Here is a 57,013-nt window from a genome sequence, read left to right on the forward strand (position 1 = left end):
GGGACTGACGAGAGCGATAGCTTCCACGAAGCCTCCAGGCATGCCACGGCTGATCGTCGCAGGCTACTGGTTGACGCTGGCAGAACATTTCTGGCCTACGCAGCTGCATGACATCAGCTTGGGAAGCTGAGGGCATTTGCAGCACGTTCGTGCCCTGACCTGGACGAACGGCCGCGAGGCGGTCCCGTCGGGTCTGGTCGCTTTCACCGTGATTCCCCGCTGTTCCCCGCTCGATCTGGTGCGCTTGTGGCGGGAGCGGTGCTGTGTCAGGAAGCGGATCCCAAGCGGGCTGGGTCAGCGAACGGCCTTACCACTTCCGCCACTTGTCGGTGATCTGGTACCGGCCGAGTCCATGCCGGGCGGTCAGTGCGACGATGTCGACGCCGTGCTCGGTGAGCGATTGGTCGATGAACTCGCACAGTTGCTCGCGCTCGTCGGTTTCGTAGGCGCTTTCGTTGTGGGCTTCGTTTACGGCGTTCAGGGCCAGGACGACGCGTTCCACGACGCCGAAGATCTGTGCGTCGTCTGCCTCACCCAGCCCGGGAAGCTCGCACTCGAAGGTGTCGAGGACGGCATCGGTCGATGTGAGCAGTTCTTCGGGAAACAGTCCCGCCATGCACGCGCACTCAGGGTCCAGGGTGCCAGCGGCCAGCTCCTCGGCTTCTTTGGCTATGCAGTCGCGCCAGTTCGTCGTAGGTCTCTCAGCCATGGAGCGGACCGTACAGCGCCAGTCTGACAATAGGGCTGAGCACCGAGCAGCCCGTACGCCAGCGTCAGCACTGGTGCACGCTTTCCAACTGTGGTGGTGGGATGGTGGGCGTCGTTCAGGGTCGTTCACCTGCGTTCACCGCTGTCCGCGGGCGCTACGGGCATAGGTCTCGGGTCCGCTGTGAACGGCCCTGAACCAAGCTGAATGAGACGGATACTGAGACGGGAGACCCGATGGAGCGAGTGGAAGCCGAGCTGTTCACCGATGCTGGCAACGACGCTGTGGTGCGCCTGCCTGGCCGTCGCTTTCCAGGAGTCCTGGTCCAGGGCGACACCCTCAGGATCCTCTCCGCCGACGTAGCCGAACTTGTCGAACTCTGCGCGGCCGGCGATCTGGAGGCCCGCCAAGCGGCAAGCCTCATCCAGGAGGAACTCGGGGCGAAGCTACAGCGCTACACCGACGCTCTCGACGCCCACGGAGAGCGACACCCCTTCTGATCCGTAGCTCTATGTGGATCGGTCGATGGTGGTCATAGCAGTCGGGCAATGGCCTCCGGAGGGCGTCACCGGGCGAGGTCGGTTGCTCTGGTTGCTGTACTTCGCTGCTGTACCGCAGCTTCATCGGACCCCGACAAGCGGGACGGCATCCGCCATACTCTGGACACGGCCCGCGTCGGTCGGCGGCTGCTTCCCCCAGTACCGGCCCGTTGTGGAGGGGACCAGCCCGTTCGAGCCGGGCCGGGTGGGGAAGCGACATCCGCTTTAGGAGTTCATTCTCAGCAGCATGCGCGCTGCGGCGTTGCTACTCCAAGGGCTCAAGGCAGTCCCCCTGCTACCGCCAAGGTTCCCACGCTACGGCTCCGTTGCCGTCATCTTCTGCCGTCAGGATCCGCTGAGCCTTCGCTCCTCGCACTTGCTCTCGTCCGTCTGACCGAACTTGGACCGTCAGCTGGGACCGTGCGCTCCGTATTCACCCTCATAGGTCGAACAGACTCTCCTGGAAGTTCTCGACGACATCCCGTCGCGGGTAGAAGAGGCCCAGCAGCAAAAAAGTCTTGGGACGGGCCGCGACGTTTCCGACGAAGCAGTGCACGGCCTTCTCCGGGGTGACCATCCGGTCGAACCAGCGCTCGCGAAGCTTCTCCTCCACGTCATCCTTCCCGTACTGACGAAGGAACTTACGGTACGACTCGCCCGCCTCCCAGTCCCTCAGCCCCATGTCGTGACCACCGCACTCCTGATCCGCACATCGGAAGCTGTACCGGAACTCAAGCGGCACCCACTCCAGTTGGCGAAGGTCCTGCGCAAGTAGATCCAACTGATCTGCCAGGGCCGCCTTCGAAGCGGGCCAGGGCTCGGCAGGAGCGAAGCGGAAGCCAGTGAACTCCGCTGGGCGGAAGACGCCGAGCGAGGTACCCCGCACCTCCTGGTCCCGCCTTATGGAGCACAGGGACGGCGCCACGAGGGGCCGAACATGCGAGAAGCGTTCGCGCCAGCCGTCCGCTGTCCCGAGACGCTCGATGACCTTGAGAGTCTGCAGATTAGGGCGCAAGCTCTCGGGACGGCGGTCCCCATGATGCCGCTGCACGTCGACCTCGACGATCGAGTACTTGGCGAACTGGCTTTCTTCGTTCAACAACCGGAACGGAACCGGGAAGAGCCGCACATGCTGGGGCACCCCCTGGTCGAGCCGTATGCCAGCCACGCAGCTCGTCTCGTGGTACTTCGCGGACAGTTCCGGATAGGTCTTGACCGTGATCATGATCTGTGCGCGCTGCCACTTTCCCGATCCCATGGTTGCCCCCTCCACTGATCTCCCGATCCGATTGGTAGAAGAGGCATGCGTCACCGGCAAGGGCGCGTACAGGGATGAGGGATGAAGTCAGGCCAGGGGCATTACGGGCACTGCGGCCCGTTTGCGGACCATTTCCAGAACGACCTTCCGGTGGCAGCGGCTCTCGTCCTTCTCGAAGCACAGCACCGCGACCCGGGACTGCCGGGCATGCTCCGCGAGGCGCTCAAGATCGGTCTGCGCCTCCTCGGACCGCAGCACCCCACGAAACCGGGCCCGGCCCACGTCGAGGCGGCCGTCCCAAAACGGTGCCCGGTTGTCCTTGGGATTTCCCAGGCTCCGTAGGTGCGTGTACTCGATGCCGGCCTCGGCAAGTGCCTCCCCGAGGCGGGTCTTGCTGAAGCCCTTCTTGCGGCTGATCGGCGTAAGCCGTACGTCCGCCACGACCTCGATACGACTGTCGCGGAGCGAGGTGACGAAGGAGTCGATGTCTCGGCCTTCGTACCCAGCGGACCAGAGGCCGGGAGTCATCCTGGTCTCCCGGAAAAGCTCGTCGAGGGAGACCGCAAGAGCCTCGGCAACCGCTCCGACGGTGAAGAAGCTTGGCTGGATCGCTCCCTCGCTCTCCAGACGGGCAAGCGTTCCGACGGCGATGCAAGCATCCTTGGCGAGCCGTTCACGGGTCCACCCGCGGGCCTCTCGCAACGCTCGAACCCGCTGGGCGAGGACGCATGCGTGGTCGTGGGGACGCTCTGAGTGATGGCCTGCCATGGTCGTGATCCTAATGGGCTTTGAGGCGGCTGGGCATGGTGTGTTCCTGGTCAGCTACGGCGCGGGATCCGCGAAGGGCCCCGGCCTAGTAGTTCACTGTCAGGATGGCAGGTTTTGACGTACGGCCTCTTCGTCCCGAAGCAACTTGGATGGGGGCGCTGCCTTGAGCTGATCTGGCTCTCACCTGCGCTGCCGGTCCGTAGACGTTCGCGCTCATCCGCCGCTGTTCGTCGGCGTTGTCACGCAGTTAGACACTCATCACTGCTGCACCTCTGCGCGTGAATCGCTAGTTCGGGGACGCTGAACGCAGTCCTACACTCATCGTTCCTGCGTCGGCCGGATCTGCAGCACCGGCCTGCCGTGGAGGGGGCTGGCCCGTTCGAGCCGGGCAGGTGGGCTGACATCTGCCGAGGGCCCCCAAGTGGGCCAGCGCCGACTGCGCTCCCGCGGTCGGAATCTCAGCGCTAGTCAGAGCCGAACGGTTCAGGGCTCGGCCTGAGGAGCCCCTTGCGCTGTGGAACCAGGCCTGTGAGACGCCCCATTCCGCCTGACGGCCGCCGCCGCGATGATGTCTGCTCATGAAGGAACTTGTTCTCGCTTTGGTGGCTGCGGTGTTCGGACTAGCTGGCACAGTCGTTGGTGCCCGTGCCGCGAAGAAGGGAGCGTTGATCAGTGCGGAAGTCACCTTGCAGCAAGTTCGCGATCAAGCCGACGTCGATCAAGCCCACTGGCTTCGGCAACAGCGGCTTCAGGCGTACGAAGGTTTCCTAGCAGCCTGGGACGAGTGCCTTCGCATCATTGACTCCGTGGGTCTTCCGGGGAACTCCGACTCGCCGGGAATCAACCCACTGAAGGAAGCTACTGGCCGCATGGCAGAGCGCGCGAGGCGGATCGACATCCTAGGACCAGCCGAGGTGGCTCGGGCAGCGGAAGAGCTCGCCGTCAGTATTCGGCGCGACGTGGACCTAGCCACCAAACTCATGGAACTCGCAGAGTCGCAGCGGCCGGCAGCCGAGCGCATTACCAGCGGGACATTACCAGCGATGGCATCCGCTGTTGAGGCCATGGAGGAGGCTACAAGGCAGATGCAAGAGCTTACGGCGGAGGCAATCGAGGACGTTCGAGTGCCTCCTGGAGCGGACGCGATGTTCGAGGCCTTCGAACGGGCCGAGGAACTCGCTAACGCTGCAATCGCTCAGGCGCACGAGGACAATGATGAATTTGCTGTCTTCCTTGACCAAGCGACTGCGATCGTCGCTGAGCTCAAGAGTAACCAGGAAGCCCGCGAGGGTATTCGCGAGCGGTTCACGACCGCAGCGCGGCACACGCTTGATTCCGCAACTTCATGAGCATGGCGCCGGATGCCGACTCATGACGCAATGAGCGACCAGGAGCTTAGAAGATGCGGGCACGTCTTGGTGGGCCGGGCCCATCGTCCCTTGCGGCCACCGTGCCAGACTGCCGAGGGCCACTGCCGTCCGCCGTCGTTGCCGTCAGCATTGCCGTCACTGCCGTCGGACAGGCCGCGTGTGGGCCTCCTGTCCGCTCTACTGATCACCGGTCTCGCTGACCAGCGGGACCGCGGTGTCGTAGTGATCGGCTACGTTGCACGGGTGACTGACAGGGATCCGCTTGTGCCGGCGCTCACCGGCCTGCTCGTTGACATCGTTTGGTGGCTGGAGAGCTGCGGGGACGAGGAAGTGGATCCGGACTCCGCGGTGAAGATGATGGAGAGCGTCGGCTGGGTGCTGCTGCAACTGCCCTCAGACCAACGCGAACGACTCTTCCAGCTGCTCGCAGACTTGGCCGAAGCGGAGCAGGATCCTGCACGGCGCGAGTTCCTGGCGTCATTTCCCGTCGCCATCGGCATGGTCGAGGACGAGGAGAGCTGAGCGCGGGTCTGGCCGGTAGGAGTCAGTTCAGCCACAACTGATCACGGGCAGCCGTGACCTGCGGTCGATGAATCGATCAGCTTCCTGACCTGCTGCTGAGCCGTCGGCAATTGTCGACGTTGGTCATCATTGAGCGCCCTTCCACGGCCCGAGGACGGCCGGGAGGGCGCTCGCGCAGGCGTGTTCCTGGGGTATGAGGTGGCACTGTGCTTGCTGTCAACCTTGATGGTTGAAGCTAATATCTTGCCACCTGAGGCAGAGCACAGTTGAGCGCCTGCCTTGGAGGCCTGGGTGGGGATCAAGGAGTGCTGTAATGGGTATTGAGCGGTGGGACATTCAATATAAGGCTCACCCGGTGTGGTCTTTGGTAGCCGACCTCCGCAGCCTCCTCAAAAGTCATGAGGAGCGCGTAACGCCCGAGAACCGCGACCATTACGACCGCCTGAATATGGGCCTGTCGTACATCGCCGAAATAGGCCAAGAGCCGGTTATGGTCGTAACCGGTCAGGCTCTCAGTGCTCTTCAGCAGAATCTCGTTAACGTCCAGCAGCACGTAAACGCGTGGGCTACGGGATCTGGATCTAATTACTTGGTCTCAGCTGCAGAGGGCTACCTAGATGCGGCATTCGATACGGTCCGAACCTGGCCACCGTCGAAGGATAGATACACGCGCGGCCTCCGGGCCGCTGCCACGGATTTCGTCACAGACGCCCAAAATGCCATTGAAGGCATCAGAGGGAAAGTCGAGGGTCTGCAAAATAAGATCAACGAGCTGACCGCTACTACGCAAGCGGGTTTCTCAGAGCTGTTGACTGAGGCGCAGGGCAACATACAGGCCACTCAAGCTGAAGTGGAACAGCTGCGGTCAGAGGTTTCCTCCACGACTGCAACAGTTACTGCACAGAGTCAGCGTCTCGACCAAGCCATCAACTCTTACCAAACGAGTTATTCGGAGGCTGAGGCATCGCGGAGCGAATCTCATCAAAGAGCCCTTGAGAAATTTGCCGAAGATACACTCAGCGCTACAGAGAAGGCACGGGCCCAGTCCGAGGAAGCCCTAAGCGCACAGAAAGAAGCAGGTCAACGGATCGTAGACGAGGTGGCCGCACTTCGTGATCAAGCGGTTGAGCTTGTGAATGCAGTTGGTCTGGCTAGTACTGCAACCGAATATGGGCGATACGCTGAACAGGAGCGAAAGTCTGCGAATAGCTGGCGCTTTGGCGCGGTAAGCGTCTTCGCGTGCAGCTTTCTTATTTTTCTCGCCACTCTCTTGGTTAGCCATGTTGACGAAAAGACTCCTTGGCAGTTCATGGCTGTCCGATTTGGTGGCTCGCTTGCCCTGCTCGCGGGTGGCGTATATATGGCTAAGGAATCATCTCAACACCGCCAAGAAGAGCGCCGCGCTAAATCTTTTCAGCTGGACTTGGCTGCCCTCGATCCGTTTATCGTGAACTTGCCGCCGGAGCAACGTGAGTCTATTAAGGCGGCGGCTGCTTCCCGTCTCTTCGTGGAGCGGGGTACGAGTGACGGCACATCAGTGAGCGAGCAACAGAGTGGCGCAACTACTCTGCCGGATGGTGTAACACCGGAGGCTCTTAAGTTGCTGCAATCGCTCGCGGAAACCTTCAAGAAGTAGCCCCACCTCAGAAGGTGAAGCCCCCATAGGTCGGTGGAGTCTCAATGGGGGAGTCAGACCCGAGGCGATCTTGAAAACCGTCGTGGCGCAAGCCACCGTGGGTTCAAATCCCACACCCACCGCGCAGGTGAACGGCCCTTGACCAGGAACATCGGTCGGGGGGCCTTCCCCACGCGCGGTGCCTGCTAGTAACCGTGGTTCCCGTGGGTTCCCGGTCTATCGGGCACGGATGGGGCACGGGCTTCAGTCGCCCTGGAACCACAGATAGCTGCCTGGAGTGCCGGCGCACTGCTCCATCAACTTTGCAAGGTCGTCCAAGGCAGCGAGCTGACGCTCATCGGTGCACCGTTGCCGTAGATCGGGGACCTCACCGAGAGCAACGGCAGCCTCCTGCTCGTTTATCAGAGCATCCCCATACGGATCCAAGGCGGTCAGCCGCCCAGGCACTCCGAGCAGCCGGAGCGAGCCGATCGCATCGGCCAACGCGTCCCCGTGCCCGTACGAACTCTGGAGCAGCGTCGCTCGGGACTTGCGCCAGTTACGCGTTGGCCGTGCTGAGTGCAGCTCCACGTCTATCCCCACGTGCTCATGATGCCTGCCCCAGAGGCTCAGCATCTGATCCGTAGCTCTACAGGGATCGGTCAGCGACGGTCATATAGGTCGCGCATCGGCCCCAGAAGGGCGCTGCGGGGCGGGGCCGGTTGCTGTGGTTGCTGTATCCGGCTGCCGTACGCAGGGTCCTCGTGGGGGTGGCGGCATGGAGCGGGAACTACTCGAACGGTACTGGTTGGCAACGACGAGGCGTCCGTGGCCGCTTTGGCTGCGCTCCGCTGCGGCGGTTCCCACGTGATCTGGGAGGGGACTACGCCTGCTGAGCCGCTCACCCTTATCTATGGACGTCGGCTACGGCACACGCGCCGCCGGGGCATCGAGACCACGAACCTGACACGCGCCGTGGAGCTGCTCGGTCGGCAACAGCAGCCGGTTCGCCTGGGGGAGATTAGGGCTGCCGATGGCTCCTGGACGTTCATGCTGTTTCTGACCGAAGACGGCAGCAGACTGATCGCGTGCACCGGCGTGCGGCGGACCCACGTCTGAACCTCAGCCTACGAAAGCCAGTGACGACGGCGGGGCGTCGAACGCGCGCTTGCCGTCCAGCCGCGTGGCCGCTCACGCAGTTCCAGGTGGTGGCGACCAGGCCGGCGTCGCCGAGGACGGTGAACCGCTGCTGGAGAGTCGACCCACCACCAAGCTAGTGCGATCAGTAGCCGAAGAAGTGAAGGCGTCGGGCTCTCACCTGCGGCCATGTAATTGATCAACGCGGCGACCTGCGTCTTAGCCGTCGACGGTTGTCAGCATTGGCCGTCGTTGACTGCCCTTCGACGGCCCTGAGACGGCCCCGCTCACCGCCCTCGATCCTAGAGCTGGTCTTGGCGCTCCCACTCGGGATCAGACCAGCGGTACAGCTCGAAACCTTCTACACCATATGTGATAAACGGCTTACTTCCATCCTTAATGGGAATTAGTAGCCGTTTACCGTCAATCAATATCGGTAGTTCTAGGTGCCATTGATTGCGCCCGGAGTGGGAATTTACGAAGATGAGGAATTGCTCGGTCTCGCCAGGAGACAAAGCCAGGCTGAGCGGAGCAATTGGAGACCCGTCCTCGTCGACCCACATGGTTGTTCCCATTGCTAGGTCAACCTGCAGCCGCCTCGGTGTTACAGCAGCGCCACCGACCGGGCAGAGGGCAATACACCCTCGCGGTGGCACATCAAGAGGGTGTGATTCATGGCGAACTTTTGGGGGGTCAACCACTACGGAGGCGTTTTCGCGCGCTGTGACGGTCACCCTCAAGGCTGTTTGAAATGCCTCAGCCCCGCCTTGTGCCATAGCCCACGATCGCCAGTCTGTGGGATGCTCAGGTGGTCTACTCGTGGGTCGTCCAGGGAGCCAAACAAAGGCAGGAATCCAGTTCGGGAATCCGGCCCAGACGATAGAGGGGTCCGTTTCGACGTGGACACTCACTGGCTTAATGTGGGTGATTCGCCGAGAAATGGCGGTGATCCTGTTCAATAGCGGCTGGAAAACTGCTGTGACAATCAATGTGGCTAGAACACTGACTGCACTGATAAGTAGGCCGTTCATTTACCCCCCTGGAGGAACCCTGCGCAGTGATCGGGAGAGTATCAACGCGGGCGGCGTAGCGGCTTTGGGCTGGAGCTGCCTTGGCGCGAGTGATCATGGCCCCTTACGCTGGCCCGCGGATCGGGCAGGCTTGTGGACCTGCCCGTTAGTGCCCGATGTGGGGCCATGATCTGGGAGGCTCGCGCCAAGGTGGCTGCCTAAAGCCGTGGAGCCGACCGCCCCAGCCACGACGTGTTCTGACCTCATGCACTGTGTGCCTGTCCTCTTCGGCGGGAGCGGGCGGCCGGCGGTGCCGAGCGGGGCGGAGACATGAGCGCGGGCGCCGCCGGCCGCCCGCTCCCGCCCGGAGGAGCGAAGCGACGACGGGTGCTTGAACCCGTGAAGAAAGTTGTTACTCAGGCTTCGTCTGGGATGTGCCAGAGGGGCGCGTCGTACTGCTCGGGCCGGCTACTGATGAGCAGCTGCCGCAACTCGTCCCGCTGCGATCCGCTGAGGTTCAGGGCCTCGGTGATGCGGCGGAACGTCGTGTGGGTGACTCCGCGGGCTCGGGCTTCGGCCTCGAACTGGCCGAGCTGAGCCCACATCGCGGCCGGGTCAAGCTTCGTGGGCTGCTGCTCCTTCAGCCACAGGGCCTTGTTGCGCTCGTAGTCGATTTCCGAGTAGCCGCAGATTTCGCGGCTGCAGGCCACGGCCTCGTCCAGGTGTGCGGTTGCCATGATGGCGCGGGCCAGCTGGTTGCGGCTGGCAGCGTCGTCCAGGTCGACCTCGTGCACCGTAGGGCTATCGTCCGTGAGTGGTACGGGGAGGCCTGCGTCTCTGATCTCGCATGTGCCTCTCACGCCCCTGGCCGTCGCCGCGAGGAGCGCGGTTGCTTCGGACGGGTGCCATTCCAGGATGGAGCTGATCGCCTCCACGTCGTTCGCGGTGAATGTGTGGACGACGGGGCCTAGCACGTCGCCCAGGTCTGCCGGCGGGAGTTCGCCGTCCAGCCCCGGACCCACTACCAGAAGCCGTACAGGTGCATTTACCTGGCAGCACGCAGCCAGACTGAGGGCGTCGCCGAGTGGGCTCTTCAGTGTCGGTTCGTCGCCCCGCGCGAGGATGTCCCCGCCCACGTCCAGGAGGTCGATCGACTCGGGCTCCAAGTGGCTCACGAGGTCTTCGAGCTGGTGCGTGAGGCCTTCTGCTCCCTGGTAGGGGTCGAGTAGCGCGAAGGTATGCGGGAGCTCCGCTGCGAGTCGGGGGAGTGTGGAACCTGCAGGTGCGATCGGGCGGGCCTGCGCCGGCACTGCCCAGACGGCCGGGGTGAGGCGCTCCAAGCCGGTGAAGTCGGCGGCTCGCCGCGGGCCTGGTAGCGGATCGATCAGGAGGCGGTCCCACGCATACGTGAGGATCACCGCCTGGTCATCGTCGCCGTAGAGGGCGGCGTGAAGCATTGCGGCGGCGACTGCGTCGCCACCTCCTCCTGCTGCGACGATCAACCGCGTCATGCGATCAGACTACGGGTTCATAGGTTGACCACTCACTCTATAGTGGCCAGAGGCCATAGCCACTTGGACAAGGAGGGGAGATGCCTCAGATCGAAGAGGCTCAGCCGAAGTATCTCCAGATCGCCCACTACATCCGTGATCAGATTCTCCGGGGCGACCTGCGGCCGGGGGACGAGGTCCCCTCGGAACGGCAGCTCGCCGCGGACTGGAAGGTGTCCCGGCCCACGGCCGCGCGGTCACTGGAAGCGCTGAGCCATCAGGGCCTGGTCGAGAAGCGCCAGGGTTCCGGAACGTACGTGCGCGGTCTTGAAGTGAACCGGCGTGCCCGGGAGTTGTACGGGCGGGCCCGGCAGACTGGGAAGATCTATACGCCCGGAGAGTACGCGGTGATCACTTCGGCTGGTTGGCTGGAGGCTCCGGACTACGTCGCTGAGGCCTTGGGCCTGGCGAGGGACCGTCGAGCCGTGCACCGCCGGCGCGTGACGAACAACCAGAACGGTCCGATCACGCTGTCCACCTCGTGGTTTGCGTCAGACGTTGGTGAGCGCGCGCCCAAGCTCACGGATCCCGAGCGGATCCAGGAGGGGACGCTCATGTACGTCGAGAGGATGACTGGGCGTCAAGGCAGTTACGCAGAAGACCGCATGTGTGCTCGGGCCGCCACGGACGAGGAGGCGGCCGACCTGCGATTGGAGCCGGGATCCGCGGTTCTCATCGTCCATCACGTCGTCTTCGACCTCCAGGATCGGCCTCTGGAGTTCGCGGAAGCCACCTACCCGCCTCACCGCTGGGCCTTCGAGCAGGGCTACCCGCTCACCTGACGGCTCGCCAGTTGCGGCGAACCGCTTGCGCCGTCGAAGTGGCCAATGCCACTATCCAGAAAGTGGCTAAGGCCACTTGATGGGAAGGGGGCACGACGTGACGAGTCGGCGGCCGAAACAGGATGCGCGGTTAGCTTGCCGCGGGTGTCGGGGGCGTGGTTGGAAGCGCGTCGGCTCCCGGACGGCGCTGGCGCTCTCCACGGCCAATGACCGCAGCCGTGCCACGTCGAAGCGGCGCTGCCTCGACTGCGACGGCAGCGGCAAGGAGTGAGCACGCATGGCCTACACGATCGACCGTTACCCCTGCGAGGACTCACCGCGACTCGGAGCGATGACCTTGCAGCCTGTGCCGGAGTCCGTGCCCCGCGCCCGACGCTGGTTCCGGAAGTTCATCGCTCCGTACAATCCGGCCTGCTCGGTCGATGACTGCACGCTGATGATCTCGGAGCTGGTGACCAATGCCATCCGCTACGGGAAGTCGGATGATCCCTGGCTGGTACGAGTCGAGTGGTTCCGCGAGGGAAGCTCGCTCCGCGTCGAGGTGCACAACCCGGGTTTCCCGGCGAACGTGCGGCTGCGGCGGCCGGAAGCGAACGACGCTCACGGGCGGGGGCTGCTCTTGGTCGACTCCATCGCCGACTCCTGGCACTCCGGGCCAAGCCACCTCGGCGGAACGGTCGTCTCCTTCGTGGTGGCTGATGCCTGGCCGGCGTGATGGGATAGCCCATCCCTTCTACTGTCGGTGTGAAAGTGTCGCTAGTCTGGTTGACCAGTTGACTTGGCCAATCCCGACAGGCGGCGTTCATGGCGTATGAAGTGGAGCCACCGAAGTACGTGCGCCTCGCGCAGACGCTTCAGCGCCGCATCGAGGACGGTACCTATGCGCCGGGCAGTCGTGTGCCGAGTGAGAACCAGCTGGTGCAGGCCTTCGGAATGTCCCGCCCGACCGTCGTCCGGGCGCTGGAGCTGCTGAAGCGGGACGGTTGGCTTGAGTCCCGCCAGGGGTACGGCACGATCGTCCGTGGTCGTCCGGAAGTCGTCGAACGGAAGGACCGGCGGGGGCGTGAGGCGCTGGAGCGCGACGAGTCGCAAGGCGCGGGCCGCCTGATCGACGTCGGGCACGTGCCTGTTCCGGCTCGGATCGCCTCGGCCCTTGGCCTGCCGAGGAAGGCCGAAGTCCTCATGCGCCGCTTCTTGGTCGAGGAGGATGGCGAAGCTGTCGAGTTGGTCTCGTCGTACTTCCCCGCCGGCCTGGTCGAGGGCACTGAACTGGGATCTGATGCACCTCTGAGCGGGAGTGCCCGCGAACACGTCGAAGCGCGAAAGAAAGTCCGTTTCGACCACGTGATCGAGCGTGTGTCTGCTCGGCTGCCTGAGACCAGTGAGGCCGAGCTGTTGGATCTGCCGGACGGTGTTCCCGTGCTGAGCGTCCTGGTTGTCGCGTGTGACGCCTCCGGTCGGTCGTTGCAGGTCTCTGATGTGCTCCTTCCAGCTGACCGGCAGGAGCTCGAAGACACCTACCGCTTGAACTGACCCGTATCTGGGGGGACTTACCCCCGATAGCGACTTGACAAGTCAACCTGTCATCTCTAGCTTCGAACTTGCTAAGTCAACTTGTCAGGCCGACAAGTTGATCGACTTCAGAAGGAGCAATCCCTGTGCGTGTGATCCGCGTTGACGCCTCGGCCGCCACGATCCTGCTCACCGAGGCTCCGGCACCGAAGGTGCGTGACCGGCAGACCGGTGAGATCGCCAAGGACGCCGTGAGCGGCGAGGCACTGATGACCGTCGGCGTCGTCTACATCGAGGAGGGCGATTCGTCGCTGATCCAGGTCACCATCCCCGAGAGCGGTGTGACGGACGGGCTGACCGTCGGCGCCCCGGTCTCGCTGCCGGGTCTGGTGGCTCGGCCGTGGGAAAGCGTCTTCAACGGCCAGCAGCGCCACGGCATCGCCTACCGGGCGACCGCCGTTGCTCCGGGCGACTTCCCGATGGCTCAGGTGGGCTGATCCCCGTGACGGACCTGGTGACGTTGGCCGAGCTGGGCGGTCCGCTTGCTGCGATAGGCGGCGCCGCCTATGCCCGGCACGCCTACCCCGCGGCGTACTGGTCCACGGTCGGGCTGCCGCTCTCGGTGACCCGGCTGCTGGCCTTGTACTCCTCGACCATGGACGCCTGCGGCCTGACCGTGGAGCCGTCCCGGTGGCGGGCGCTGGCAGTCCGGGCAACCACCCGTCGTGAGGTCCGGCCGGTGCCTCCCCGACGGGGCATCATCCGGCCCACCGCGACCGGCCTACGCATGCGGCTGAGGCTGGCTCCCGGGCAGGAGCCGGCGGACGTGACGGCCTCCGCCGAACGTCTGCGGCACGCCTGGGGCGTCCACGCCGTCCACGTGCGGGACATCAGGCCTGGCGTCGTCGAACTGCGACTCGTCGGCTTCGACGTGCTGCGGAAGGTGCGGATGCCCCGTCGGCTCAATGGCAGCCCGCTTCAGGTCCCGGTGGCGTTACGCGAAGACGCGACCGCGTTCGTACGGGACTACCGGACCGTTCCGCATGAGCTGGTGCTCGGCGCCACGCTCTCGGGCAAGTCCATGTACCTGCGGAACCTGCTGACCGGGCTTGCCGCTCAGCCGGTCGTCCTGGTCGGCATCGACTGCAAGCGCGGGGTCGAGCTGGCGCCCTTCGCACCCCGGCTCTCCGCCCTGGCAACCGATCCGGAACAGGCGGCCGAGCTGCTTCCCGCACTGGTCAAGGAAATGGAGGACCGATACGACCTGATCAAGGCCCGGCAGGGCATCGCGCCCGGCACCCTGGAAGAGCTGATCACCTCGGACGTCTGGGGACTTCCCCAGGACGAACGTCCCGCTCCGATCGTGCTGTTCATCGACGAGGTGGCCGAACTCTTCCTCGTCGCCACGCGGAAGGAGGAGGAACGACGGGACGAGATGGTGACCCGGCTCATCCGGCTCGCCCAACTCGGCCGGGCCGCTGGGATCTACCTCGAAGTCTGCGGACAGCGCTTCGGCGCCGAGCTGGGCAAGGGCGCGACCATGCTCCGCGCTCAGCTCACCGGACGCGTCTGCCACCGCGTGAACGACGAAGCCTCGGCCAAGATGGCGCTCGGCGACATCGCCCCTGAGGCCGTCCTCGCGGCCTGCGCCATCGCCCCCGAGCTGCCCGGCCTGGCCGTCGTCGGCGACACCTCCGGCGGCTGGTCCCGCATCCGTACCCCTCACCTCTCCCTCGCCGATGCTGCGGCTGTCTGCCGCGCGACGGCGGACCTCGCCCCCGACGTACCGGCGCTCGATCCCTTCCGGCCGTACGTCCCACCGATGCCGGTGGAGGCGTCCGGGCCCGTGGCCACAGCTCGCCCGGTCACCGAGTAAGCGCACCCGTCCACGGCCGGCACGGCCGTCCCGTGCCACGCCCCTACCCCCTCCATGCCTGGAACCGGAAGGAGTCGCGCCGTGCGTGCCCTGCCCGTCCGCCTCGACGCCGTACTCGTCCAAGCACTGATCGCCGCTGCCTTGTCCTTCGCCCACCTGCACGACCTGGCCTCGGCTGCCGGACAGCACGGATGGAAGGCATGGGCGTACCCGGTCTCCGTCGACCTGCTGCTTGTGGCGGCCTGGCGGCGACTCCGCTCCGGCGGCGGGAAAGCGGCCGGGTGGTGCTGGTTCCTCGTCGCACTGACCGCCTCGCTCGGCGCCAACGTCGCCACGGCCGGGCTGCTCGAACTGGGCGCCGTGCCGGCCTGGCTGCGCATCCTCGTCGCCGGATGGCCCGCGGTTGCCTTCCTCGGCGGAACGCTGCTCGCCCACGGAGCAACCGCAGACGCCCCAACGGCGGAGCGCGAGTCGGCCCCAGAACCCATGGCGCCCGAAGCCCCTGCACCCAAGTTGCTCACTGCGGAGCCGGAACCGGCTCTGCCCCCGACACACCCGGTACCGCCGGCGCTCGTCACGCTCGCGCGCAAGGTCGCCGACGAACACCACGCCCGGACCGGAACACCCATCGACACCTCGACCCTTCGTGCCCGGCTCGGCGTCCCGCTGCCGCTGGCCGAAGCCATCGCCGCCCAACTCACCTGACCCGGAGGATCTTCCACCGTGCGCCCGTCCACGCTCCGCGCGCTCAACCGTGCCGCTGAGCTGACCCGACAGAACCGCCTCACCGAAGCCGTGCTCATCGCCGAACCCGTGATCCTTACCGCCGACAGCTACGAGGGCGACGAGATCTTGCGCTGGCTGGCCGAGCACGTCACCGACTTCACCGGCGAAGACCGGAGGGAGACCCGCTGATGGCCGCCAACCGCCGCTTCCGCAACGTCGCCCGCATCGGCCCCGTCCAGGTCGCCACCTACTACGACGGCCAGGGCCGCGAGAAGCACACCGCCGCCTGCACGGCTCCGCGCTGCGGCTTCGCCACGGACTACGACAGCCGCGCCGCCGCCGAGCTGGCCGCCCGTACCCACCGCTGTGCCGTCCGCTGAAGGAGCTGCCGTGACCGTCTCGCTGCCGCTCGTCTTCGTCCTGGGCGTCATTGCCTGGGCCGCGATCAAGTTCCTCGGCGTCCGGCTCTGGGTCGCCGTCGTGATCGCTCTGTTCGGCTTCTGGCTCTCGCACACCTTCCTCGCCCCCGCCATCGAATCCGGCACCCGTTCCGGGGTCGGCGTCGTCAACGGCACCCACGAATGACAAGGAGGTCCGCCGTGCTCCGCCCCAAGCCGCCCGACATCCCGACTCTGCCACCGACAACCGTCACACCTCAGCAGGTGCAGGCCCCGGCCTCCTCCGCCGGCCGCCCGGTCGTCCCGTACGTGGGCGTCGGTGTCGGCGCGGTCGCCGCCGTGGTCGTCGTCGGAATCGTGCTTACCGCGCTCCTCGCGGCGGTCGCCGTCTCGGCCGTGTCCGTGGCCATCACCGCCGTGGTTCTGCGCTCCCTCCTCAGCAGCGCGAACAAGCGCTGACCGGCCGCCGGGGCGGCAACACGCCGCCAAGCATCCCGCCGCCCCGGGGCCGTCCCTCCCGACAGCCGAAACAGCCGAAAGGAACTCCCATCATCACCCGGCAGACTCCGCCCCCGATGGCGGAACTCTCCATGCTGGCCTCCCTCGGCACCATGCCCGAGCTGGCCCACCAACTTTCCGGCCTGGGTGGCTGCACCCACCCCGTACGCCTCGACGGCCACCGCACCGAATACGCCGTGGACCAGACGACCGGCGAGATCGGCCGCGTCCTGCACCACCTGGACTCGTCGACGCTGCCCTCCGGTCAGCTCCTCGTCCGCTGCAACAATCGCCGCGCCACCCGGTGCGCTGCCTGTGCCGAGACCTACCGCCGCGACACCTACCACCTGATCACCGCCGGACTCCGCGGCGGCAAGGGCACCCCCGAACGGGTCGCAGTCCACCCGCGCGTCTTCGCCACCTTCACCGCCCCCAGCTTCGGACCGGTCCACAACCGCCCCTCCGGCGGCCGGGACTGCCGCTGCGGCGCCCGGCACGAGGAAGGTGATGCCGTCCTGGGGACGCCCCTCGACCCGGAGACCTACGACTACGAAGCGGCCGTCCTGTGGAACGCGCATGCTGGGGCTCTGTGGCGGCGGTTCTCGATCTATCTCCGCCGGGAGGTTGCCAAGCGGGCCGGCCTCACGCAGCGGGCGTTCCGAGACCACGCCCGGATCTCCTTCGCGAAGGTGGCCGAATACCAGAAGCGGGGCGCCGTCCACTTCCACGCCGTGATCCGCCTCGACGGCCCGGAGGGCGGCGACTCCCCACCTCCCGCCTGGGCTACGGCCGAGCTGCTGACCGATGCCATCCGGGCCGCTGCCACCACCGCACGAGTCGACGGACCGATGATCGACGACCAGGCACATACCTTCGTCTTCGGCCGCCAGCTCGACGTCCGCCCGATCCGCTCCGCCGACTTCGACGACGGCCAGGAGCTGACTGAGCGAGCCGTAGCGGCGTACATCGCCAAGTACGCCACCAAGGGAGCAGAGGCCACGACCGGCAGCCTGGACCGGCCGATCAGGTTCCTCGCCGAGCTGGCCCAAGCACGGATCACTGAACACGCCCGGCGCATGATCCGAACCGCCTGGACCTTAGGCGCCCGCCCCGAGCTGTCAGACCTCCGTCTGCGGGCCTGGGCCCACATGCTCGGCTTCCGCGGCCACTTCTCCACCAAGTCCCGCCGCTACTCCACCACCCTCGGCGCCCTCCGCGACGCGCGCGCCGACTGGCGCCGGGCCCAAGCGGCCGCACCCGCCCCACAGGACGGCGAAACCACGCTCGTCCTCGCGCACTGGGTCTTCGCCGGTACCGGCCTGTCCCGCGCCGAAGCCTGGCTTGCCGCATCCCTCGAACCCGCCCCCGGAACGGAAGGAGAGCCGACATGGACACCCGCCGCGACGAGTTGATGACTGTTCGCCAAGTCCTGGACGAACTGGGCGGCGTTTCTCGACGGACGTTCTACCGCTGGCGCGAGCTGGGCCAGGGGCCAGCCGCATTCAAGCTTCCCAACGGCGAGCTGCGAGTCTGGCGGAGCGACTTCGCCGCTTGGCTGCGGCAGTTGGAGGCGGCGGCGTGAAGTCTCTCGATGTGAAGGTGTGGGGCGTCCGGAAGAGGAACACCAAGAAGTCGTCTTATGACGTCCGGTGGACTGTCGCCGGGAACGTGTTCTCCGAACAGTTCCGTACCAAAGGGTTAGCGGACCACTACCGTTCCAAGTTGCTCCGCGCCACCCATGCCGGCGAAGAGTTCGACACGGCGACGGGACTGCCTGACTCACTGGTTGAAAAGGCACCGTCGAAGACCTGGTACGCCTTCGCGCTGGAGTACCTGGCGATGAAGTGGCCCCACGCCGCACCGAACACGCGCAACGGGATCAACGAATCGTTGACCGCCGTGACGGTAGCCCTTCTCGACGATCGTCCGGGGCGGCCGTCCGATGAGCAGCTCAGGAGGGCTTTGCGGAACTGGGCTTTCGTCGTTCCTGGCCCGGAGGGTCGCGATCTGCCGACCGAGGTGGCGAACACGTTGCACTGGGTCGCCAAGGCGTCGCGTCCTCTCTGTGACCTCGGTGACCCTGCGATCGGTAGGGCTGTGCTGGACTCCCTCAAGCTGAAGCTCGACGGAACGGCGGCAGCAGCGGAGACCGTACGGCGCAAGCGACGGACACTCGTCAACGCAATGCACTACGCGGTGGACCTCGGTGAGTTCAAAGAGAACCCGATCACGGGCATCCGCTGGAAGAAGCCGAAAGTCGCCGGGGAGGTCGATCCCCGCGTGGTCGCCAATCCCGAGCAGGCTCGTTCCTTGCTCACCGCCGTCTCGTACGTCGGAGGATACGGCCGCGCTCGTGGTCGCCGACTCGTCGGCCTGTTCGCCTGCATGTACTACGGAGCCCTGCGCCCGGCTGAGGCCGTCGGCCTCACCAGTGCGGACCTGAAGCTCCCCGAGGTCGGCTGGGGGACAGCGCTGTTGAACCGGACGCGCCCCAGTGTCGGCAAGCAGTGGACCGACTCCGGCGAGACCCATGATGACCGTGGTCTCAAGAACCGACCGGTGGAGGAGGTCCGGCTCGTGCCGATCCCACCGCAGCTCGTCACCATCCTCCGGCAGCACCTCGACACGTTCGGCACCGCCGAAGACGGGCGGCTGTTCACCAACGAGCGCGGGGGAGTGGTCGGCTCGTCCACGTACTACCGCGTTTGGCAGGAAGCACGGGCGTTGGCGCTCCCGCCGGCCGTGGTCGCCTCGCCACTTGCCGCCCGGCCCTACGATCTTCGGCATTCCGCACTGTCGACGTGGCTCAACTCCGGAGTAGACCCGACAGAGGTCGCGGAGCGCGCGGGTAACAGCGTTGAGGTGCTGCTGTCCCGCTACGCCAAGTGCATCGACGGCCGACAGGAGATCGCCAACCGCAAGATCGAAGGGCTGCTGCGCGAGTACGAATGAGCGAGCCTGCCATCAGGCACAGGGCCCCTGGACAACCCGGGGGCCTTCGGCATTGTTGGGACTTGACTTTGCCGTGCCAAATCGATCGGTCTACGGTTGTTTTCGGGATCTCCCTGACGTCCACCCTTCAGTCAATGAGGAGGCGGGGCTCAGCGAGCAACCTCGCTCTGACCGCGGAACGAAGGTCAAATGCCACGGCTTTCTTCAAGTCGAGGCGTCGTTCGGTAGGTGAACACACGACTGGAGCGAGAGAAGAGATCATGGCAACGACGAAGAAGATCCTGGTCATCGTCACCAACGTCGGTGAGTACGAGAAAGTCGGCATGCGTACGGGGCTGTGGCTGGGGGAGCTGACTCACTTCTGGGATGTGGCTGCTGAGGGTGGTTACACGATGGACATCGCGAGTCCTCAGGGCGGCAGGATCCCGTTGGATCCCGAGAGTCTTTCCCATGAGGTTCTCGCAGAACTGGGCACCGACAAGCGGTACCGGGACCGAGCGTTCATGGATCTCCTGGAAGACACGAGGAAAATATCCAATGTGCATCTCGACGACTACGACGCGATCTACCTCACGGGCGGTCACGGGGTGATGTTCGATTTTCCGCAAACCCCTGAGTTGGAAGAACTGATGGCGCGGTTCTATGAATCGGGACGCGTTGTGTCTACGGTCTGCCACGGCGGGACTGGTCTGCTCAACGTCGTTCTGAGCAACGGCGACCCCCTCGTCAAGGGGAAGAGGGTCACGGGCTTCTCCTGGCCCGAAGAGGAACTGGCGAACCGAGCAGACGCCGTGCCTTACAACCTGCAGGAGAGGCTGAAGGAACTCGGGGCCGACTACAGCACGGCCGACAAGCCCTTCGAGTCGTATGTCGTCGAGGACGGGCGGCTGATCACGGGCCAGAACCCTGGTAGCGCCAGGGGAGTGGCAGAGGCGGTTCTGAAGCAGTTGAGTACGGCCTGAGCGCGGCGGCAGCAGCCTCTTGGGTCGCGGCGGCCGGCAGGTGGCCTCTCTCGACATCGGGTGACCCCGATCTGGGTCACTTGGGGCGGGCATGCAGCTGGCGGGCATCGACTTCCAGGTGCCCACCAGCCTCTCGTCGTGTGACCACCTCAGGGCAAAACTGTCCGCGCTTCCGTAAAACAGCTCATCGAGCGGGGAAGGTGAGTCGCAGAACGATCTCGCCGTCGTCGATCTCCCCGGTGGGCTCGAACCCGAACTTCTGGTAGAAGGGCCACGGCTCGCCGTCGCCGGGCTCGTAGCTGGTCAGCAGCTCGGTGGCGCCGTCCGCGCGCACCAGGGTGGCGACCTGCGTGAGCGCCTCTCGGCCGATCCCTCGCCCCTGGTACCGCTTGTCGACGAGGAGGCGCCAGAGGAAGTGCCGCCCTTTGTAAGGACCGGCCGGCGGTTTCCACGACAGCATCACGAAGCCGACTGGCTCGTCGCCGCGGTACACGGCGCGGTACCAGGGATTGGCCTCCGGTTTCTTCGCCGCCTCCTTGAGGGAGTGGGACACCGAGGCGACGAACTGCTTCTGGTCACGTCGGACGCCGAGGGCACGGACGGCGTCCCGGTCGTCGTCGGTGATCTCCCGTAGGTGCACGCCCGGGGATCTCATGCCACACACCTTCCGCATCCGGCCGCTGCGCCGTCCAGGCCTACGTGATGAGCCGCTACCGGGCGGCATTCCCGCGCATTCGCGTTGTCGAGGCCTCCAGGTCGGACGTCTTTGCAGCGTATTCGACACAGGCGATCTGGAGCGGGACTGGCACGCTGGGCTGTGACCGCGTCCAAGGCAGCTCCTAGGAGAGCAACCCGGCCTGGTCCCGGACGCCCACCCGGCTCGAAGAACCGCAAGTCAGCCCCACGCCACGAGCCCGGGAAGACCGTGAAACGAGTCGAAACCCTCACCGAGCATGTCCGCCTGAAACAGCAGCGAGGTTAAAGATCAAGCTGATGGGATGGCGGTCTGCCATTGGCTCGTTCCATAGCCCGTCTGCGCCCCGGTGACCCTCAGGTCTGTGGAGAGGCGCGTTGTTGCGGGTGATCAGGAGAGCCGCGATCTGAGTGTGTCGGAGGTGTGTCGCGAACACCACCTGGAGATCTGCGGGCAGCGCTTCGGCTCCGAATTCAGACCCGCGTGCAGCTGTCAAGTCACGAACATCCGCGACATGACAGAGACAGGGAAAACTCCAACGCTAGGACGAGGTAGAAAAGTTCGAGCTCAGGGAGCTTCTCATGACAACGACGCACATCTCTCGGACGTGGCATCTTCTGGTGCTCGCCGCCTCGACCGCCCTGGTTGCGGGAGGCGCGCTGTTGCCCGCCAGCGCATTCGCCGCCACGACGACACCGCACACCGGCACCGCAACCACGATGGCAGCTCACGACGGTCACGGCGACCACGGCAAGGGCGACAAGGGCGATACCGATTCGTATCCGTACCCCGAATGGCAGCCCAATTCGTACTACACCGATTCGTACCCCGGTTGGCCCCCCTGCCCCCCAGGTAACTATTGTTAAGCGGGTCGCCCTGGACCTGACTCCCACATGCTCCACTCGGTGGGCGCTGCACTGCCGTGCTCATGTTGTGCTCGGATGAGCCGGATGCCGCAGTCGAAGGTGATCGCGGGAGGTTTCCTCTGAAACTTACCGAAAGGCTATTGACTCGTGGCGCCTGGTGTGCATCGTGGTTAGTAGGCCATAACACCGAAAGAGTTGCAAAGTCGATGAGGACGTCTAGTCGGCGTAGTGACTCGGACAGGATGTGGTTCAGGCCCCCGGCAAGCCGGCGCGATACCGAGGCGACAGTGACGACTGAAGCTTCAGGACACGCGCAGTACTACCGGGGACTGTTTTTGGCCTCAGGGCGCGGCCGCTGCACTGTGCTCTACCGCGACGGTCAGCCGACCGAGATCGGCTACTGAGGGTCAGCGCCGATCAACCGACCCTCAGGCCCCTGGAGTTCTCCGGGGGCCTTGCCGTTTGCCCGGGCTGACCTGGGCAGACGCCTCAAGATCCTGTCCACGAATAGTCCACAGACGCCGACATGCGGCCGCTCCAGGCGGCATACGCCTGCACAAACACAAAGACCCCGCACTCAGCGTTTCTGCTGGTGGCGGGGCCTTTTGGCACCTTCTTCGAGGTGCCCCCGGCAGGATTCGAACCTGCGCACACGGCTCCGGAGGCCGTTGCTCTATCCCCTGAGCTACGGGGGCGGGTCGGGCGCGGTGTGTGCGCCCGGCGACGGGTAGAACATTACCAGCTCCCGTGGGGTGGTCATGAACGTTTTCCATGGGGGCGGGTGGGGAGGGTGTCCACTGCGTGGGGTTGTGTCCCCCGGAGGGGGTGGAAGTGGGGAAAACCCGGACGCGGTGGCCGGTCCGGACCTACTCTCGAGGTGTGTCAGGGGCTTCCGGCCGGGTGCTTGTTGTGGACGACAACAAGGTCATCCGGCAGCTGATCAGGGTCAATCTCGAGCTCGAGGGTCTTGAGGTCGTGACCGCGGCCGACGGTGCCGAATGTCTGGACGTCGTGCACCAGGTGCGGCCCGATGTCGTCACCCTCGATGTCGTCATGCCCCGGCTCGACGGGCTCACGACCGCGGGCCAGCTGCGTGCCGATCCCCGTACGCGTGACCTTCCGCTCGCCATCGTCAGTGCCTGTACGCAGCACGAGGTCGAGACCGGGCTCAGTGTCGGCGTCGACGCCTTCCTCGCCAAGCCCTTCGAGCCGTCGGAACTCGTCCGTCTGGTGATGGGGTTGGTCGAGGGGCGGCGGGCCGGTGTCGGGCCCAGTAGGCCGGGGCCGTGCGGTGGTGACGGGGGCAGTGGGGCCGGCGGGCCCTGTGGTCCCAGTGGGTCCTCCGGGGGCGAGTGGGCCGGGTACGGCAGTAGCAGTGGGTGAGCTCGGCCGCCGGCGGTGAGCCGTCGGTGATCCGTACGGTACGGCGCACCTGCGTCCACATCCCGATATCCCGGCGAAACCAGTTCGCGTACCCACCCCCCTCCTCCCCTACGCTTGTCCCGTGACCCCCGTCGAGCTCTCTCGTACCGTGCTGCACGCGGTGCGTCGTGCTGTGGACGTGGGGGAACTGCGGGTGAGCGTTCCCGAGCGGGTGGTCGTCGGGCCTCCGGGGCCCGGGGGGCGTGGTGACTACGCCACCAACGTCGCTCTCCAGCTCGCCCGGCCCGCCGGGCAGCCCGCCCAGCACGTCGCCCAGGTGCTGCGCCGGCACCTTGTCGCCTGCGACGGCATCGACGACGTGTCCGTCACCGGGCCCGGGTTTCTCAACATCAGTCTTCGTGACTCCGCGGGTGGCTCCGGTCGGCTCGTCGCCGACGTGCTGCGGTGCGGCCCCAGCTACGGCCACGTCGAGCAGGGGTCCGGGCGCGGCGTTCAGCCGCACCGTCTGCACTGCCCCTGTGATGTTCGTGCCGTCGTCGTCACGGACGTCGTTGCCCGGTTGCTCCAGGCCCAGGGACACGACGCCGTTCGTGTCAGTTGTGACAGTCCGCCCCCGCCTGAGTGGGCGTCCCTGCTCGGGGTGCGTGTCGAGGCCTTCGGGCCCTGCAACGGCTCCAGCGCGCAGGCGGATATCCGGCCCGTTCCGGTTCCCGCCCCCCGCTGCCCCGAGATCCTCGCCCTCGGGCGTGATGCCGGGCGGTGGGCGCTGCTCCACCCCGCCGGCCACGATCGGGTACGGATCAGTGACGAGCACCTCGTCCAGCGTGAGAGCAACCCTCTCTTCCGCGTCCGATACGCGCACGCCCGCACCCGGGCCCTGCGCCGCAACGCCGCCGATCTCGGGTTCCGCCCCGAACCCGGGCCACTGAGCCCCACAGACAGCGCCGCGGACGCCACCGACACCACGGCCGCCCGCCCACTGCTCACCGCCCTCGCCGATCACCCCCGGGTCCTCGCGCAGGCCGCCGCGCACCGCGCGCCCGACCGTCTCGCCCGGCACCTCGTCACCGTCGCCGATGCCGTGCTGCCGCTTCTGCCCGCCGTACTGCCGCTCGGCGAGGAGAAACCCTCGGCCGCCCACCGTGCCCGGCTCGCCCTCGCCGAAGCCGCCGGGACGGTGCTGGCCGGTGGCCTGTCCCTGCTCGGCATCGACGCACCCGACCACCTCTGAGAGAGTCCAGAGAGACACACCGACATGAGCCGTTCCGCACATCCCGCCGGGCCCCGTCACGCCGATGTCCTGCCCGAGGGGCACTACTCGGCCCCGCCCGCCGACCTCAACACCCTCGATCCCAAGGTCTGGGCGCAGACCGTCGGGCGGGACGCCGACGGTGTCGTGACCGTCGGCGGGATTCCCGTCACCCGGCTCGCCGAGGAGTTCGGCACCCCCGCCTACGTCCTCGACGAGGCCGACTTCCGCGCCCGTGCCCGGGCCTGGCGCGGCGCCTTCGGGCACGACGCCGACGTCTTCTACGCCGGGAAGGCGTTCCTGTCCCGTGCCGTCGTGCGGTGGCTGGACGAGGAAGGGCTCAATCTCGACGTCTGCTCGGGGACCGAGCTGGCCACCGCGCTCTCTGCCGGGATGCCGGCGGAGCGCATCGCCTTCCACGGCAACAACAAGTCCACGGACGAGATCCGCCGTGCCGTCGAGGCCGGGGTCGGGCGGATCGTGCTCGACTCCTTCCAGGAGATCGTCCGGGTCGCGCACATCGCGCAGTCGCTCGGAAAGCGGCAGAAGGTCCAGATCCGGATCACCGTCGGTGTCGAGGCGCACACCCACGAGTTCATCGCCACCGCCCACGAGGACCAGAAGTTCGGCATCCCGCTCGCCGGGGGACAGGCCGCCGAGGCCGTACGACGCGCCCTCCGGCTCGACGGCATCGAGCTGATCGGCATCCACAGCCACATCGGGTCCCAGATCTTCGACATGTCGGGCTTCGAGGTCGCCGCTCACCGCGTCGTCGGGCTGCTCAAGGAGGTCCGTGACGAGCACGGCGTCGAGCTGCCCGAGATCGACCTCGGCGGCGGACTCGGGATCGCGTACACCAGTGACGACGACCCGCGCGAGCCGCACGAGATCGCCAAGGCGCTGACCGAGATCGTCACGCGCGAGTGCGAGGCCGCCAAGCTGCGCACGCCGCGCATCTCCGTCGAGCCCGGGCGCGCCATCGTCGGTCCGACGGCCTTCACGCTCTACGAGGTCGGCACCATCAAGCCGCTCGAAGGGCTGCGTACGTACGTCTCCGTCGACGGCGGCATGTCGGACAACATCCGCACCGCGCTCTACGACGCCGAGTACACCGTCGCGCTGGTCTCCCGCACCTCCGACGCCGAGCCGATGCTCGTCCGTGTCGTCGGCAAGCACTGCGAGAGCGGGGACATCGTGGTCAAGGACGCCTTCCTGCCGGCCGATCTCGCTCCCGGCGATCTCGTCGCCGTGGCCGCCACCGGCGCCTACTGCCGGTCCATGGCCAGCAACTACAACCACGTGCTGCGCCCGCCGGTCGTCGCCGTCGCCGACGGCGAGGCCCGGGTGATCGTCCGCCGGGAGACGGAGGAGGACCTCCTTCGCCTCGACGTCGGGTGACACGCAGGGCGCAGGAGCGGCGCCGGAAGATCTCCGGTCTTCCGGCCCGACGAAAATGAAATAAACGTCTCAGGATCCGGACAATTGACAGAAACTCCGGTCCGGTGAGTGAGACTGGTCCAACCGTAGACGGTATGAGGAAACGAGGTCGGATGATGCGTACGCGTCCGCTGAAGGTGGCGCTGCTGGGCTGTGGGGTTGTCGGCTCAGAGGTGGCGCGCATCATGACGACGCACGCCGACGACCTCGCCGCCCGCATCGGCGCCCCGGTCGAACTCGCCGGGGTGGCCGTGCGCCGGCCCTCCAAGGTCCGCGAGGGCATCGACCCGGACCTCATCACCACCGACGCCACCGCCCTCGTCAAACGCGGCGACCTCGACGTCGTCGTCGAGGTCATCGGCGGGATCGAGCCCGCGCGGACCCTCATCACCACCGCCTTCGAGCACGGCGCCTCCGTCGTCTCCGCCAACAAGGCGCTCCTCGCCCAGGACGGCGCCGCCCTGCACGCCGCCGCCGACGAGCACGGCAAGGACCTGTACTACGAGGCCGCCGTCGCCGGCGCCATCCCGCTGATCCGGCCGCTGCGCGAGTCCCTCGCCGGGGACAAGGTCAACCGGGTGCTCGGCATCGTCAACGGCACCACCAACTTCATCCTCGACAAGATGGACTCCACGGGGGCGGGGTATCAGGAAGCCCTCGACGAGGCCACCGCCCTCGGGTACGCCGAAGCCGATCCGACCGCCGACGTCGAGGGGTTCGACGCCGCCGCCAAGGCCGCCATCCTCGCCGGGATCGCCTTCCACACGCGCGTACGGCTCGACGACGTCTACCGCGAGGGCATGACCGAGGTCACCGCCGCCGACTTCGCCTCCGCCAAGGAGATGGGCTGCACCATCAAGCTGCTCGCCATCTGTGAGCGGGCGGCCGACGGCGCCTCCGTCACCGCGCGCGTGCACCCCGCGATGATCCCGCTCAGCCATCCGCTGGCTTCCGTGCGCGGCGCGTACAACGCCGTGTTCGTCGAGTCGGACGCCGCCGGGCAGCTGATGTTCTACGGCCCCGGCGCCGGCGGCTCGCCCACCGCCTCCGCCGTCCTCGGCGACCTGGTCGCCGTCTGCCGCAACCGGCTGAGCGGGGCCACCGGGCCCGGCGAGTCCGCGTACGCCGCGCTGCCCGTCTCGCCCATGGGCGACGTCGTCACGCGCTACCACATCAGCCTGGACGTCGCCGACAAACCGGGCGTCCTCGCCCAGGTCGCCACCGTGTTCGCCGAGCACGGCGTGTCCATCGACACTGTTCGCCAGCAGGGCAAGGACGGCGAGGCCTCTCTCGTCGTCGTCACCCACCGCGCTTCCGACGCCGCCCTCACCGGGACCGTCGAGGCGCTGCGCAAGCTCGACACCGTCCGCGGTGTCGCCAGCATCATGCGGGTTGAAGGAGAGTAACGAGCAATGACCCACCAGTGGCGCGGAATCATCGAGGAGTACCGGGACCGGCTGCCGGTGTCCGACAGCACGCCGGTCGTCACGCTCCGCGAGGGTGGTACGCCCCTCGTGCCCGCGCAGGTGCTCTCCGAGCGCACCGGCTGCGAGGTCCACCTCAAGGTCGAGGGCGCGAACCCGACCGGGTCCTTCAAGGACCGCGGCATGACCATGGCCATCAGCAAGGCGAAGGAGGAGGGGGCCAAGGCGGTCATCTGCGCCTCCACCGGCAACACCTCCGCCAGCGCGGCCGCCTACGCCGTACGGGCCGGGATGGTCTCCGCCGTGCTCGTGCCGCAGGGCAAGATCGCCCTCGGCAAGATGGGCCAGGCGCTCGTGCACGGCGCCAAGATCCTCCAGGTCGACGGCAACTTCGACGACTGTCTGACCCTCGCCCGCGCGCTCAGCGACAACTACCCCGTGGCGCTGGTCAATTCGGTCAATCCGGTGCGTATCGAGGGGCAGAAGACGGCCTCCTTCGAGATCGTCGACATGCTCGGCGACGCGCCCGACATCCACGTCCTGCCGGTCGGCAACGCGGGCAACATCACCGCCTACTGGAAGGGTTACAAGGAGTACGCCGCCGACGGCGTCTCCACGAAGACCCCCCGCATGTGGGGCTTCCAGGCCTCCGGCAGCGCCCCTATCGTGCGCGGCGAGATCGTCAAGGACCCCTCGACCATCGCCACCGCGATCCGGATCGGCAACCCCGCCTCCTGGCAGTACGCGCTGGCCGCGCGCGACGAGTCCGGCGGTGCCATCGACGAGGTGACGGACCGTGAGATCCTGCGCGCCTACCGCCTGTTGGCGGCGCAGGAGGGCGTCTTCGTCGAGCCGGCGTCCGCCGCGTCCGTCGCCGGTCTGCTGAAGGCCGCCGAGCAGGGCAAGGTCGACCCGGGGCAGCGGATCGTGTGCACGGTCACCGGCAACGGCCTCAAGGACCCCGACTGGGCCGTCGCGGGCGCCCCGCAGCCGGTCACCGTCCCGGTCGACGCGGCCACGGCCGCGGAGCGGCTCGGCCTCGCCTGACCCGGCGGCGGACGGAACGGGGCGGGACCCCATACAGGGCACCCGTACACACGGCACCCGTGGGTGTCCTCACCCAGGGAACCCGAGGAACCCGAGGAACCCAAGGACCCCCGGTGAGGGTGCACAAGGGGCTTACGACACGCATCGTGCGCCTCCTGTGCGCCCTATGTCGCCACAGAACCTTCCTTCGATAGGCTGTAGGTAACCCGCCCGCCGCATATGCCCTCGCATGGCGCGGTGCCGCGCCGTCTCCACGGCCCGAGGGTCCTCACGTACGTGTCGAATGTCGGTCGAATGCCACTCGACCATCACGCAGCTCAAGGAGAGTCAACGAGCGATGGCCGGTCCAGCGTTCCGCGCCGCCGCCGTCCGGGTGCGCGTCCCCGCCACCAGCGCCAACCTCGGCCCGGGCTTCGACGCCCTCGGCCTCGCGCTGGGGCTCTACGACGACGTCGTCGTCAGGGTGGCCGACTCCGGGCTGCACATCGACATCGCGGGCGAGGGCAGCGATACGCTGCCGCGTGACGAGAAACACCTGCTCGTACGCTCCCTGCGCACCGCCTTCGACGTCCTCGGCGGGCAGCCGCGCGGCCTGGAGATCGTCTGCGCGAACCGCATCCCGCACGGCCGCGGCCTCGGCTCCTCCTCCGCCGCCATCTGCGCCGGCATCGTCGCCGCCCGCGCCGTGACCATAGGCGGCGAGGCCAGGCTCGACGACACCGCGCTGCTGGAGCTGGCCACCGAGATCGAGGGCCACCCGGACAACGTGGCGGCCTGCCTGCTCGGCGGTTTCACCCTGTCCTGGATGGAGGCCGGCGCCGCCCGGGCGATCAGGATGGAGCCCTGCGATTCCATCGTTCCGGTGGTTTTCGTGCCCGGAAAGCCGGTGCTGACCGAAACCGCGCGTGGCCTGCTCCCGCGCACCGTGCCGCACGTCGACGCGGCCGTCAACGCGGGCCGTGCCGCGCTGCTCGTCGAGGCCCTCACCCGGCGCCCCGAGCTGCTGCTGCCCGCCACCGAGGACCGCCTCCACCAGGAGTACCGCGCCCCGGCCATGCCGGAGAGCGCCGCACTGGTGGAGCGGCTGCGCGCCGACGGCGTCCCCGCGGTCATCTCCGGTGCCGGGCCCACCGTGATGGCCCTGGCCGACGCGGACACCGCCGACAAGGTGCAGCAGCTGGCCGGCGCCGAATGGGCGGCGAACCGGCTGAGCCTTGACATGCAAGGAGCGAGCGTGCTGCCGCTGTCGGGCTGACACGCGATTGCCGGATTGTGAGAGGGGGAATGTTTGTTGGATCCGGTAGTGTTAACCTCAAGTCTGCACCCGACCCCACCATGGCGAGGTGCTTCGTGTCCCCGTCCGGGACCAACATTCTTCCGGGAGCTCCCCAAGGCACTCTGCGTTCCGAACGCCGTATCTGGGCAGTACGTCGTACGCGGACGCTGAGCGGTTCACAGGGCACGCTCCGGAATCGGCGCGACCACCACGTGACACAGTGACACTCGGTGCCACGGCTCGTGGAAGCGCCAATCACCAGATATCTCTTCCGCCGCTTTGGCGGACCACCGCCCCGGCACGGTCATACAGCAAGACCGTAGCCGGACAGCACAACCGGTCGCCGAGCCAGACAGGCCGACGTCCGCTCCAGGGAAGGACCCTTCGTGAGCGACACCACCGATCTGATGGGCGCACGTGTCGAGGAGACCGCTGCCGCGCCCGCCACGGACGCCTCCGCGCCTGCCACCGGTGCGGGCTCCCGGCGGCGCCGCGGTACCGGCCTCGAGGGCATGGTGCTGGCCGAGCTGCAGCAGGTCGCCTCCGGCCTCGGCATCAGGGGCACCGCGCGCATGCGCAAGAGCCAGCTGATCGAGGTCATCAAGGAGGCGCAGGCGGCAGGGGGCGCTGCTCCCGCGAAGGCCGACGCCGCCGAGACCAAGCCGAAGCGCCGCGCCACCTCCCGGGCCCGTACGGGTGAGGAGGCCCCCGCCGCGGAGAAGAAGGCGGCCGAGGCCCCTGCCGAGAAGGCCGTGGCCCAGCAGCAGATCGAGATCCCCGGCCAGCCGGCCAGCGACGATGCCCCCGTGGAGCGCCGTCGGCGCCGTGCCACCGCCGAGGCGGGCAGCCCGGCGGGCAGCACCGAGACCGTCGCCGCCGAGGCCAAGAGCGAGCCGAAGGCCGAGACCCCCGCGCAGCGCCAGCAGGCCGCTCAGCAGGGCGAGGCCAAGGGCGACGCCGGCGAGGGCGGCGAGGGCCGCCGCCGGGACCGCCGTGAGCGCGGCCGTGACCGCGACCGCGGCGACCGTGAACGCGACCGCGGCGACCGCGACCGCGGCGACCGTGATCGCCGCGGCAAGGGCGACGAGCAGCAGGGCCAGCAGCGCGGTCAGCAGCAGGGCCAGCAGCAGGGCGGCGGACGCCAGGACCGTCAGCAGGACGACGACGACTTCGAGGGCGGCCGCCGGGGCCGTCGCGGCCGCTACCGCGACCGCCGTGGCCGTCGTGGCCGCGACGACATCGCCTCCGAGCCGCAGATCGCCGAGGACGACGTCCTGATCCCGGTCGCGGGCATCCTGGACATCCTCGACAACTACGCGTTCATCCGGACGTCCGGCTACCTGCCCGGCCCGAACGACGTGTACGTCTCCCTCGCCCAGGTCCGCAAGAATGGCCTGCGCAAGGGCGACCACATCACCGGTGCCGTGCGCCAGCCGAAGGAGGGCGAGCGCCGCGAGAAGTTCAACGCGCTGGTCCGCCTGGACTCCGTCAACGGCATGGCGCCCGAACACGGCCGTGGCCGCCCGGAGTTCAACAAGCTGACCCCGCTCTACCCGCAGGACCGCCTCCGCCTGGAGACCGACCCGGGCGTGCTGACCACCCGCATCATCGACCTGGTGTCGCCGATCGGTAAGGGCCAGCGTGGTCTGATCGTGGCCCCGCCGAAGACCGGCAAGACCATGATCATGCAGGCGATCGCCAACGCGATCACCCACAACAACCCCGAGTGCCACCTGATGGTCGTCCTCGTCGACGAGCGTCCGGAAGAGGTCACCGACATGCAGCGGTCGGTCAAGGGCGAGGTCATCTCCTCGACCTTCGACCGCCCGGCCGAGGACCACACCACGGTCGCCGAGCTGGCCATCGAGCGCGCCAAGCGCCTCGTCGAGCTGGGCCACGACGTGGTCGTCCTGCTGGACTCGATCACCCGTCTGGGCCGCGCCTACAACCTGGCCGCCCCGGCCTCGGGCCGCATCCTGTCCGGTGGTGTCGACTCGACCGCCCTGTACCCGCCGAAGCGCTTCTTCGGTGCGGCCCGCAACATCGAGGACGGCGGCTCGCTGACCATCCTCGCCACCGCCCTGGTGGACACCGGGTCCCGCATGGACGAGGTGATCTTCGAGGAGTTCAAGGGCACCGGCAACATGGAGCTCAAGCTCGACCGGAAGCTCGCCGACAAGCGCATCTTCCCGGCGGTGGACGTCGACGCGTCCGGTACCCGTAAGGAAGAGATCCTGCTCGGGGCCGAGGAGCTGGGCATCGTCTGGAAGCTGCGCCGGGTGCTGCACGCGCTCGACCAGCAGCAGGCGATCGAGCTGCTGCTCGACAAGATGAAGCAGACCAAGTCGAACGTCGAGTTCCTGATGCAGATCCAGAAGACGACTCCGGCCCCCGGCAACGGCGACTGAGCCACGGAGTCACGGCCGGCCGTCTGAGGCGCTGCCCGAAGAAGTCCCGCCCCGTCACCTGTGTGATGGGGCGGGACTTCTTCCTTGTAGGATCGGCGCACCGAAGTGGGGGGGAACGTATTTTCGGATACGCCCATGGGGCGGTTCCGTGCTGCCTTCGACGGCTCCGCGTCCGCTGGGTTCTCCTCTCCGCGAGCAATTCATGCCGACAGGAGAACTGAGTGGCACCTATTTCCCGGAGACCCCGTCTGGGTCTCCCCGCGGCTGCTGCCGCGCTCGCCCTGGGAGGCGCGGTCCTCGCGGCCGCTCCCGCCCAGGCCTCCGGCGGAACGCCCGTCCCGCCCCAGCCGGCCGTCACCGAGAGGCCCAGCGCCTCCCAGACCGAGCTGCTGGCGCGGATCAAGGGTTCCGAGACCGCGCTGAAGGACGGCACGGCTGCCACTCCCACCGGGGAGGCGACGGCCGACGCGAGTCCGACGGCCTCGTCCGGCACCGTCGACCCGAAGATCATCGGCGGTACGCAGGCGTCCCTCTCCGAGGCGCCGTGGATGGTGCAGCTGCACTACTACGACGCCACCACCGGCGAGGGCTACTTCTGCGGCGGCACCCTGGTGGCCCCGGCGAAGGTCCTGACCGCCGCGCACTGCGTGTACGGCCTGAACTGGGCGGACAACGGCGCCATCGTCGCCGGCACCAGCCAGCTGCCGGACGGCAGCGACCTGCACGGCGGCCGGGCCGTCGGCGTGTGGCGCCAGTGGGTCAACCCCACGTACAACCCGAACACCACCGCGGGCGGTGACCTCGCGGTGCTGACCCTGACCGAGCCGCTGCCGTACAAGACGTTGCAGCTGACGTCGAGCTCGGACACGGCCTCGTACAGCAACGGCACTCCGGCGACGGTGTACGGCTGGGGGCGCACCAGCTCCACCAGCGACGACCTGTCGCTGACGCTGCGGAAGGCGACCGTGCCGATGCGGTCGGACTCCGCCTGCACCACGTACTACGGTTCCGACTTCGTGCCCGGTCAGATGGCCTGCGCCGGCAACCCGGCCACCGGCCAGGACGCCGGTACGGTCTCCCCGTGCAACGGCGACTCCGGCGGCCCGCTCGTGGTCAACGGCAGGATCGCCGGTGTCGTGTCGTGGGGCGTCACGGACTGTGTCGAGTCGGGCGCCTACAGCGTCTACGCCAAGACCCGCTCCTACGTCGGTCCGGTCAACGCGCGCATCGACGACGCCGACCTCGACTTCGACGGCCTGGCGGACCTGTTCGCCCGGCGCACGTCCGACGGCGAGGGCTACGAGTACTACTCCCTCGGGGACAAGTGGCCCTACCTGGGCAACCGGTTCTCGATCGGCGACTGGAGCGGGCTGAGCCTGGTGCGTCAGGCCGACCTGAACCGCGACTTCTACCAGGACTACCTGTACCGCACCCCGGACGGGACCCTGTACGACTTCGCGTTCAACGGCAGCGACAGCTACCAGTCGATCCGTATCGGCGGGGGCTGGAACGTCATGAGGGACATCCGGGTTCCGGGTGACCTCTCCGGCGACGGCCTGCCCGACCTGGTCGCCAAGGACACCAGCGGCATCCTCTGGCTCTACCCGGGCAAGGGGAACGGGGTCTTCGGCACCCGTGTCAAGATCGGCCCCGGCTGGTCCTCGTACAGCATCACCGGCAAGGGCGACTACAACAACGACGGCAAGCCCGACCTGCTGGCCAGGGACGGCTCCGGCGTGCTGTGGATGTACCCGGGCACGGGCAAGGCCTCGCCGGCGCTCGGCACCCGGGTCAAGGTCGGCAGCGGCTGGAACACCTACAACGCCTTCGCCACCGCCGGTGACTACACCGGCGACGGCAAGCCCGACCTGCTGGCGCGGGACGGCTCCGGCGTGATGTGGATCTACAAGGGCACCGGTCTGTCCGGCTCTTCGGCGTTCAAGAGCCGGGCCCAGGTCGGCGCCGGCTGGGGAGCCTTCAACCTCTTCGGCTGATCCCGCCTCCCGGCACCGCCGCGTGCGCACCGAGGGCCGCTCCCGTCACGGGGGCGGCCCTTCGGCGTGCTCAGGACCGCGTGGCCGTGAGCACGCCGGGGACGGCCGGCGAGAGGTTTGCCACAGATGCCGGGCGTGATCCGCACAAGGTGCTGTGCAACCCTTGCCCGAGTTCCCCCGTCTGACCCTACGAGCGACGATGGTGCGTACCGGTCCTTCTCACCGAGGACGGCACGAGCCGGGACAGACCGGGGTCTGACCCTGAAAACAGGGGGTAACCGACCGGATACGAGAGCCGAGGAGCGCATGTCCGCCGAGAGCACGCCGGGCCCGGGGATACCCGGGAAGAACAGCACGACCCCCAGCCGCCGGGCCGCCAAGGGCCGCCGCCGCAAGCCGCCCACCACGCGGCGCAGGGCGCTGACGGCCACGGCCTGGACCGCCGCGGGGATCGTCGTGCTCGGCGGCACCGGTGCCAGCTACCTCTACTTCAAGCTCAACGGCAACCTCAAGACGGTCGACATCAACCAGGCCCTCGGCACCGACCGCCCCGGCAAGGTCGACAACGGCTCCGAGAACATCCTGGTCCTGGGCTCCGACACACGCAGCGGCGGCAACAAGAAGCTGGGCGGCGGCACCGACGACGGCAGCGCCCGCTCCGACACGGCGATGATCGTGCACGTGTACGCGGGCCACAAGAAGGCCGGCGTGGTCTCCGTGCCGCGCGACACCCTCGTGGACCGCCCCGAGTGCACCGACGCGAAGGGCGGCACGCACCCGGCCGCACACGGCGTGATGTTCAACGAGGCGTACTCCACCGGCGGCGCCACCTGCGCCGTCAAGACCGTCGAGGCGCTCACCGGGGTCCGGATGGACCACTACCTGGAGGTCGACTTCAGCGGCTTCCAGAAGCTCATCGACGAGCTCGGCGGCGTCCAGGTCACCACGACGAAGACCATCCACGACCCCGACAGCCACCTGAACCTCGACGCGGGCACCCACACGCTCACCGGGCAGCAGGCCCTCGGCCTGGTCCGCACCCGGCACGGCGTCGGCGACGGCTCCGACCTGGGCCGCATCCAGCTCCAGCAGGCCTTCGTCAAGGCCCTGGTCGACCAGGTCAAGCACGTCGGCCTGTTCACCAACCCCAAGAAGCTGTACGACCTCGCCGACACCGCGACCAGGGCCGTCACCACCGACTCCGACCTGGGCTCGGTGAACTCCCTGATCTCCTTCGCCGACGGCCTGAAGGGCATCAGCGCCTCCCACATGAACATGGTCACGATGCCGGTGCAGTACGACCCCACGAACCCCAACCGCGTGATCATCGAGAAGTCCAAGGCCCAGCAGGTCTGGGACGCCCTGAAGAACGACCGGCCGATCCCGGCGAGCGCGACTCAGGGAACGGCCACGGGCAAGGCGAAGGGCGTGGTGAGCGGCTGAGGGACGCCGGGCCACCGGGCACCCCGGCCAGGTGCCCCCGCCGGGAACAAACGACCGCACCCCCCGGTTTGGGAAGAAGGCGCCAGTCCTGGCAGACTGGTACGTCGGCTCCGGTTCACGCTCCCGCACCCCGCGGTGGCGACCCGGCGCCCTCCCGAAACCTAGGAGACACCTTGAAGCGCGACATCCACCCCGCGTACGTCGAGACGCAGGTCAGCTGCACCTGCGGCGCGTCGTTCACCACCCGCAGCACCATCGAGTCCGGCACCATCCGGGCCGAGGTCTGCTCCGAGTGCCACCCGTTCTACACGGGCAAGCAGAAGATCCTCGACACCGGTGGCCGTGTGGCCCGCTTCGAGGCCCGCTTCGGCAAGGCTGCCGCCGGCTCCAAGAAGTAGCGAGCCCCTTTTCGCCGGTCCACGGCCGTGCCCCCTCGCGCTGAACCGCGCATGAGGGGGTGCGCGCCGGGACCGGCGTTTTTGGTCGCCCGCCCTTCCCCACCCCCCGCAGTATCAGGAGCCGAAAGATGTTCGAGGCCGTCGAGGAGCTCGTCGCCGAGCACGCCGACCTGGAGAAGAAGCTCGCCGACCCGTCGGTCCACGCCGACCAGGCCAACGCGCGCAAGCTCAACAAGCGGTACGCCGAGCTCACCCCGATCGTCGCCACGTACCGCTCCTGGAAGCAGACGGGCGACGACATCGAGACCGCGCGCGAACTGGCCGCCGACGACCCCGACTTCGCCGCCGAGGTCAAGGAGCTGGACAAGCAGCGCGAGGAGCTGACCGAGAAGCTCCGCTTCCTGCTCATCCCGCGCGACCCCAGCGACGACAAGGACGTCATCCTGGAGATCAAGGCGGGCGCGGGCGGCGACGAGTCGGCTCTGTTCGCCGGTGACCTGCTGCGGATGTACCTGCGCTTCGCCGAACGCGTCGGCTGGAAGACCGAGATCATCGACGCCACCGAGTCCGAGCTGGGCGGCTACAAGGACGTCCAGGTCGCGGTGAAGGCCCGCGGGCAGATCGAGCCCGGCCAGGGCGTGTGGGCGCGGCTGAAGTACGAGGGCGGCGTGCACCGCGTGCAGCGCGTGCCGGCCACCGAGTCCCAGGGCCGTATCCACACCTCCGCGGCCGGTGTGCTGGTCACGCCGGAGGCCGAGGAGGTCGACGTCGAGATCAACCCCAACGACCTGCGCATCGACGTCTACCGGTCCTCCGGGCCGGGCGGCCAGTCCGTGAACACCACCGACTCCGCGGTGCGCATCACGCACCTGCCCACCGGAGTCGTCGCCTCCTGCCAGAACGAGAAGAGCCAGCTGCAGAACAAGGAGCAGGCGATGCGTATCCTGCGCTCCAGGCTCCTCGCCATGGCGCAGGAGGAGGCGGAGAGGGAGGCCGCCGACGCCCGCCGCAGCCAGGTCCGCACCGTCGACCGCTCCGAGAAGATCCGTACCTACAACTTCCCGGAGAACCGCATCTCGGACCACCGGGTCGGCTTCAAGGCGTACAACCTTGACCAGGTCCTGGACGGCGACCTCGCCGCGGTGATCCAGGCCTGCGTCGACGCGGACTCGGCCGCCAAGCTCGCGGTGGCCTGAGCACCGGGAAGGCCCGCAAGGCACGTACGGACCGTACGTACGGAACGCACGGACGAGTACCAAGCACGGAGGACCAGCGTGCAGCAAGAATTTGGGGGGCGACCCCCAAGCCCCCGCAGCGTGCTGCTCGCGGAGGTGGCGCAGGCCACCCAGCGGTTGGCCGACGCCGGCGTGCCCTCGCCGCGCAACGACGCCGAGGAACTCGCCGCGTTCGTGCACGGAGTCAAGCGGAGCCAGTTGCACTCCGTGCCGGACGCCGACTTCGACGCCCGGTACTGGGAGGTCGTCGCCCGGCGCGAGCAGCGTGAACCGCTGCAGCACATCACCGGGCGGGCCTACTTCCGGTACCTGGAGCTCCAGGTCGGGCCCGGCGTGTTCGTGCCGCGGCCCGAGACCGAGTCGGTGGTGGGCTGGGCGATAGACGCCGTGCGTGCCATGGACGTGGTGGAGCCGTGCATCGTCGACCTGTGCACCGGCTCGGGCGCGATCGCGCTCGCCCTCGCCCAGGAGGTGCCGCGCTCGCGTGTGCACGCCGTGGAGCTGAGCGAGGAGGCGCTGACGTGGACCCGCAAGAACATGGAGGGGTCCAGGGTCGACCTGCGCCAGGGCGACGCCCTGACCGCCTTCCCGGACCTCGACGGCCAGGTCGACCTCGTCATCTCCAACCCGCCGTACATCCCGCTCACCGAATGGGAGTACGTGGCGCCGGAGGCGCGCGACTACGACCCCGAGCTGGCGCTGTTCTCGGGTGAGGACGGCCTGGAGCTGATCCGAGGCATCGAGCGCACCGCGCACCGGCTGCTGCGGCCCGGCGGGGTCGTCGTGATCGAGCACGCCGACACCCAGGGCGGCCAGGTGCCGTGGATCTTCACCGAGGAGCGGGGCTGGGCGGACGCGGCCGACCATCCCGACCTCAACAACCGGCCGCGGTTCGCCACCGCACGCAAGGCGCTGCCGTGACCGCGCCCACCAGGACTTCAAGCCAGCAGTACGTGTACGAGGAGGCCCGCTGACAATGGCACGGCGATACGACACCAACGACGCGACCGACCGCGTGACGGGTCTGCGCGAGGCCGCGTCCGCCGTCCGCCGGGGCGAACTCGTGGTGCTGCCGACCGACACCGTGTACGGCATCGGTGCCGACGCGTTCTCCTCCGAGGCCGTGGCCGACCTGCTCGCCGCCAAGGGCCGGGGCCGCAACATGCCCACGCCCGTTCTCATCGGCTCCCCGAACACGCTGCACGGGCTGGTCACGAACTTCTCCGAGATGGCCTGGGAGCTGGTCGACGCGTTCTGGCCGGGCGCGCTGACGCTGATCGCGAAGCACCAGCCGTCGTTGCAGTGGGACCTGGGCGACACCCGTGGCACGGTGGCCGTCCGGATGCCCCTGCACCCCGTTGCGATCGAACTGCTCACCGATGTCGGCCCGATGGCCGTGTCCTCGGCGAACCTCACCGGCCACCCCGCGCCGGAGAACTGCGACGCCGCGCAGGAGATGCTCGGCGACTCCGTCTCCGTCTACCTCGACGGCGGCCCCACCCCCGGCAACGTCCCGTCCTCCATCGTCGACGTCACCCGCGAGGTGCCCGTACTGCTCCGTGAGGGCGCCCTGTCGCCGGAGGAGCTGCGGAAGGTCGTACCCGACCTCGAGGTGGCGAATTGACGGCCCCTGAAGCGGGGCGTGGCATAGGCGAGGAGTACGAGACGGGGATCCCGGCGCAGCCCGGCCCGCCCCACGACACCTTCCGCATCCTCCACGTCAGCACCGGCAACGTGTGCCGCTCGCCCATCACCGAGCGGCTGACCCGCCATTTCCTGGCGGACCGGCTCGGCGACCCGGCCGGCGGCGGGCTCATCGTGGAGAGCGCGGGCACCTGGGGCCACGAGGGCGCGCCCATGGAGAGCAACGCCGAGACGGTCCTGGCGGACTTCGGCGCGGACGCCTCCGGCTTCGTGGGCCGCGAACTGCTGGACGAGCACGTGATCAGGGCCGACCTGGTCCTGACCGCGACCCGCGACCACCGCGCCCAGGTCATCTCCATGGGGCACTCGGCCGGCCTGCGCACCTTCACGCTCAAGGAGTTCACCCGCCTGGTGAAGGCGATAGACCTGGCCACGCTGCCTCCCCTGGAGGACGGCGTGGTGGAACGCGCACGGGCCCTGGTCCGCGCCGCCGCCGCTCTACGCGGGTGGCTCCTGGCCCCCAGCGTCGAGGCCGACGAGGTCTACGACCCCTACGGCGCCCCCCTGCCCTTCTTCCGCTCCATCGGCGACGAAATACACGAGGCCCTGGACCCGGTCGTCACAGCCCTGACCGGGGTACCCGCCCGCGCCTGAGGCCAGGGGGCTTCCGGCGCGGACCTGGCGCTGCCGGGGTTGGGCTTCGGTCGGCGCAGCCCTTGACCGGGGTGCCTGGGCGGCTTGTGGGCCCCTCGAGGGTGTTGCTGTGGGCCGTAGGGAGGGTGTGTGGGCCGGGAGGGGGAACGGTCGCGCGCGGGGGTCGGGGCGGGCCTACATTGGACGTACGTCACCGTCGACCGTCCGGAGACCACCATGTCGGTCATCCCTGCCCTCGAGGCCGATGTCCTGCGGCGGCAGGACCCCGCAGTGGCCGACATCCTGCTGGGGGAGCTGGAGCGGCAGACGACCACCCTGCAGCTGATCGCGGCGGAGAACTTCACCTCGCCCGCGGTGCTGGCCGCGCTCGGCTCGCCGCTGGCGAACAAGTACGCCGAGGGGTACCCGGCCGCCCGGCACCACGGCGGCTGCGAGATCGTCGACATGGCCGAACGGCTGGCCGTGGAGCGGGCAAGGACGCTGTTCGGCGCCGACCACGCCAACGTGCAGTCGCACTCCGGGTCGTCCGCCGTGCTCGCCGCCTACGCGGCGCTGCTGCGCCCCGGGGACACCGTCCTCGCCCTCGGGCTGCCCCACGGCGGTCATCTCACCCACGGCTCGCCCGCGAACTTCTCGGGGCGCTGGTTCGACTTCGTCGGCTACGGCGTCGACGCCGAGACCGGGCTCATCGACCACGACCAGGTGCGCACCCTGGCCCGTACGCACCGGCCCAAGGCGATCGTGTGCGGGTCGATCGCCTACCCGCGCCACATCGACTACGCCTTCTTCCGTTCGGTCGCCGACGAGGTGGGCGCCTATCTGATCGCCGACGCCGCGCACCCGATAGGCCTGGTCGCCGGGGGAGCGGCGCCCAGTCCCGTCCCGTACGCCGACGTGGTGTGCGCCACCACGCACAAGGTGCTGCGCGGGCCGCGCGGCGGGATGATCCTGTGCGGGAGCGAGCTGGCCGAGCGCGTCGACCGGGCGGTGTTTCCCTTCACCCAGGGCGGCGCCCAGATGCACACGATCGCCGCGAAGGCCGTGGCGTTCGCCGAGGCGGCCACCCAGGCCTTCGCCGCCTACGCCCACCAGGTGGTCGTCAACGCGCGCGTGCTGGCGGCCCACCTGGCCGTGGAGGGGCTGAACATCACCACCGGCGGCACCGACACCCATCTGATCACCGCCGACCCGGCGCCCCTCGGCGTCGACGGGCGCGCGGCGCGCGGGCGGCTGGCCGCCGCCGGGATGGTGCTGGACTGCTGCGCGCTGCCGCACGGCGATGCCCGCGGGCTGCGTCTGGGCACCGCCGCGGTGACCACGCAGGGCATGGGACAGGAGGAGATGCAGCGGATCGCCGTACTCTTCGGCAAGGTGCTGCGCGGGGAGCTCGACGCGGCGCGGGCCCGTGAGGACGTGCGCGAGCTCACCGTGCGGTTCCCGCCGTATCCCGTCTGAGAGTGCCCGAGAGAGCCCGTGAGAGGCTGAGACGGCCTGGACGGGGCCTGAGGCGCCCGGGACGGGGTAGGCGCATGGTCGTGCACGGCCCGTCCGGAGCCGTGCACAGCCACACGTGCAACCATCGTCGCTACCCGGAAGTCCCCATACATATGCCCGCGTCGCTAGGGTGTGGGGCTGAGATGGCCAGCGAGACCTGTGGGGAAGCCCGTGCGTGAATACCTGCTGACGCTCTGCATCACGGCCGCGGTGACGTACCTGCTGACCGGGCCGGTGCGCAAGTTCGCGATCGTGGCGGGGGCGATGCCGGAGATCCGGGCACGTGACGTGCACCGGGAGCCCACCCCCCGGCTCGGTGGGATCGCGATGTTCTTCGGCATGTGCGCGGGCCTGCTGGTCGCCGACCACCTCACCAACCTCAACGAGGTCTTCGAGAAGTCGAACGAGCCGCGCGCGCTGCTCTCCGGGGCCGCGCTGATCTGGCTGATCGGTGTCCTGGACGACAAGTTCGAGATCGACGCCCTGATCAAGCTGGGCGGCCAGATGATCGCCGCCGGCGTGATGGTCATGCAGGGTCTGACGATCCTGTGGCTGCCGGTGCCGGGCGTGGGGACGGTCGCGCTCACCCAGTGGCAGGGCACCCTGCTGACGGTGGCGCTGGTCGTGATCACGATCAACGCGGTCAACTTCGTCGACGGCCTGGACGGGCTGGCCGCCGGCATGGTGTGCATCGCGGCCGCAGCGTTCTTCATGTACGCCTACCGGATCTGGTACTCGTACGGCATCGAGGCCGCCGCCCCCGCGACCCTCTTCGCGGCCGTGCTGATGGGCATGTGCCTGGGCTTCCTGCCGCACAACATGCACCCGGCGCGGATCTTCATGGGCGACTCGGGGTCCATGCTGATCGGCCTGGTGCTGGCGGCGGGCGCGATCTCGGTGACCGGGCAGGTCGACCCGGACGTGATGAACCTGTTCGCCGGCTCCGAGCGCAACGCGGTGCACCAGATGGTGCCGGTCTACATCCCGTTGCTGCTGCCGCTGACGATCATCGCCATCCCGGCCTCGGACTTCGTCTTCGCGGTGGTGAGGCGCACCTGGCGCGGCCAGTCGCCGTTCGCGGCGGACCGCGGTCACCTGCACCACCGGCTGCTCCAGATCGGCCACTCGCACAGCCGGGCCGTGCTGATCATGTACTTCTGGGCGGCCCTGATCGGCTTCGGCGCGCTGGCCTACTCGGTCAACTCGGCGTCGATGTGGATCGTGCTGGGCATCGTCGTCCTCAGCTTCATCGGCCTGGTGCTGCTCCTGCTGCCGCGGTTCACGCCGCGTACCCCGCGCTGGGCGGAGGCGTTCGTGCCGCCGCGCTACCGGCGGGGCCGCCGTCGCGCGGCCACGGCCCCGGGCGCCGCCACTCCGGCGGCGGTCGGAGCCGCGCTCCGGGAGGCGCAGGAGGCCGCCGCCGAGGCCTGCGAACCCCATGAGGCCCACGGGGCCCAGGCGGCTCAGCACTCCGCGACGATCGCGGCCGGAGTGGCCGGAGTCAACGGAGCCACCGCCGTGGGCGCCCGTTCGCGCGTCCTCGACGGGCGCAAAGCGGGAACGTCGCGCTGACGCCGCAAGGTAAGAATCTGACTAAAGCGTTGCCATCTCGTGGGGGGACAAAGACCCCTAATACCAGACAATTTGGCTCGCTTTTTGCACAGACGGGCAGCTTTACTCTCATGTGTGACAGCCAGCACACCCAGCAGGTAAAGACCTCATCAAATAGTTTGTGATACCGTTCACGAGAACCCCGGATACAACCGAAGGACCCGAGTGCGAGGGGCCCTTGGTGTGGAGGATCCTCGTCCGAACCGGGGACTACGCTCGTCCATGACGACACCCCTGCCCCCTGTGAAAGCGGAGTTGCCGCCATGCCGTCCAATGACGTCCGGAACCTACTGCACACCGCAGTGCCCACCGCAGCTGTCGGTGTGGTCGCGGTGGCGGTCAGTGGCGCGGTCGCCGGCGGGAAGGGCGCGATCGGGGCCGTCGTCGGCGTAGCCCTGGCCATCCTGTACATGGGGATCGGTCTCTACGTGCTGCAGTGGACGGCGAAAACGCTGCCGCAGCTCTTCCAGGCCATGGGCCTCATGCTCTACGTCGCCCAACTCCTGCTGCTCATGATCTTCTTGGCCGTGTTCAAGGGCACGTCGCTCTTCAACGCCAGGGCCTTCGCGTTCTCACTCGTCGCCGCGACCGTCGTATGGATGGCGGCGCAGGCCCGTGCGCACATGAAGTCCAAGATCTTCTACGTCGAACCGGACTCCGAGAAGAACGACAAGTCCGAGAAGACAGGGTCCTCGTCGTGAGGGGTAGGGCCGGGATAAAGACGTGTGTGATCTCCTGCTATCGTCCGGTGCCAACTGCGGCATCGCGGGCGCGGGCATCTGAGCTGACGCCTGCTCGATCGCGAGGCTCGATGCCCGCCGGCCGCCCCCACATCCGTAACACCAGTCCGGTGCCGACCCGCGGCTGCCCGCCGCGCCGACACAACGAGGTTGCCGTATCCATGCGCCACGCCGAAGGAGCCCGCGGTGAGTGCTGACCAGACCACGCTCGCCTTTGACTGGAGTTGCCGCGTCTTCGCCGAAAACGGCTGCGGCTTCCCGTCGCCGGGCCTCCACTCCTTCATCTTCAAGCCGATGTTCACGGTCGGCGGCTTCGACTTCGACAAGCCGATGCTGCTCGCCATCATCACCTCGCTGGTCGTGGTCGGCTTCTTCTGGGCCGCCTTCAGCAAGGCCAAGGTGGTGCCCGGCAAGCTGCAGATGGTCGGCGAGGCGGGCTACGACTTCGTTCGCCGCGGCATCGTCTACGAGACGCTGGGCAAGCGCGAGGGCGAGAAGTACGTCCCGCTGATGGTCTCGATCTTCTTCTTCGTCTGGATCATGAACATCTGGTCGATCATCCCGGTCGCCCAGTTCCCGGTGACGTCGATCATCGCCTACCCGGCCGCCCTGGCCGCGGTCGTCTACGTGACCTGGATGGTCCTGACGTTCAAGAAGCACGGCTTCGTCGGCGGCTTCAAGAACCTCACCGGCTACGACAAGTCGCTCGGCGCGGTGCTGCCGCTCGTGGTGGTCATCGAGTTCTTCTCGAACGTCCTGGTCCGCCCGTTCACGCACGCGGTGCGACTGTTCGCCAACATGTTCGCCGGCCACCTGCTGCTCGTGATGTTCACCGTCGCCAGCTGGTACCTGATGAACAGCTGGCTGATCGCGGCCGGCGCCGTCTCGTTCGTCATGGCCATGGTCATGATCCTGTTCGAGCTCTTCGTCCAGGCCGTCCAGGCGTACGTCTTCGTCCTCCTGGCCTGCTCCTACGTTCAGGGCGCTCTCGCCGAGCACCACTGAGCCACCGTCCCGCACCGCCCCGTCACAGACGTCCGGTGGCCAACCCCCACCGGTCCTTGAAAGAGAAGGAAGAATCAGCATGGCTGCCACTGAGACCCTTGCCGCCGTCACCGGCTCCATCGCCTCCGTCGGCTACGGCCTCGCCGCCATCGGTCCCGGCATCGGCATCGGCATCATCTTCGGCAACGGCACCCAGGCGCTCGCCCGCCAGCCCGAGGCCGCCGGTCTGATCCGTGCCAACCAGATCCTGGGCTTCGCCTTCTGTGAGGCGCTCGCCCTCATCGGCATCGTCATGCCGTTCGTTTACACCTACAAGTAAACCGCGGCGGACGACCCACCCCCATCAGGGAAAGGCACTGATGACATGCAGCTGACACAGCAGCTGGTGCAGCTGGCGGCGGAGGAGCAGCAGAACCCTCTCATCCCGCCCGGCCCCGAGCTGGTCATCGGCCTCGTCACCTTCGCCATCGTCTTCTTCTTCCTCGGGAAGAAGCTCCTGCCGAACATCAACAAGGTTCTGGAGGAGCGCCGCGCGGCGATCGAAGGCGGTATCGAAGAGGCCGAGGCCATGAAGGTCGAGGCCCAGAGCGTCCTCGAGCAGTACAAGGCCCAGCTGGCCGAGGCCCGGCACGAGGCCGCGCGCCTGCGCCAGGAGGCGCAGGAGCAGGGCGCCACGCTCATCGCCGAGATGCGGGCCGAGGGCCAGCGTCAGCGCGAGGAGATCGTCGCCGCCGGCCACACCCAGATCGAGGCCGACCGCAAGGCCGCCGCGTCCGCGCTCCGCCAGGACGTCGGCAAGCTCGCCACCGAGCTGGCCGGCAAGCTCGTCGGTGAGTCCCTCGAGGACCACGCCCGGCAGAGCCGCGTGATCGACCGCTTCCTCGACGAGCTCGAGGAGAAGGCCGAGGCCGCGCGATGACCGGAGCGAGCCGCGAGGCTCTGACCGCCGCACGTGAGCGTCTCGACGCGCTGACGGACTCCACCTCCGTCGACGCCGCGAAGCTCGCCGACGAGCTGGCGGCCGTCACCGCGCTGCTCGACCGCGAGGCAGGCCTGCGTCGGGTCCTCACCGACCCGGCGCAGTCCGGCGACGCCAAGGCCACGCTCGTCCAGCGGCTGCTCGGCGGCCAGGTCGGCGGCGAGGCCGTGGACCTGGTGGCCGGCATCGTGCGCTCGCGCTGGTCGCAGTCGCGTGACCTGGTGGACGCGCTGGAGGAGCTGGCGAACCTCGCCGACCTCACCGCCGCCCAGCGGTCCGGCACGCTCGACGACGTCGAGGACGAGCTGTTCCGCTTCGGCCGGATCGTCTCCTCCAGCACCGAGCTGCGCTCGGCGCTGACCGACCGGGCCGCGCGCACCTCGGCCAAGGTCGAGCTGCTGCACCGGCTGCTCGGCGGCCGGGCGAAGCCGACCACCGAGCGTCTGGTGACGCGCCTTGTGACCGTGCCGCGGGGACGTAGCCTGGAGACGGGACTGGAGTCCCTGTCCAAGCTCGCCGCCGACCGTCGCAACCGCATGGTCGCCGTCGTCACCACGGCGGTCCCGCTGAGCGACCGGCAGAAGCAGCGCCTCGGCGCCGCCCTCGCCAAGCTCTACGGCCGCCAGATGCACCTCAACATCGACGTGGACCCCGAGCTGATCGGCGGGATCCGGGTGCAGGTCGGCGACGAGACGATCAACGGCTCCCTCGCGGACCGGCTCGACGACGCCGCCCGCCGCATGGCGAGCTAGCAGCAACTCAACACGCAAGACGTACACGACGGCCCTGGTTGGGCCGTGCAGAGGATTCACCTCTTATTGGGGGGAGTCCCGAACTCGTGGAATACCCCCCAAGTGAAACTTCGGGCCCAACAAGGAGAGCAGGGAACCCAGATGGCGGAGCTCACGATCCGGCCGGAGGAGATCCGGGACGCGCTGGAGAACTTCGTCCAGTCGTACAAGCCGGACGCGGCCTCGCGCGAGGAGGTCGGTACGGTCACCCTTGCCGGCGACGGCATCGCGAAGGTCGAGGGCCTGCCCTCGGCCATGGCCAACGAGCTGCTGAAGTTCGAGGACGGCACCCTCGGCCTCGCCCTCAACCTCGAGGAGCGCGAGATCGGTGCCATCGTCCTCGGTGAGTTCAGCGGCATCGAGGAGGGCCAGCCGGTCACCCGCACCGGCGAGGTCCTGTCCGTCGCCGTCGGCGAGGGCTACCTCGGCCGCGTGGTGGACCCGCTCGGCAACCCGATCGACGGCCTCGGCGAGATCGAGACCGAGGGCCGCCGCGCCCTCGAGCTGCAGGCCCCCACGGTCATGCAGCGCAAGTCGGTGCACGAGCCGATGGAGACCGGCTACAAGGCCGTCGACGCCATGACCCCGATCGGCCGCGGTCAGCGTCAGCTGATCATCGGCGACCGCCAGACCGGCAAGACCGCCCTGGCCGTCGACACGATCATCAACCAGCGCGACAACTGGCGCACCGGCGACCCGAAGAAGCAGGTCCGCTGCATCTACGTCGCCATCGGCCAGAAGGGCTCCACCATCGCGTCGGTCCGCCGCGCGCTGGAGGAGAACGGCGCGCTGGAGTACACGACCATCGTCGCCGCCCCGGCGTCCGACCCGGCCGGCTTCAAGTACCTGGCGCCCTACACCGGTTCCGCCATCGGCCAGCAGTGGATGTACCAGGGCAAGCACGTCCTGATCATCTTCGACGACCTGTCGAAGCAGGCCGACGCCTACCGTGCCGTCTCCCTGCTGCTGCGCCGCCCGCCGGGCCGCGAGGCCTACCCGGGTGACGTCTTCTACCTGCACTCCCGGCTGCTGGAGCGCTGCGCGAAGCTCTCCGACGACATGGGTGCCGGTTCGATGACCGGTCTGCCGATCGTCGAGACCAAGGCCAACGACGTCTCGGCGTTCATCCCGACCAACGTCATCTCCATCACCGACGGCCAGTGCTTCCTGGAGTCCGACCTGTTCAACGCCGGTCAGCGCCCCGCGCTGAACGTCGGTATCTCGGTCTCCCGCGTCGGTGGCTCCGCCCAGCACAAGGCGATGCGCCAGGTCTCCGGCCGCCTCCGTGTGGACCTCGCCCAGTTCCGTGAGCTGGAGGCGTTCGCCGCCTTCGGTTCCGACCTGGACGCGGCCTCCAAGGCCCAGCTGGAGCGCGGTCAGCGCATGGTCGAGCTGCTGAAGCAGAACCAGTACGAGCCGATGGCCACCGAGGACCAGGTCGTCTCCATCTGGGCCGGCACCACCGGCCGCATGGACGACGTGCCGGTCGTCGACATCCGCCGCTTCGAGAAGGAGCTCCTGGAGTACCTGCACCGCAAGGAGCAGGGCCTCATGACCTCCATCAAGGAGGGCGCCAAGATGTCCGACGACACGATCCAGGCCATCGCGGACGCGGTCGCGGAGTTCAAGAAGCAGTTCGAGACCTCGGACGGCAAGCTGCTCGGCGAGGACACCCCGGCCGCTGCCGCCAAGTGACGTAAGGAAGGGACCTGACTCATGGGAGCCCAGCTCCGGGTCTACAAGCGTCGCATCCGATCCGTCACCGCGACCAAGAAGATCACCAAGGCGATGGAGATGATCGCCGCCTCGCGCGTCGTCAAGGCGCAGCGCAAGGTGGCGGCCTCCACGCCGTACGCGCAGGAACTGACCCGCGCGGTCACGGCGGTCGGCACCGGTTCGAACACCAAGCACCCGCTGACCACGGAGACGGAGAACCCGACCCGTGCCGCGGTCCTGCTCCTGACGAGCGACCGCGGTCTGGCCGGCGCCTTCAACTCCAACGCCATCAAGGCCGCGGAGCAGCTGACCGAGCGCCTGGAGCGCGAGGGCAAGCAGGTCGACGCGTACATCGTCGGCCGGCGTGGTGTCGCCCACTACAACTTCCGTGAGCGCAAGATCGCGGAGTCGTGGACGGGCTTCACCGACGAGCCCACGTACGCGGACGCCAAGAAGGTGGCGGCGCCGCTGATCGAGGCCATCGAGCGGGAGACGGCGGACGGCGGCGTGGACGAACTCCACATCGTCTACACCGAGTTCGTCTCGATGATGACGCAGACGGCGGTCGACTCCCGGCTGCTGCCGCTGCGCCTCGAAGAGGTGGCGGAGCAGACGCAGAAGAAGGACGAGATCCTTCCGCTGTACGACTTCGAGCCGTCCGCGGAGGACGTCCTCGACGCCCTGCTGCCGCGCTACGTCGAGAGCCGCATCTACAACGCGCTGCTCCAGTCGGCCGCTTCGAAGCACGCCGCCACGCGGCGCGCGATGAAGTCGGCCACCGACAACGCGGGCGAGCTGATCAACACGCTCTCCCGTCTTGCCAACGCGGCCCGCCAGGCCGAAATCACCCAGGAAATCAGCGAGATCGTCGGTGGCGCGAGCGCCCTGGCCGACGCGACCGCGGGGAGTGACCGATAAATGACCACCACTGTTGAGACCGCGACGGCTACGGGCCGCGTCGCCCGGGTCATCGGCCCGGTCGTCGACGTGGAGTTCCCCGTCGACGCGATGCCGGACATCTACAACGCCCTCCACGTCGAGGTCGCCGACCCGGCGAACGCGGGCGAGAAGAAGACGCTGACCCTGGAGGTCGCCCAGCACCTGGGTGACGGCCTGGTCCGCACCATCTCCATGCAGCCGACCGACGGTCTGGTCCGCCAGGCCCCGGTCGTCGACACCGGTGACGGCATCACCGTCCCGGTCGGCGACTTCACCAAGGGCAAGGTGTTCAACACCCTCGGTGAGGTGCTGAACGTCGACGAGTCCTACGAGGGCGAGCGCTGGTCCATCCACCGCAAGGCCCCGAACTTCGACGAGCTCGAGTCGAAGACCGAGATGTTCGAGACCGGCGTCAAGGTCATCGACCTGCTGACCCCGTACGTCAAGGGCGGCAAGATCGGTCTGTTCGGCGGTGCCGGCGTCGGCAAGACGGTGCTCATCCAGGAGATGATCTACCGCGTCGCCAACAACCACGACGGTGTCTCCGTGTTCGCCGGTGTCGGCGAGCGCACCCGTGAGGGCAACGACCTCATCGAGGAGATGTCGGACTCCGGCGTCATCGACAAGACCGCGCTGGTCTTCGGCCAGATGGACGAGCCCCCGGGCACCCGTCTGCGCGTGGCCCTCGCCGGTCTGACCATGGCGGAGTACTTCCGCGATGTGCAGAAGCAGGACGTGCTGTTCTTCATCGACAACATCTTCCGCTTCACGCAGGCCGGTTCCGAGGTCTCCACCCTGCTCGGCCGTATGCCGTCCGCGGTGGGTTACCAGCCGAACCTGGCCGACGAGATGGGCCTCCTCCAGGAGCGCATCACCTCGACCCGCGGTCACTCGATCACCTCGATGCAGGCGATCTACGTCCCCGCCGACGACCTGACCGACCCGGCCCCGGCGACCACCTTCGCCCACCTCGACGCGACGACGGTTCTGTCCCGTCCGATCTCCGAGAAGGGCATCTACCCGGCCGTGGACCCGCTGGACTCCACGTCCCGGATCCTGGACCCGCGGTACATCTCCGCGGACCACTACAACGCGGCCATGCGCGTGAAGAACATCCTGCAGAAGTACAAGGACCTGCAGGACATCATCGCGATCCTCGGTATCGACGAGCTCGGCGAGGAGGACAAGCTCGTCGTCCACCGTGCCCGTCGCGTGGAGCGCTTCCTGTCCCAGAACACCCACGTCGCCAAGCAGTTCACCGGCGTGGACGGTTCGGACGTGCCGCTGGACGAGTCGATCGCCGCGTTCAACGCGATCTGCGACGGCGAGTACGACCACTTCCCGGAGCAGGCGTTCTTCATGTGCGGTGGTCTCGAGGACCTGAAGAAGAACGCGAAGGAGCTGGGCGTCTCCTGAGCCCGGAGCTCGCAGTGGGTCTCGCGGCTCACACCACGTGAGTCTCACGGCTCACACCCGGAAGGGGGCGGGCGCGTCCCGCCCCCTTCCTCACGCCCCTTAGAATTGACCCCAACACCCGGCACTACCGCCGGGTGGTGACCCGAGGAGCCACCCTTGGCTGCTGAGCTGCACGTCGAGCTGGTCGCCGCCGACCGCCAGGTCTGGTCCGGCGAGGCCACCCTGGTCGTCGCGCGCACCACGTCCGGCGACATCGGCGTCATGCCCGGTCACCAGCCGCTGCTCGGTGTGCTGGAGTCGGGCCCGGTGACCATCCGTACGAGTGAAGGTGGAACGGTCGTCGCCGCGGTGCACGGCGGTTTCATCTCGTTCGCGGACAACAAGCTCTCGCTGCTGGCCGAGATCGCCGAGCTCGCCGAGGAGATCGACGTCCAGCGCACGGAGCAGGAGCTGGAGCGCGCGAAGGCGGACGAGGACGAGGTCGCCCAGCGGCGCGCCGACGTCCGTCTGCGGGCGGCTGCGGCGGCGCGCTGAACCGAGCGCCATGCGATGACACCACTCAGCCGCGGCCGGTACCGGAGTAATCCGGTACCGGCCGCGGCTGAGGCGGATGTGGGTGTTTTTTCCGTTCCATTACCTAGGAGACGAGGAGGTCGGTATCGATGGTCCTCGCTCTGAGCGTGTGCGGGGTCGTGGTCGCGCTCGTGGTGGTGGGACTGTTCGTCTTCGGGCTGCGACGCAGGCTCATCCAGCGCTCCGGCGGCACCTTCGACTGCAGTCTGCGCTGGGACGTGGCGGAGAAGCCGGACACCAGCGGCAAGGGCTGGAGCTACGGCGTCGCCCGCTACAACGGCGACCGCGTGGAGTGGTTCCGGGTCTTCTCCTACGCCCCCCGCCCGCGCCGCACGCTGGAGCGCGCGTCGATCGAGGTGGCCGGCCGCCGGCTGCCCGAGGGCGAGGAGGAACTCGCCCTGCTGTCCGACGCGGTGATCCTCGTCTGTCTGCACCGGGGCACGCGGCTGGAACTGGCCATGAGCGAGGACGCCCTGACCGGATTCCTGGCCTGGCTGGAGGCGGCCCCGCCCGGACAGAGGGTGAACGTCGCGTAGGTCACCGGCACTCATGACGAAGCTCCCCCGGACCAGGTCCGGGGGAGCTCCGTGTTTCCGTGGGCCTTGTCTGCTTACGACAGGCCGCTGCTGAGGGCGCTCACCAGTTCACCGTTGCCGGTGTCACCGCTGAACTCCCAGAAGAAGGCGCCGCCGAGGCCCTGGCTGTTGGCCCAGGCCATCTTCGACTTGATGGTGGCCGGGGTGTCGTAGGACCACCAGTTGCTGCCGCAGTGGGCGTAGGCCGTACCGGCGATGGTGCCGGTGGTCGGGCAGGCCGTCTTGAGGACGTGGTAGTCCTCGATGCCCTGCTCGTAGGTGCCGGCCGCCGGGCCCGTGGCGGTGCCGCCCGGGGCGTCCTGGGTGACGCCGGTCCAGCCGCGGCCGTAGAAGCCGATGCCGATGAGCAGCTTGCTCGCGGGCACGCCCTGGGCCTTGAACTTGGCCATCGCGTCGGCGGTGGTGAAGCCGTCCTTCGGGATGCCGTTGTAGGACGTGAGCGGGGAGTGCGGGGCGGTCGGGCCCTTCGCGTCCCAGGCGCCGAAGAAGTCGTACGTCATCACGTTGTACCAGTCGACGTACTGCGAGGCACCGGCGTAGTCGGTGGCCTCGATCTTGCCGCCGGCGGAGCCGTCCGCGGTGACCGCGGCGGTGACGAGCTCCTTGCCGAACTTGGCGCGCAGCGCGGACATCAGGTTCTTGAAGGCCGCCGGGCCGCTCGAGTCACAGGTCAGACCACAGGCGTTCGGGTACTCCCAGTCGATGTCGATGCCGTCGAAGACATCGGACCAGCGCGGGTCGTGCACCAGGTCGTAGCAGGACTGGGCGAAGGCCGCGGGGTTCTTGGCCGCCTCCGCGAAGCCGCCGGACCAGGTCCAGCCACCGAAGGAGTAGATCACCTTGATGTTCGGGTACTTGGCCTTGAGCTCGCGCAGCTGGTTGAAGTTGCCGCGCAGCGGCTGGTCCCAGGTGTCGGCGACGCCGCTGACGGAGTTGTCGGCGGTGAACGCCTTGTCGTAGTCGGCGTAGGAGTCGCCGATCGCGCACTTGCCGCCGGTGACGTTGCCGAAGGCGTAGTTGATGTGCGTGATCTTGGACGCGGAGCCGGACGTCACGATGTTCTTGACGTTGTAGTTGCGGGCGTAGATGCCCCAGTCGGTGAAGTAGCCCATCCTCACCTTGCCGCCGGGGGGCGGCGGGGTGGTCGTGCCACCGGTGGTGTGCACGGCGACCGATCCGCTGACCGGGCCGGTCTGGCCGGCGGTGTCACGGGCCTGGACGGTGTAGGAGTAGTCGGTGCCGGCGGTCAGACCGCTGTCCGTGTACGAGGTCGTCGTCACGGTGGCGACCGTCTTGCCGTCACGCAGGACGTCGTAGTTCTTGATGCCCTTGTCATCGGTGGCCGCGCCCCAGCTGAGCTTCACCGAGGTGTCGGTGATGCCGGAGGCGGTCGGCGCGCCCGGCGCGGAGGGCGGGTTGTCGCCCGGCACGGTCGGGCCGCCGTCGCAGCTGCCGCCGTTGACCAGGCAGTTGCTGGGGGAGCCGGATCCGGTGCCGTTGAAACCGAAGGAGACCGAGGCACCCGGGGCGATGTTGCCGTTCCAGGTGTTCTTGGCGGTCCAGTGGTTGGCGGAGTTGGTCACTGAGGCGTCCCAGGCGGAGGTCACCTTGGTGTCGGAGGGGAAGTCCCACTCCAGGGTCCAGGAGCTGATCGCGGTGGTACCGGTGTTCTTGATGGTCCACTGACCGCCGAAGCCGGAGCCCCAGTCCTGGGTCTTGGTGTAGGTGGCGGTGGCCGAGGTGGCCTCGGCCGCGGCGTGGGCGGAGTCGGCGAGTCCGACCAGTCCGGCCAGGGGAAGCAACAGGGTCGCGAACCCTGCCGCGGCTCTGTGTCCGAAGCGCATGCTGCGCCTCCCTTGTCGGGGGGTTATTGTCAGGGGCATGACTGAGCCATCACGCCCGCAGTGCTGCGAGCGTAGAAAGGTCTGGACCATAGGTCAATAGGTCTGGACCACTGAGCAGGGAGTGGCCCCTGGATCCCAACTCCTGTGCCAGCACCGCGGCTTGAACCCGGCTGCACAGCTCCAGCTTGCCCAGCAGGCGGCTGGCGTGCGTCTTTTCACCGTCGCCTCCGCCATGTCCAGCCGGACGGCGATCTCCGCGTTGGACAGACCCTCACCGAGGCAGGAGAGCACCTCGCGTTCCCGGCGGGTGCGGCTGTCCAGCGCCGGTGGGACGGCCCTAGGTGGTGTCTCGTCGGTCATGCCGGGCTCGCGGCGCCTGGTGCCGCACCTCGCGGCGTTGTCGTCGGTCGCCGATGCTCCGCATCGACTCCCTCCTCCGCCTTGCGATGTTCCCCCACTGCCTGAACGGCGTGGGAGGTGCCCTCACCACCAGCCACCGCTCCCTGATCCGGCCTGATCGACGAGACACCCCCTGGGCTCCGGAACCGACGTTCGGCGGCGACGGCCTGGGTGCGGCGCGCTGCGCATCCTCCACGCGCTCAGCCGTCTCTGCGACGATCCGTACCGCGAGGATGTCGACGTCAAGAAGCTGTCGGGGCACAAGGACCTGTACCGGCTTCGCGTCGGCGTGTACCGCATCGCTTACATGATCGACGATGGCAAGCTCGTCATCCTGGTGGTCGAAGTGGGGCATCGCCGGGAGATCTACCGTCGGCTCCGATGCACGGCCTGATCGCGCTGACCCACTGCTCTTCTCCAAGAAAGCCCCCGCCGGGGCCGCGCGCTCCGAGGACGGTCGTACGCTGACCGGGCGATGAGGAGGGCGGATGTCGGATGCCGGGCGGGCCGGGGACGTGCTGGTCGTCGACGACGACGCGGCGATACGTCGCTCACTGGAGCGCGGACTGCGGCTGAGCGGGTTCGCGGTGCGCAGCGCGGGCGGCGGGGCGGAGGCGCTGGAGGCCATCGGGCAGGCGCCGCCGGACGTGCTGGTCCTGGATGTGTCGATGCCCGGGATGAGCGGCATAGAGGTGTGCACCCGGCTGCGCGCGGCCGGCCAGGACGTGCCCGTGCTGATGCTCTCCGCGCTGGACGAGACCGCCGACCGCATCGCCGGGCTCCAGGCGGGCGGTGACGACTACCTGGTCAAGCCGTTCGCGCTGCAGGAACTGGTGCTGCGGCTGCGCGCGCTGCTGCGCCGCCGGCCGCCCACCGGCCGTGAGGTGCTGTGCGTGGCGGGCCTGGTGATCGACCCGGCGGCGCGCACCGCCGAGCGCGACGGGCGGGCCCTGGAGCTGACCCGGCGTGAGTTCGAGCTGCTGGAGGTGCTCGCCCGCAACGCCGGGCTGGTCCTCACCCGCGACCAGCTCCTGGAGCGGGTGTGGGGCTACGACTTCGACGTGCGCACCGACACGGTCGACACCTTCGTCAGCTACCTGCGGCGCAAGCTGGAGGCGGACGGGCGGCCCCGGCTGGTCCACACCGTGCGCGGGGTCGGCTTCGTCCTGCGGGACGCGCCGTGAGGCTCTCCACCCGTATCGGGCTCGCCGTCGGCTGCACCGTCCCGCTGCTGGTGGCGGCCTCCGGCTGGCTGCTGCTGCACCTGGTCGCCCGCGACCTGCACCGCGTGGAGGACGACCACCTGCGCCGCCGGGCCGCCGCCATCGCCCCGGACGCCCGCGCCCTGCTGCGCGCCACCCGCAACGGCCGTCCGAAGGCCGCCGACACCAGGGAACGGCAGCTGTTCAGCTCCGCCCTCGACGTCGGCGTACGCGTCCTCGCCCCGGACGCCACCTTCAGCGGCGGACCCCAGCCCGACCCCTCGGTGAGCCTGCCCGGCCAGACCTCCGGGCCGGTCACGGTCCGCGCCGGCGGGCGGAGCTGGCGCGCCCTGTCACGTCCGCTGAAGGGCTCCTCCGTTTCCGGCACCCTGTGGGTGTTCTCGCCGGACACCGCCGACCGGGCCCAACTGGGGGCCGTACGCCGCCGTGTCGTTCTGACGGCGCTGCTCGCCGCGCCGCTGTCCGGGCTGCTCGCCTGGGGTCTGGCCGGCAGCGCGAGCGCGCCCCTGCGCCGCCTCACCCGCCGTACGGCCGGACTCGACCCGCGCACCTCAGCCGCCCGGCTCGACCACCGGCCGACCGGTGTCACGGAGGTCGACGAGCTCGCGGCCACCGTGCGCACCGTCCTCGCCCGCTACGACGAGCAGGCCGCGCGCACCGCCGAGGCCCTGGACACGGCCCGTTCCTTCTCCGCCGCCGCCGCCCACGAACTGCGCACCCCGCTGATGAGCATGGGCACCAACCTCGACATCCTCGCCGGCCACCCCGACCTGCCCGAACCGGACCGCACCGAGGTCCTCACCGACCTCGGGCGCGAGCACGCCCGGCTGCTCGGCCTGCTGGTGATGCTGCGCGAGCTGGGACGCGGGGACCTGGTGGAGGCGGAGGCGCTGGGCACGGTGGACGTCTCCGAGGCCGCCGACGCCGCCGTGGCCGAGGCACGGCGCCGCGCCCCGGACGCCCTGATCACCCTGGACGCACCGCCCGGCCTTGCCGTGCACGGCTGGGAGCCGGGGCTGCGGCTGCTGCTGGACAACCTGCTGGGCAACGCCCTGGCCCACGGCCGGGACGCGCACGGCCGGCTCCGGGTGGCGGTCGGGGTGCGCGGCACCGACCACCAGGTGGTGATCACGGTGGACGACCAGGGGCCCGGCGTACCGCCCGAGGCCCGGGAACGGATCTTCGAGCGGTTCCAGCGGGGACCGGACAGCGCCGGCTCCGGCCTCGGGCTCACCCTCGTCGCCCAGCAGACGGCGCTGCACCGGGGGAGCGTCACCGTCACGGACGCGCCCGGCGGCACGGGGGCGCGCTTCGAGGTCCGGCTGCCGTCGGGCACGGACTCGGGCGGCGGCTCGGGCGGCGGCGAGCTGCCCGGTCGGCGGGACTGGCTGATCGGTACGGCGGGAGCAGCCGGCACAGCCGGGACGAAGCGGTCACAGAGTTTCCCCAAAGACCGTCCCTAGCCTGCGTCGCACCGGACGGACGACGGACGACGTCCCGTCCGGACACGCACGAAAACGCATGCGAACGGACGGAGAGGCAGATGGACGCACGACGACGGACGCGCACGCTGCTCACGGGACTCGCCGTGACGGCGGTCCTCGCGGGCACCACGAGTGCGGCGGCGGCCGAGAGCGCCCCCGCGCCCGGGCCCACCGGTGACGGCGCGCACGCCCTGTGCAAGCGGGTGCCGAAGCTCGACCGGCGGATCGACCGGTCCCTGAAGCGGCTGGACGCGGGAGCCGGCACCCGAGGCTCGGTCGCCCGGCTGCAGAAGCGCGTCGACAACGCCAAGAAGGCGGGCCACACCGAGATCGCCACCTTCCTCCAGGACCGGCTGAACCAGCGCACGTCGCTGCGCACCGACCTGGAGCAGCGCAAGAAGGACCTGGCCGCGGTGAAGACCTGGTGCCAGGCCAACGACAACGGCAAGAGCACGAACAAGAAGGGGAGCTGATGCGCGCCCGGCGGACTGCCGTCGCGGCGGCGGCCCTGCTGGTGGGGCTCACCGCAGGGTGCGCCGGCCACGCGGGTACGGCCCCGAAGGGGGCGCCGTCCGCCACGCCCTCGGCGTCTTCGTCCGGATCCGCCCCGGCCGGAGCACCCTCCGGCTACGCGGACATGGAGAAGAAGGTGGACGCCGCCGAGTCCGCGGCTGCCGCCGCCGACCGGGACGCGGCGAGCGACGACGACCGCTGAGGCGGGGCGGCCGGGCGGACGGCGCTGCTTCGAAGCGCACCCATATGGGGTGTCTCTAGCGCTCCCCGCCCGGCACCCACAGCACGTCGCCGGTCTCCTTGTTCGCCGTCCGGGCCAGGATGAACAGCAGGTCGGACAGGCGGTTGAGGTAGGTG

The 57,013-nt window shown here is 68.3% G+C and carries 56 protein-coding genes, 2 tRNA genes and 1 pseudogene (1 of these 59 cut by a window edge); 50 read left to right on the forward strand and 9 right to left on the reverse strand.

Translation table 11 applies throughout. The features are described 5' to 3' along the window. Positions 1 to 307: 307 nt before the first annotated feature. Entirely contained in the window at positions 308 to 709 is a 402-nt protein-coding gene (locus IE318_RS27775; RefSeq protein ID WP_189904704.1) for a hypothetical protein, read from the reverse strand. A 233-nt stretch (positions 710 to 942) separates the two neighbouring features. Here IE318_RS27775 and IE318_RS27780 point away from each other — a divergent pair, with 233 nt between their 5' ends. Further along, positions 943 to 1,206 (forward strand): DUF6959 family protein, encoded by a 264-nt coding sequence (locus IE318_RS27780; RefSeq protein ID WP_189904706.1) that lies wholly within the window; start codon positions 943 to 945, stop codon positions 1,204 to 1,206. 478 nt (positions 1,207 to 1,684) lie between these two features. Here IE318_RS27780 and IE318_RS27785 read toward each other — a convergent pair whose 3' ends face one another. After that, positions 1,685 to 2,503 carry a DUF8758 domain-containing protein gene (locus IE318_RS27785; protein WP_229903789.1) on the reverse strand — a complete coding sequence of 273 codons (819 nt, stop codon included), beginning with the start codon at positions 2,501 to 2,503 and terminating at the stop codon, positions 1,685 to 1,687. An 87-nt stretch (positions 2,504 to 2,590) separates the two neighbouring features. Then, positions 2,591 to 3,271 (reverse strand): DUF488 family protein, N3 subclade, encoded by a 681-nt coding sequence (locus tag IE318_RS27790; RefSeq protein ID WP_189904708.1) that lies wholly within the window; start codon positions 3,269 to 3,271, stop codon positions 2,591 to 2,593. Between the two features lie 578 nt (positions 3,272 to 3,849). Here IE318_RS27790 and IE318_RS27795 point away from each other — a divergent pair. From IE318_RS27795 to IE318_RS27810, 4 genes are all read left to right on the forward strand, one after another. After that, complete coding sequence (locus IE318_RS27795; protein ID WP_189904709.1) at positions 3,850 to 4,620, forward strand: hypothetical protein; 771 nt, start codon at positions 3,850 to 3,852, stop codon at positions 4,618 to 4,620. A 264-nt stretch (positions 4,621 to 4,884) separates the two neighbouring features. Further along, a complete protein-coding gene (locus tag IE318_RS27800) occupies positions 4,885 to 5,163 on the forward strand; it encodes a hypothetical protein (RefSeq protein WP_229903790.1) in 279 nt (92 codons plus the stop codon). A gap of 313 nt (positions 5,164 to 5,476) precedes the next feature. After that, on the forward strand, positions 5,477 to 6,799 hold the full coding sequence (locus tag IE318_RS27805) for a hypothetical protein (RefSeq protein ID WP_189904713.1): 1,323 nt from the start codon (positions 5,477 to 5,479) through the stop codon (positions 6,797 to 6,799). 32 nt (positions 6,800 to 6,831) lie between these two features. Then, positions 6,832 to 6,921: transfer RNA gene (locus IE318_RS27810), tRNA-Ser, on the forward strand. A gap of 2,420 nt (positions 6,922 to 9,341) precedes the next feature. On the opposite strand, the gene IE318_RS27815 is transcribed toward IE318_RS27810, so the two are convergent. Then, positions 9,342 to 10,436 (reverse strand): DUF1152 domain-containing protein, encoded by a 1,095-nt coding sequence (locus IE318_RS27815; RefSeq protein ID WP_189904715.1) that lies wholly within the window; start codon positions 10,434 to 10,436, stop codon positions 9,342 to 9,344. Positions 10,437 to 10,516: 80 nt separating this feature from the next. Here IE318_RS27815 and IE318_RS27820 point away from each other — a divergent pair, with 80 nt between their 5' ends. From IE318_RS27820 to IE318_RS27885, 14 genes are all read left to right on the forward strand, one after another. Next, positions 10,517 to 11,257 (forward strand): GntR family transcriptional regulator, encoded by a 741-nt coding sequence (locus IE318_RS27820; protein WP_189904716.1) that lies wholly within the window; start codon positions 10,517 to 10,519, stop codon positions 11,255 to 11,257. Between the two features lie 277 nt (positions 11,258 to 11,534). Then, positions 11,535 to 11,972: an ATP-binding protein gene (locus IE318_RS27825; protein ID WP_189904719.1), complete on the forward strand. Its 438-nt coding sequence runs from the start codon at positions 11,535 to 11,537 to the stop codon at positions 11,970 to 11,972. 89 nt (positions 11,973 to 12,061) lie between these two features. Next, positions 12,062 to 12,790: a GntR family transcriptional regulator gene (locus IE318_RS27830; RefSeq protein ID WP_189904721.1), complete on the forward strand. Its 729-nt coding sequence runs from the start codon at positions 12,062 to 12,064 to the stop codon at positions 12,788 to 12,790. A gap of 125 nt (positions 12,791 to 12,915) precedes the next feature. Next, positions 12,916 to 13,266, forward strand: a complete 351-nt coding sequence (locus IE318_RS27835; protein WP_189904723.1) for an SCO3933 family regulatory protein — start codon at positions 12,916 to 12,918, stop codon at positions 13,264 to 13,266. Between the two features lie 5 nt (positions 13,267 to 13,271). Then, entirely contained in the window at positions 13,272 to 14,645 is a 1,374-nt protein-coding gene (locus tag IE318_RS27840) for an FtsK/SpoIIIE domain-containing protein (RefSeq protein WP_189904724.1), read from the forward strand. A gap of 81 nt (positions 14,646 to 14,726) precedes the next feature. Continuing rightward, complete coding sequence (locus IE318_RS27845) at positions 14,727 to 15,350, forward strand: DUF2637 domain-containing protein (protein WP_189904725.1); 624 nt, start codon at positions 14,727 to 14,729, stop codon at positions 15,348 to 15,350. Positions 15,351 to 15,368: 18 nt separating this feature from the next. Beyond that, positions 15,369 to 15,560 carry an RING finger protein gene (locus IE318_RS27850; RefSeq protein WP_189904728.1) on the forward strand — a complete coding sequence of 64 codons (192 nt, stop codon included), beginning with the start codon at positions 15,369 to 15,371 and terminating at the stop codon, positions 15,558 to 15,560. Beyond that, positions 15,560 to 15,751, forward strand: a complete 192-nt coding sequence (locus IE318_RS27855) for a mobile element transfer protein (RefSeq protein WP_189904730.1) — start codon at positions 15,560 to 15,562, stop codon at positions 15,749 to 15,751. The genes IE318_RS27850 and IE318_RS27855 overlap by 1 nt, the downstream gene beginning before the upstream one ends. Before the next feature lie 10 nt (positions 15,752 to 15,761). Next, positions 15,762 to 15,956 carry a hypothetical protein gene (locus IE318_RS27860; protein ID WP_100568067.1) on the forward strand — a complete coding sequence of 65 codons (195 nt, stop codon included), beginning with the start codon at positions 15,762 to 15,764 and terminating at the stop codon, positions 15,954 to 15,956. Positions 15,957 to 15,970: 14 nt separating this feature from the next. Next, positions 15,971 to 16,228 carry a SpdD protein gene (locus IE318_RS27865; RefSeq protein WP_189904732.1) on the forward strand — a complete coding sequence of 86 codons (258 nt, stop codon included), beginning with the start codon at positions 15,971 to 15,973 and terminating at the stop codon, positions 16,226 to 16,228. A 131-nt stretch (positions 16,229 to 16,359) separates the two neighbouring features. After that, the gene (locus IE318_RS27870) at positions 16,360 to 17,679 is read left to right on the forward strand and encodes a replication initiator (protein ID WP_189904849.1); all 1,320 of its coding nucleotides are present in this window, start codon (positions 16,360 to 16,362) and stop codon (positions 17,677 to 17,679) included. Next, positions 17,655 to 17,849: a helix-turn-helix transcriptional regulator gene (locus IE318_RS27875; protein ID WP_189904733.1), complete on the forward strand. Its 195-nt coding sequence runs from the start codon at positions 17,655 to 17,657 to the stop codon at positions 17,847 to 17,849. The genes IE318_RS27870 and IE318_RS27875 overlap by 25 nt, the downstream gene beginning before the upstream one ends. Further along, positions 17,846 to 19,219 (forward strand): tyrosine-type recombinase/integrase, encoded by a 1,374-nt coding sequence (locus tag IE318_RS27880; protein WP_189904736.1) that lies wholly within the window; start codon positions 17,846 to 17,848, stop codon positions 19,217 to 19,219. Before IE318_RS27875 ends, IE318_RS27880 begins: the two co-directional genes overlap by 4 nt. Before the next feature lie 260 nt (positions 19,220 to 19,479). Continuing rightward, positions 19,480 to 20,181, forward strand: a complete 702-nt coding sequence (locus tag IE318_RS27885; RefSeq protein ID WP_189904737.1) for a type 1 glutamine amidotransferase domain-containing protein — start codon at positions 19,480 to 19,482, stop codon at positions 20,179 to 20,181. A 184-nt stretch (positions 20,182 to 20,365) separates the two neighbouring features. Here the strand turns inward: IE318_RS27885 and IE318_RS27890 are convergent, their stop codons facing one another. Together IE318_RS27890 and IE318_RS27895 are read right to left on the reverse strand one after the other, a co-directional pair. Then, positions 20,366 to 20,836: a GNAT family N-acetyltransferase gene (locus tag IE318_RS27890; protein WP_229903791.1), complete on the reverse strand. Its 471-nt coding sequence runs from the start codon at positions 20,834 to 20,836 to the stop codon at positions 20,366 to 20,368. A gap of 1,528 nt (positions 20,837 to 22,364) precedes the next feature. Continuing rightward, a tRNA-Arg gene (locus tag IE318_RS27895) sits at positions 22,365 to 22,436 on the reverse strand. 76 nt (positions 22,437 to 22,512) lie between these two features. Between IE318_RS27895 and IE318_RS27900 the strand changes: the two genes are divergently transcribed. The 26 genes from IE318_RS27900 (at position 22,513) to IE318_RS28025 (ending at position 51,133) form a co-directional block, all read left to right on the forward strand. Continuing rightward, positions 22,513 to 23,124, forward strand: coding sequence for a response regulator (locus tag IE318_RS27900; protein ID WP_189904739.1), 612 nt, complete (start codon positions 22,513 to 22,515; stop codon positions 23,122 to 23,124). Between the two features lie 121 nt (positions 23,125 to 23,245). Then, a complete protein-coding gene (nrtL, locus tag IE318_RS27905) occupies positions 23,246 to 24,355 on the forward strand; it encodes an ArgS-related anticodon-binding protein NrtL (RefSeq protein WP_189904741.1) in 1,110 nt (369 codons plus the stop codon). Positions 24,356 to 24,379: 24 nt separating this feature from the next. Next, the gene (gene lysA, locus IE318_RS27910; RefSeq protein ID WP_030170267.1) at positions 24,380 to 25,771 is read left to right on the forward strand and encodes a diaminopimelate decarboxylase; all 1,392 of its coding nucleotides are present in this window, start codon (positions 24,380 to 24,382) and stop codon (positions 25,769 to 25,771) included. Between the two features lie 152 nt (positions 25,772 to 25,923). Continuing rightward, a complete protein-coding gene (locus tag IE318_RS27915; protein ID WP_030170264.1) occupies positions 25,924 to 27,216 on the forward strand; it encodes a homoserine dehydrogenase in 1,293 nt (430 codons plus the stop codon). Positions 27,217 to 27,222: 6 nt separating this feature from the next. Continuing rightward, a complete protein-coding gene (gene thrC, locus IE318_RS27920) occupies positions 27,223 to 28,281 on the forward strand; it encodes a threonine synthase (RefSeq protein ID WP_030170262.1) in 1,059 nt (352 codons plus the stop codon). A gap of 337 nt (positions 28,282 to 28,618) precedes the next feature. After that, on the forward strand, positions 28,619 to 29,536 hold the full coding sequence (gene thrB / locus IE318_RS27925; RefSeq protein ID WP_189904743.1) for a homoserine kinase: 918 nt from the start codon (positions 28,619 to 28,621) through the stop codon (positions 29,534 to 29,536). A gap of 407 nt (positions 29,537 to 29,943) precedes the next feature. Continuing rightward, positions 29,944 to 31,965, forward strand: a complete 2,022-nt coding sequence (gene rho / locus IE318_RS27930; protein ID WP_189904744.1) for a transcription termination factor Rho — start codon at positions 29,944 to 29,946, stop codon at positions 31,963 to 31,965. Between the two features lie 221 nt (positions 31,966 to 32,186). After that, positions 32,187 to 33,959, forward strand: coding sequence for a trypsin-like serine protease (locus IE318_RS27935; RefSeq protein WP_229903792.1), 1,773 nt, complete (start codon positions 32,187 to 32,189; stop codon positions 33,957 to 33,959). A gap of 306 nt (positions 33,960 to 34,265) precedes the next feature. Then, complete coding sequence (locus tag IE318_RS27940; RefSeq protein WP_189904745.1) at positions 34,266 to 35,402, forward strand: LCP family protein; 1,137 nt, start codon at positions 34,266 to 34,268, stop codon at positions 35,400 to 35,402. Between the two features lie 173 nt (positions 35,403 to 35,575). Next, positions 35,576 to 35,800: a 50S ribosomal protein L31 gene (gene rpmE, locus IE318_RS27945; protein ID WP_014675000.1), complete on the forward strand. Its 225-nt coding sequence runs from the start codon at positions 35,576 to 35,578 to the stop codon at positions 35,798 to 35,800. A gap of 128 nt (positions 35,801 to 35,928) precedes the next feature. Continuing rightward, positions 35,929 to 36,996: a peptide chain release factor 1 gene (gene prfA, locus IE318_RS27950; RefSeq protein ID WP_189904746.1), complete on the forward strand. Its 1,068-nt coding sequence runs from the start codon at positions 35,929 to 35,931 to the stop codon at positions 36,994 to 36,996. 120 nt (positions 36,997 to 37,116) lie between these two features. Beyond that, positions 37,117 to 37,956, forward strand: coding sequence for a peptide chain release factor N(5)-glutamine methyltransferase (prmC, locus tag IE318_RS27955; protein WP_030170243.1), 840 nt, complete (start codon positions 37,117 to 37,119; stop codon positions 37,954 to 37,956). 55 nt (positions 37,957 to 38,011) lie between these two features. Further along, the gene (locus tag IE318_RS27960) at positions 38,012 to 38,659 is read left to right on the forward strand and encodes an L-threonylcarbamoyladenylate synthase (RefSeq protein WP_189904747.1); all 648 of its coding nucleotides are present in this window, start codon (positions 38,012 to 38,014) and stop codon (positions 38,657 to 38,659) included. Then, positions 38,656 to 39,333, forward strand: coding sequence for an arsenate reductase/protein-tyrosine-phosphatase family protein (locus IE318_RS27965; RefSeq protein ID WP_030170237.1), 678 nt, complete (start codon positions 38,656 to 38,658; stop codon positions 39,331 to 39,333). The genes IE318_RS27960 and IE318_RS27965 overlap by 4 nt, the downstream gene beginning before the upstream one ends. A gap of 216 nt (positions 39,334 to 39,549) precedes the next feature. Next, a complete protein-coding gene (glyA, locus tag IE318_RS27970) occupies positions 39,550 to 40,788 on the forward strand; it encodes a serine hydroxymethyltransferase (protein WP_189904748.1) in 1,239 nt (412 codons plus the stop codon). 210 nt (positions 40,789 to 40,998) lie between these two features. After that, on the forward strand, positions 40,999 to 42,399 hold the full coding sequence (locus IE318_RS27975; RefSeq protein WP_189904749.1) for an MraY family glycosyltransferase: 1,401 nt from the start codon (positions 40,999 to 41,001) through the stop codon (positions 42,397 to 42,399). A gap of 302 nt (positions 42,400 to 42,701) precedes the next feature. Further along, entirely contained in the window at positions 42,702 to 43,139 is a 438-nt protein-coding gene (locus IE318_RS27980) for a Cg1360 family ATP-synthase-associated protein (RefSeq protein ID WP_030170229.1), read from the forward strand. Positions 43,140 to 43,364: 225 nt separating this feature from the next. Further along, on the forward strand, positions 43,365 to 44,183 hold the full coding sequence (gene atpB / locus IE318_RS27985) for a F0F1 ATP synthase subunit A (protein WP_189904751.1): 819 nt from the start codon (positions 43,365 to 43,367) through the stop codon (positions 44,181 to 44,183). 79 nt (positions 44,184 to 44,262) lie between these two features. After that, entirely contained in the window at positions 44,263 to 44,502 is a 240-nt protein-coding gene (gene atpE, locus IE318_RS27990; protein WP_018571456.1) for an ATP synthase F0 subunit C, read from the forward strand. Positions 44,503 to 44,553: 51 nt separating this feature from the next. Then, positions 44,554 to 45,102: a F0F1 ATP synthase subunit B gene (locus tag IE318_RS27995; protein ID WP_107473291.1), complete on the forward strand. Its 549-nt coding sequence runs from the start codon at positions 44,554 to 44,556 to the stop codon at positions 45,100 to 45,102. Continuing rightward, on the forward strand, positions 45,099 to 45,914 hold the full coding sequence (locus tag IE318_RS28000; RefSeq protein WP_189904753.1) for a F0F1 ATP synthase subunit delta: 816 nt from the start codon (positions 45,099 to 45,101) through the stop codon (positions 45,912 to 45,914). Before IE318_RS27995 ends, IE318_RS28000 begins: the two co-directional genes overlap by 4 nt. A 141-nt stretch (positions 45,915 to 46,055) precedes the next feature. Next, positions 46,056 to 47,648 carry a F0F1 ATP synthase subunit alpha gene (gene atpA, locus IE318_RS28005; protein ID WP_030170214.1) on the forward strand — a complete coding sequence of 531 codons (1,593 nt, stop codon included), beginning with the start codon at positions 46,056 to 46,058 and terminating at the stop codon, positions 47,646 to 47,648. Between the two features lie 21 nt (positions 47,649 to 47,669). Continuing rightward, on the forward strand, positions 47,670 to 48,587 hold the full coding sequence (locus IE318_RS28010; RefSeq protein ID WP_030170212.1) for a F0F1 ATP synthase subunit gamma: 918 nt from the start codon (positions 47,670 to 47,672) through the stop codon (positions 48,585 to 48,587). Next, positions 48,588 to 50,024, forward strand: a complete 1,437-nt coding sequence (atpD, locus tag IE318_RS28015; protein WP_189904755.1) for a F0F1 ATP synthase subunit beta — start codon at positions 48,588 to 48,590, stop codon at positions 50,022 to 50,024. It begins immediately after the preceding gene. Between the two features lie 156 nt (positions 50,025 to 50,180). After that, positions 50,181 to 50,558: a F0F1 ATP synthase subunit epsilon gene (locus IE318_RS28020; protein WP_030170208.1), complete on the forward strand. Its 378-nt coding sequence runs from the start codon at positions 50,181 to 50,183 to the stop codon at positions 50,556 to 50,558. 128 nt (positions 50,559 to 50,686) lie between these two features. Continuing rightward, complete coding sequence (locus IE318_RS28025; protein ID WP_030170206.1) at positions 50,687 to 51,133, forward strand: DUF2550 domain-containing protein; 447 nt, start codon at positions 50,687 to 50,689, stop codon at positions 51,131 to 51,133. A 74-nt stretch (positions 51,134 to 51,207) separates the two neighbouring features. On the opposite strand, the gene IE318_RS28030 is transcribed toward IE318_RS28025, so the two are convergent. Both IE318_RS28030 and IE318_RS28035 read right to left on the reverse strand, forming a co-directional pair. Continuing rightward, positions 51,208 to 53,037: a glycoside hydrolase family 18 chitinase gene (locus IE318_RS28030; RefSeq protein WP_189904757.1), complete on the reverse strand. Its 1,830-nt coding sequence runs from the start codon at positions 53,035 to 53,037 to the stop codon at positions 51,208 to 51,210. A gap of 49 nt (positions 53,038 to 53,086) precedes the next feature. Continuing rightward, positions 53,087 to 53,367, reverse strand: a pseudogene (locus tag IE318_RS28035) (response regulator transcription factor); the annotation flags it as partial. Positions 53,368 to 53,569: 202 nt separating this feature from the next. Here IE318_RS28035 and IE318_RS28040 point away from each other — a divergent pair. The 5 genes from IE318_RS28040 (at position 53,570) to IE318_RS28060 (ending at position 56,858) form a co-directional block, all read left to right on the forward strand. Beyond that, positions 53,570 to 53,830: a type II toxin-antitoxin system RelE family toxin gene (locus IE318_RS28040; RefSeq protein WP_373311295.1), complete on the forward strand. Its 261-nt coding sequence runs from the start codon at positions 53,570 to 53,572 to the stop codon at positions 53,828 to 53,830. A 94-nt stretch (positions 53,831 to 53,924) separates the two neighbouring features. Further along, a complete protein-coding gene (locus IE318_RS28045; protein WP_189904759.1) occupies positions 53,925 to 54,620 on the forward strand; it encodes a response regulator transcription factor in 696 nt (231 codons plus the stop codon). Next, positions 54,617 to 56,122 (forward strand): sensor histidine kinase, encoded by a 1,506-nt coding sequence (locus IE318_RS28050; protein WP_189904761.1) that lies wholly within the window; start codon positions 54,617 to 54,619, stop codon positions 56,120 to 56,122. The genes IE318_RS28045 and IE318_RS28050 overlap by 4 nt, the downstream gene beginning before the upstream one ends. An 80-nt stretch (positions 56,123 to 56,202) precedes the next feature. Continuing rightward, positions 56,203 to 56,616 (forward strand): hypothetical protein, encoded by a 414-nt coding sequence (locus IE318_RS28055; RefSeq protein ID WP_189904763.1) that lies wholly within the window; start codon positions 56,203 to 56,205, stop codon positions 56,614 to 56,616. After that, the gene (locus IE318_RS28060) at positions 56,616 to 56,858 is read left to right on the forward strand and encodes a hypothetical protein (protein ID WP_189904765.1); all 243 of its coding nucleotides are present in this window, start codon (positions 56,616 to 56,618) and stop codon (positions 56,856 to 56,858) included. The genes IE318_RS28055 and IE318_RS28060 overlap by 1 nt, the downstream gene beginning before the upstream one ends. Before the next feature lie 55 nt (positions 56,859 to 56,913). On the opposite strand, the gene IE318_RS28065 is transcribed toward IE318_RS28060, so the two are convergent. Next, on the reverse strand, positions 56,914 to 57,013 hold the 3' end of the coding sequence (locus tag IE318_RS28065) for a cob(I)yrinic acid a,c-diamide adenosyltransferase (RefSeq protein WP_030170182.1). Its footprint extends 473 nt past the window's final position; only the last 100 of its 573 coding nucleotides appear in the window; its start codon lies beyond the right edge, outside the window; its stop codon occupies positions 56,914 to 56,916.

Origin of the sequence: Streptomyces spiralis, assembly GCF_014654675.1 — a bacterium.
GTDB classification, from domain to species: domain Bacteria; phylum Actinomycetota; class Actinomycetes; order Streptomycetales; family Streptomycetaceae; genus Streptomyces; species Streptomyces spiralis.

Bases quoted from the DNA above. Each gene is read 5' to 3' on its own strand.
- IE318_RS27795 (WP_189904709.1), top strand. From the start codon at position 3,850: ATGAAGGAACTTGTTCTCGCTTTGGTGGCTGCGGTGTTCGGACTAGCT.
- IE318_RS27855 (WP_189904730.1), top strand. From the start codon at position 15,560: ATGGCCGCCAACCGCCGCTTCCGCAACGTCGCCCGCATCGGCCCCGTC.
- IE318_RS27805 (WP_189904713.1), top strand. From the start codon at position 5,477: ATGGGTATTGAGCGGTGGGACATTCAATATAAGGCTCACCCGGTGTGG.
- IE318_RS27980 (WP_030170229.1), top strand. From the start codon at position 42,702: ATGCCGTCCAATGACGTCCGGAACCTACTGCACACCGCAGTGCCCACC.
- IE318_RS27780 (WP_189904706.1), top strand. From the start codon at position 943: ATGGAGCGAGTGGAAGCCGAGCTGTTCACCGATGCTGGCAACGACGCT.
- prfA (WP_189904746.1), top strand. From the start codon at position 35,929: ATGTTCGAGGCCGTCGAGGAGCTCGTCGCCGAGCACGCCGACCTGGAG.
- IE318_RS27785 (WP_229903789.1), bottom strand. From the start codon at position 2,503: ATGGGATCGGGAAAGTGGCAGCGCGCACAGATCATGATCACGGTCAAG.
- IE318_RS27790 (WP_189904708.1), bottom strand. From the start codon at position 3,271: ATGGCAGGCCATCACTCAGAGCGTCCCCACGACCACGCATGCGTCCTC.
- lysA (WP_030170267.1), top strand. From the start codon at position 24,380: ATGAGCCGTTCCGCACATCCCGCCGGGCCCCGTCACGCCGATGTCCTG.
- IE318_RS28010 (WP_030170212.1), top strand. From the start codon at position 47,670: ATGGGAGCCCAGCTCCGGGTCTACAAGCGTCGCATCCGATCCGTCACC.
- IE318_RS28060 (WP_189904765.1), top strand. From the start codon at position 56,616: ATGCGCGCCCGGCGGACTGCCGTCGCGGCGGCGGCCCTGCTGGTGGGG.
- atpE (WP_018571456.1), top strand. From the start codon at position 44,263: ATGGCTGCCACTGAGACCCTTGCCGCCGTCACCGGCTCCATCGCCTCC.
- IE318_RS28045 (WP_189904759.1), top strand. From the start codon at position 53,925: ATGTCGGATGCCGGGCGGGCCGGGGACGTGCTGGTCGTCGACGACGAC.
- atpA (WP_030170214.1), top strand. From the start codon at position 46,056: ATGGCGGAGCTCACGATCCGGCCGGAGGAGATCCGGGACGCGCTGGAG.
- atpD (WP_189904755.1), top strand. From the start codon at position 48,588: ATGACCACCACTGTTGAGACCGCGACGGCTACGGGCCGCGTCGCCCGG.
- IE318_RS27940 (WP_189904745.1), top strand. From the start codon at position 34,266: ATGTCCGCCGAGAGCACGCCGGGCCCGGGGATACCCGGGAAGAACAGC.
- IE318_RS27900 (WP_189904739.1), top strand. From the start codon at position 22,513: ATGGGGGCGGGTGGGGAGGGTGTCCACTGCGTGGGGTTGTGTCCCCCG.
- IE318_RS28055 (WP_189904763.1), top strand. From the start codon at position 56,203: ATGGACGCACGACGACGGACGCGCACGCTGCTCACGGGACTCGCCGTG.
- IE318_RS27890 (WP_229903791.1), bottom strand. From the start codon at position 20,836: ATGAGATCCCCGGGCGTGCACCTACGGGAGATCACCGACGACGACCGG.
- IE318_RS27870 (WP_189904849.1), top strand. From the start codon at position 16,360: ATGCTGGCCTCCCTCGGCACCATGCCCGAGCTGGCCCACCAACTTTCC.
- IE318_RS27915 (WP_030170264.1), top strand. From the start codon at position 25,924: ATGATGCGTACGCGTCCGCTGAAGGTGGCGCTGCTGGGCTGTGGGGTT.
- IE318_RS27815 (WP_189904715.1), bottom strand. From the start codon at position 10,436: ATGACGCGGTTGATCGTCGCAGCAGGAGGAGGTGGCGACGCAGTCGCC.
- thrB (WP_189904743.1), top strand. From the start codon at position 28,619: ATGGCCGGTCCAGCGTTCCGCGCCGCCGCCGTCCGGGTGCGCGTCCCC.
- IE318_RS27885 (WP_189904737.1), top strand. From the start codon at position 19,480: ATGGCAACGACGAAGAAGATCCTGGTCATCGTCACCAACGTCGGTGAG.
- IE318_RS27960 (WP_189904747.1), top strand. From the start codon at position 38,012: ATGGCACGGCGATACGACACCAACGACGCGACCGACCGCGTGACGGGT.
- IE318_RS27830 (WP_189904721.1), top strand. From the start codon at position 12,062: ATGGCGTATGAAGTGGAGCCACCGAAGTACGTGCGCCTCGCGCAGACG.
- glyA (WP_189904748.1), top strand. From the start codon at position 39,550: ATGTCGGTCATCCCTGCCCTCGAGGCCGATGTCCTGCGGCGGCAGGAC.
- IE318_RS28000 (WP_189904753.1), top strand. From the start codon at position 45,099: ATGACCGGAGCGAGCCGCGAGGCTCTGACCGCCGCACGTGAGCGTCTC.
- IE318_RS28030 (WP_189904757.1), bottom strand. From the start codon at position 53,037: ATGCGCTTCGGACACAGAGCCGCGGCAGGGTTCGCGACCCTGTTGCTT.
- IE318_RS28025 (WP_030170206.1), top strand. From the start codon at position 50,687: ATGGTCCTCGCTCTGAGCGTGTGCGGGGTCGTGGTCGCGCTCGTGGTG.
- IE318_RS27775 (WP_189904704.1), bottom strand. From the start codon at position 709: ATGGCTGAGAGACCTACGACGAACTGGCGCGACTGCATAGCCAAAGAA.
- IE318_RS27820 (WP_189904716.1), top strand. From the start codon at position 10,517: ATGCCTCAGATCGAAGAGGCTCAGCCGAAGTATCTCCAGATCGCCCAC.
- IE318_RS27875 (WP_189904733.1), top strand. From the start codon at position 17,655: ATGGACACCCGCCGCGACGAGTTGATGACTGTTCGCCAAGTCCTGGAC.
- IE318_RS27825 (WP_189904719.1), top strand. From the start codon at position 11,535: ATGGCCTACACGATCGACCGTTACCCCTGCGAGGACTCACCGCGACTC.
- thrC (WP_030170262.1), top strand. From the start codon at position 27,223: ATGACCCACCAGTGGCGCGGAATCATCGAGGAGTACCGGGACCGGCTG.